The sequence below is a fragment of the Massilia sp. genome (assembly GCF_032106685.1).
Lineage (GTDB): Bacteria > Pseudomonadota > Gammaproteobacteria > Burkholderiales > Burkholderiaceae_D > Telluria.
In genome coordinates, this window is record NZ_DAMCPG010000040.1 from 1,559 (window position 1) to 55,342 (window position 53,784).

A 53,784-nucleotide genomic window follows, 5' to 3' on the forward strand; every position below is an offset into this window, starting at 1 on the left:
GGTGCGGCCTCGGCCACCTTCATGCCGGCGCCGAACACCAGCAGCGGCACGGCCAGGATGCCGCCGCCGGCGCCGGTCAGGGCCAGGATCAGGCCGACCAGCAGGCCGAGCAGGGCGCTGGTCAGCATGGCACGCTCGGGCGGCGGGGCGGTGAACGCAGCGCGATCACGGTCAGGCCTTCGCGCCGGCGCGCACGGCGGCGGCGCGCTCGAGCAGCTCGAAGATGCCCATGCCGGCCAGCATGGCGAGGGTGAAGACGAGCGGCTTCGTTCCGCCGCTGGCGAGCGAGGCCAGCGCCGGGCCCGGGCAATAGCCTGCCAGGCCCCAGCCCGCGCCAAAGGCGAGCGAACCCAGCACCAGACGGCGGTCGATCCGCTTCGCGGTCGGGAGGCGCATGGGCTCGCCGAGCAGCGAGCGTTCGCGCCGGCCCGCGAAGCGGAAGGCGATGCTGCCGACCAGGATTGCGCCGCCCATGACGAACCCCAGCGAGGGGTCCCAGGCGCCGCCCAGGTCGAGGAAGCCGAGCACCTTGGCGGGGTCGGTCATGCCGCTTGTGATCAGGCCGATGCCGAATACCAGGCCAGCGGCGAGTGCCATCAGGATGTGCATGTCGTACTCCTTGTCTTGTTTGTCAAGCGATCAGGTGACGGGTGATGAAAACGGTGGCGAAGCCGGCCAGCATGAAGGCCAGGGTCGCGGCCAGCGAGCGCCGCGACTGCCGCGACAGGCCGCAGACGCCATGGCCGCTGGTGCAGCCCGCACCATAGCGGGTGCCGACACCGACCAGCAGGCCGGCCGCCACCAGGACCGGGCCGTCGGCCTCGACCGTGACTTCCGGCAGGGCCGCGGCCAGGCTGTAGACCAGCGGCGCGCCGACCAGGCCGAGCAGGAATGCCAGGCGCCATCCGACGTCGCCGCGTGCAGGGCGCAGCAGGCCGCCGACGATGCCGCTGATGCCCGCGATCCGGCCATTGAAAAGGATGAGGGCCGCGGCGGCCAGGCCGATCAGGACGCCGCCCGCAAGCGAGGTCCAGGGCGTGAAGTGGGTCCAGGCAATGTTCATGTTTCGACTCCTTCGGTTGACAGGCAGAACTGTTGGTACAACACCTCCATGACGGCCAGGGCTTCCGGGCTGTCGATCTTGTAGAAAATCTGCTTGCCCTCGCGGCGCGTGCTGACCAGGCGCTCTTCGCGCAGTACGCCCAGCTGCTGCGACAGGGTGGGCTGGACAATGCCCAGCAGCGACTCCAGCTCGCCAACCCGGTATTCGCCCTGGGTCAGCTGGCACAGCAGCATCAGGCGGTCGGGATTGCCCAGCACTTTCAACAGGGAACAGGCCCGTGTCGCGGCCTGCTGCATGTCCTTCAGGTCGAGCGGTGGTTTGTCTGCCATGGCAGGCCTCCTAAAATCTATCTTTTTACATTATATGAGACCACGATATATAATTCAATAGAACGTGGTTTCGGAACCACCACAATGGAGGACAGCACCATGCGTTATCTCGACCCGCACTATGCGGTTGCCCCGCAAATCACACCTGCCGATGTCGCCGCCCTGCAGCGCCAGGGATTCGCCACGCTGATCTGCAACCGCCCGGACGGCGAGGGCGCCGGCCAGCCCCTGTTCGCCGAGATCGCCGCGGCGGCGGGAGCGCTCGGCATCGAGGCGCATTACCTCCCGGTCACGCCGGCCCAGATCACGCAGGCCGACCGCGACGCCTTTGCCGCCCTGTATGCCGCCGCGCCGAAGCCGGTGCTCGGCTTTTGCCGTACCGGTAACCGGGCCGAGCAGCTGTGGCATGGGCTGCGGGAGGGCGCAGGCGGCGCCTGACGGCGGCGCCGCGTGTTTCGCGGCCTCGCTACACTGGCTGGCATCGACCGCGCCGGCCGGCGCGCCTTTGCCACAGGAGACGCGCATGATCTTCCGCCAGCTGTTCGAACCCCTGTCCAGTACCTACACCTACCTGGTCGGCTGCTCCGACACCGGCCAGGCCGTGCTGGTCGACCCGGTCATCGTCAGCGTCGAGCGCGACCTCGAGGTCATCGCCGGCCTCGGCCTCACCCTGGCGTACAGCGTCGATACCCATGTCCATGCCGACCACATCACGGCCGCGCTCGCGCTGAAGGAAAAGACCGGCAGCCGGATCGCGGCGCCGGCGGCCGAGCGCGTCGCGTGCGCCGACGTGCAGCTGGAAGAGGGCAAGCCGTTCAGGGTCGGGGGCCTGGCGTTCCAGCCGCTGCACACGCCGGGCCACACGGCCGGCCACTTCGCCTACCTGCTGGGCGACCGCGTATTCACGGGCGACGCCCTGTTGATCGAGGGCTGCGGGCGCACCGATTTCCAGCAGGGCGACACAGACGCCCTGTATCGCAGCGTGCGCGACAAACTGTTCGCGCTTCCCGACGACACGCTGGTGTATCCGGCCCACGACTACCAGGAGCGCCGGGTGTCGACGGTCATGCAGGAGAAAAAGCGCAATCCCCGTCTCGGCGGCGAGCGCACGCTCGAGGAGTTCCGGCACATCATGGCCGGCCTGAACCTGCCTTACCCCAAGTTCATCGACTACGCGGTGCCGGGCAACAAGCAGTGCGGGGTGTGCCCGGCCGACCTGCCCGAGCACCTGGACAAGTACTGCCGGCAGATGACCGAGAGCCCGCAGGGCTGAGCCCGTTTTTGCCGGCGCGCCGGCCGGCGCGCGGCTGCAACACGTGTCTTTCCAGGCCGCCGGCGCCCCGGCGGCCGTCCGCCGCGCACGCCTCAGTACGGTTAATCTGGGTTTAATGTTCAGTGCATAGCCTTGTTCCGTTGAAACAGTCATCTCAATGGAAAGCCGCACATCATGAAGCTCCTGGAACCCGCAGCGGGAGATCCCCTCCTGGCACGCATGCCCCGCCAGCCCCGGGCCGGCCTCGCACGCTTCGAGCGCGGCGACCCCGGCAGGGCGGAGCTCGAAGCCTTTATCGCCGCCACTTTTTTGAAGAACTACGGCGCCCGCATCGACCATTTCAGCGACACGCTGGTGGGCTGCCGCGATGCCGACGGCGCCTGGACGGCGGGGCTGGGCTTTACGCTGGCTGGCGCTCATCCGCTGTTTCTCGAACATTACCTGGACGGGCCGGTCGAGACCGAGATCGCTGCACGCCTCGGCCGGCCGGTCGAGCGCGGCGAGATCGTCGAGGTCGGCAACCTCGCGGCCAGCCATCCCGGCGCCGCGCGCGCGCTGATCGTCGGCACCACCACCATGCTGCACGAACTGGGCATGCACTTCGTGACCTTCACCGCGACGACCAGCCTGCTCAACTCCTTCGGCCGGCTCCAGCTGCGGCCCCAGGTCCTCGCCCCGGCCGACCCCGCGCGCCTGCCCGACGCCGGACGCCACTGGGGCACGTATTACGCCACCCACCCTCAAGTCATGTTTGGTGACATCCGCTATGGTTATTCAGAACTTGCTCGACTCGCTACCCGATTCCACCGTCCTGCTGAGTGACGGCCGCCAGCAACTCGACCGCGCCGCGCTCGCGGCCGGGCTGGAGCGCATCCGCGCCGCCCTGAAAGGGCGGGCGATGCCCGCTGCGCCGGTCGGCATCCTGGCCGACAATTCGCCCGAGTGGCTGATGATCGACCTGGCCACGCAGAAGCTCGGCCTGACCCTGGTGCCGCTGCCGTTGTTCTTCACGCCCCAGCAGTGGCTGCACGTGATCGCCCAGAGCGGCATCGGCGCGCTGTTCTGCGCCGACCCGGCCCAAGGCGCGGCGCTCGGCTTCGGCGCGGCGCGCGACTGCGGCGGTCCGCTGGCATTGTGCGAAGCGCGCGAGGCGCCGCCCGCCGCCGCGCTCGACCTGCGGCGCCACCTGTGCCTGCTGTCGTTCGCGGTCCTGCTCGAGAACATCGCCGGGCCGTACACCGCCTTGCTCAGCGGCGCCACCACGATCTGCCCGCCGCTGGCCGAAACCGGCATGCGCGGCGCCAGCGGTTTCGACGCCGCCCCATGGTGCGCCACCTGATTCCGAGAAAGGCAGTGTCCCGGTCCTCCTTTGTGATGTATTTGATGCACGTCAAGTGTTAACATTCCTGCGGGACGGCCGTCGACGTAAGCTTGGGCATGGCCCGCCCCGGGCACCCGCACAGGAGAGGTGGATGAGCGTTCGCAATCTCGGTTACTTCTTTGCCCCGGACTCGGTCGCGCTCATCGGCGCCTCCGCCCGCGGCGGCAGCGTCGGCGCCACGGTGCTCGCCAGCCTGGTCAGCGCCGGCTTCGATGGGCCAATCTGGCTGGTCAATCCGAAATACCGGCAGTTGCTGGGCCTGGAGGTGTTCGCCGACGTGCGCAAGCTGCCGCGCGCCCCGGGCCTGGCGGTGATCTGCACCCCGGCCCCGACGGTGCCAGGCATCGTCGGGGCATTGGGCGGGCTCGGCTGCCGCGCGGCGGTCGTGCTCAGTGCCGGGATGGATGCGCACGGCCCGGACGGCATCCCCCTGCGCCAGGCCATGCAAGACGCCGCGCGGCCCTACTTGCTGCGCGTCCTCGGGCCGAACTGCGTCGGCCTGCTGGTGCCCGGCATCGGCCTGAACGCCAGTTTCGCCCCGAGCGCGGCGCTGCCCGGGCGCCTGGCCTTCGTCGGCCAGTCCGGCGCCATGGTGACGGCGGTGCTGGACTGGGCGCGCGAGCGGGGCATCGGTTTCTCGTCCTTCGTTTCGCTGGGCGACGGCCAGGACGTCGACCTCGGCGACCTGCTCGACTACCTCGGCAGCGACCCCGGGACCGACGCCATCCTGGTGTACGCCGAAGGCATCCGCCAGGCGCGCAAGTTCATGTCGGCGGCGCGCGGCGCCGCCCGCGCCAAGCCGGTCGTGATCGTCAAGGCCGGGCGCGCGCCGGAAGCGGCGCGCGCCGCCTTCAGCCATACCGGCGCCCTGGCCGGCGCCGACCTGGTGGTCGATGCCGCGCTGCGCCGCGCCGGCATGCTGCGGGTACACACCACCGCCGAGCTGTTCGATGCGGTGGCGATGCTGGCGCACCGCCTGCGCGCGGGCGCAGGGTGGCTCGCGATCCTGACCAACGGCGGCGGTCCCGGGGTGATGGCGACCGATGCCCTGGCCGACGCCGGCGGCGCCCTGGCGCGGCTGAGCGAGGCCACGCTGGCCGGGCTCGACCACGTGCTGCCGGCCAACTGGCCGCGCGCCAACCCGGTCGACATCGTCGGCGACGCCCCGGCCGAGCGCTACCGCCATGCGCTGCAGGTCCTGCTCGCCTCGCCCGACTGCGACGCCGTGCTGCTGATCCACGCGCCGACCGCCATCGTCCCGGCGGCCGAGATCGCGCGGGTGCTGCTGCCCCTGCTGCGCGGGTCGAGCCGGCCGGTGCTGTGCTGCTGGCTAGGCGGCCCCAGCGTGGCCGAGGCGCGCCGGCTCTGCCTCGACGCCGGCCTGCCGGTCTTCGACACGCCCGAGCAGGCCGTGCGCGCCCTGATGCAGCTGGTCGACTACAGCCGCAACCAGGCGCTCCTGACCCAGGTGCCGGCCGCCGGCGCCCTGGCGCCGCCCGACCGCGCAGGGGCGCGCGCCCGGGTGGCCGGCCTGGTCGCCGCCGGTTGCGGACCGGTCGCCGAAGCCGAGGCCAAGGCGCTTCTGTCCTGCTACGGCATCCCCGCGGTGGCGACCGAAGTCGTCGCCGACGAGGCCGGGGCGCTGGCGGCGGCCGCCCGGATCGGCTACCCGGTGGCGCTGAAGATCGTCTCGCCCGACATCGCGCACAAGTCCGACGTCGGCGGCGTGGCGCTCGACCTGGCCGACGCGCCCGCATTGCGCGAGGCGCTGGCGCGCATGCGCGCGCGCGTGCTTGCCCTGCGGCCGCAGGCGCGCCTGGCCGGCTTCACGGTGCAGGCCATGGCGCGCCGGCCGCGCGCGCTGGAACTGATCGTCGGTCTCTCGCTCGATCCGGTGTTCGGGCCGGTGGTGCTGTTCGGGCAGGGTGGCGTCGCGGTGGAGGCGAACGCCGATCAGGCGATCGGCCTGCCGCCGCTGAACCGGGTGCTGGCGCGCGACATGATCGCGCGCACCCGCGTGGCGCGGCTGCTGGCCGGCTATCGCGACACCCCGGCGGCCGACCTCGACGGGCTGGCCGACGTGCTGGTGCGCGTCGGCCAGATGGCGATCGACCTGCCCGAATTGTGCGAGCTCGACATCAATCCGCTGCTCGCCGACAGCCGCGGCGTGCTGGCGCTCGACGCCCGCATGCGCCTGGCCCGCGCGGACGGGGCGGATCCGCTGGCGCGCCTGGCGATCCTGCCTTACCCGGACGCGCTCGAGCGCGAAGTCGACACCGCCGCCGGCAGGCTGACGCTGCGGCCGATCCGGCCCGAGGACGCGCCCGCGCACCAGGATTTCTTCCGCGCCCTGAGCCCGCGCGACGTGCACTTTCGCATGTTCGGCAGCGCGCGCGAGTTGTCCGACGCCCAGCTGGCGCGTTTCACCCAGATCGACTATGCGCGCGAAATGGCCTTCATCCTGAGCCGCCGCACGCCGGCCGGCGACGAGACGCTCGGGGTGGTGCGGGTCGTGGCCGACCCGGACAACATCGCCGGCGACTTCGCGATCGTGGTGCGCTCGGACCTGCAGGGGCGGGGACTGGGGACCATCCTGATGGCGGCGCTGCTCGACTACTGCCGCGCACGCGGCCTGCGCCGGATCGATGGCGTCGCACTGGCGGAAAACGTCTGCATGCACGCGCTGGCGCGCCGCCATGGGTTCACGGTCGGGCCGGCCGCCGACGGCAGCGTCGCCCTGCGATGCGTGCTGCGCGCGGATGGAGCGGCATGATGGGCGCGCGCATCCTGATCGTCCAGGGCCATCCCGACCCGGCCGCGCGCCACCTGTGCCACGTCCTGGCCCGGGCCTACGCCGACGGCGCGCGCGGCGCCGGGCACGCGGTCGAGACGGTCGAGCCCGCCGCGCTGGATTTCCCCTTGCTGCGCAGCGCCGACGCGTGGCAGCATGGCGCGGTGCCGGAGGCGCTCGTGCCGGTCCAGCAGGCCATCCGCGAGGCCACGCACCTGGTGTTCGTCTATCCCCTGTGGCTGGGCGAGATGCCGGCGCTGCTGAAGGGCTTCCTCGAGCAGGTGGCGCGGCCCGGCTTCGCGATCGCGGCGGGCGGGCGCAATCCGCTGAAGGCGGGACTGCTCGGCGGCCGCAGCGCCCGGGTGATCGTGACCATGGGGATGCCGGCGGCGGCCTACCGCTGGTTCTACGGGGCGCACAGCCTGAAGGCCCTGAAGCGCAATATCCTCGAGTTTGCCGGGATCAGGCCGGTGCGCACCACCGTGGTCGGTTCCGCCGCCGACCTGGCGCCCGAGGTCGTGGCACGCTGGTGCGCACGCCTGCGCGAGCTTGGCGCGCAGGCGCGCTGAGCGGGCCGTGGCCGCCATCGACGGCGCGGGCCGCGCTCCCGGCCAATGCTTTTCCAGCCAGGCCGGCGGGTTCAGGGAACGATCGCCACCTTCAGCACGCCGTCGCGCTGGTTGGCGAACAGTTCATAGGCTTCCTCGATCTGCTCCAGGCGGAAGCGGTGGGTCACCATTGGCCGCAGGTCGAGGCGGTTCGAGGCCACCACGTTCATCAGGCGCCGCATGCGCTCCTTGCCGCCCGGGCACAGCGTGGTGACGATGCGGTGGTCGCCCAGGCCGGCGGCAAAGGCGTCCACCGGCAGCGCCAGCTTGCCCGAGTACACGCCCAGGCTCGACAGCGTGCCGCCGGGGCGCAGGCAGCGCAGGCAGCTCTCGAAGGTCTGCTGGGTGCCGAGCGCCTCGATCGCGACGTCGGCGCCGCGGCCGTCGGTCAGGCGCAGGATCTCTTCCACCGGATCGCGCTGGCTGTAGTCGACGAGCTCGTCGGCGCCCAGGCGCTTTGCCATCGCCAGCCGTTCCGGCACCCGGTCCACCGCGATGATGCGCGACGCCCCGCGCAGGCGCGCGCCGGCGGTGGCGCACAGGCCGATCGGGCCCTGCGCGAACACGGCGACGGTGTCGCCGATGCGGATGCCGCCGCTCTCGGCGCCGCCGAAGCCGGTGCTCATGATGTCGGGGCACATCAGCACCTGCTCGTCGCTCAGTTCGTCCGGAATCGGCGCCAGGTTCGCCATCGCGAACGGCACGCGCACGTACTCGGCCTGGCAGCCGTCGATGGTGTTGCCGAAGCGCCAGCCGCCGATGGCGTGGCCGCCGCATTGCGCCTGGTGGCCATCGAGGCAGGAATGACACTGGCCGCAGGGACAGATGGCGCCGGCGACGACGCGCTGGCCGAGCGCATAGCCGGTGACGCCGGCGCCCAGTTCGGCGATGGTGCCGACCGGTTCGTGGCCGATGGTCAGGCCGTCGGCGACCGGATACTCGCCTTTCAGGATGTGGACGTCGGTGCCGCAGATGGTGGTCATGGTGATCTTGACGATCGCCTCGCCGGGGCCGGCGCGCGGGATCGGTTTGCGGCCGAGCACGATACGCCCGGGGCCGGTGAAGATTGCCGCATTCATGGTGGACATCGGTTCCTCCGTTTCCTGTGGTTGAAGGGACATCGGCGCGACAGCGGCGCGCGGGCGCGCCTGGGCGTCAGCGCGCCATCAGCACCTGCAGGCTGGCCTCCCGCAGGACGGTCCTGCTTGCCCCGCCGAGCAGCAGTTCCTGGAAGCGCGTGTGGCCGTAGCAGCCCATCACGACCAGGTCGCAGTCGTGCTGCGCGGCCAGCGCGAGGATGGCGCGGCCGGTGTCGTGAAGCGGGTCGCGCAGCGCGAGATCGGCGTGCACGCCGCGGCGGCGCAGGAAGGCTTGCGCGTCGGCCAGGTCCTGTTCGTTCGCGCCGCGGTCCGGGAAGGCGGGCGCGAACAGCGCCAGGGTGGTGCGGGAGGCGCGCCGCATCAGCGGCACGGCCGCGTCCATCGCACGCGACGCTTCGCGGCTGCCGTTCCAGCACAGCAGCACGCGGCGCGGGCAGGACAGCGGCGCCGCCGGTGCGCGCGGCACGACCAGTACCGGGCGCGCGGCGTTGGCCACCACGTGGTCGGGCATGCGCGCCGCAGGCGAGGTGTAGCCCAGGCTGTCATCGGGATCGTCCTGGCCGACGACGACCAGGTCGGCGAAGCGGGCCAGCAGCGCCAGCCCGTCCGGCGCCTGGTCGCAGACCAGCCGCGACTCGTGGGAAACGCCGTGGCGCCGCGCGATCTCCTCGAACCGGCACAGCGCCTTGCGCGCCGCGGCGGCCAGCGGGTCGGCAAGGCCGGCCAGGAGGCTGGCCGGCGCCTGCTGGGCGCCGCGCGGAAAAACCGAGGGCGCGATGCCCGTCATGGCCGCGCCGACCAGGTGCGCCGCGTGTTCCGCGCAGATAGCGGCCGCGAGCGCGATCCGCTCCGGCGCGTGACGGGACAGGTCGGCGTGCACGAGGACGGTCTTGTAGCCCATGTCCGGTTCAGCCGGCGACGGCCGCCGGCCGGGAAATCGCCACGGCCGTGGCCATGGATGTGACGGTTCCATTGGCCGGAACCAGTATTTGCTTGAACATACGCATCCTTCCGCTTGGCCGGCGCCGGCGATCCTGCGCCGCTAGACCTGCAGTCTCGTGCCCGGAATGCCGCTGCGCCATGATCTGCATCAAATCCGGCCTCCTGGCGAAAAGAAGGTTTTGCGCAGCGGGCTGGACAATTCATCGCGGATGGGGGCACTTTCAGTGCGCCAGCAGCACGGGGACCGTCATGGCCTGCAGGACGGTGCGGGTGACGCCGCCGAGCAGCAGCTCGCTTAAGCGTGCCCGGCCGTAGCCGCCCATGACCAGCAGGTCCGCGCCCTGGTCGGCAAGCAGCGAGAGCAGGCGCTCTCCCGGATCGGGATCGCCCGGTTCGCAGATCTGCGCGGCATTGACCCCGTGCCGCCGCAGGTAGCGCACCAGCTCGGCGTCCCCGGACGTTTCCTGCGGGGGGCCGAACGTCGCCACCGTGACCTGGTCCGCCAGGCGCAGCAGCGGCAGCGCGGCGTTCACGGCGCGCACGGCCTGCGCGCTGCCGTTCCAGGCCACCAGCACCCGCTTCGCGGCGAGCGGCCCCTGCTGGATATAGGGCACCACCAGCAGCGGCCGCGCACAAGCCAGCAGCACGTAGGGCACCGGGTCGCCTCCGGGCGCGGGCGCAAGATCGGGATCGGCCTGGCCGAGGACGGCCAGGTCGGCGTAACGCGCGCACAGCGCCAGGCCGGCGCCGGTCTCGTCGTCCACCAGGCGCTGCTCGTGCGAGCGCACCCCGGCCTGCTCGGCCAGCTCGGTGAAATGGGCGAGGTCGCGCCCGGTCTTGCGATAGAGGTCGTCCATGTACGGCGCCAGCGCGGTGCGCGCCAGCTCGGCGTTGCCTTCCTGGTAGAAGAGGCGCGAGACGCCGGTCGGCGCGACGCCGACCAGGTGGGCGTCGCAGCGCAGCGCCAGTTGCGCCGCAAGTGCGATGCGGGCCGCCGCGTGCGGCGAGCCGTCAACGTGGACCAGGATGGTCTTGTAGCTCATGGGGTTCTCCAGTCGGGTGGGGTCGGGATGGGGGCCGGCGGCGCCAGGCCAGCTTGTACAGGTCGAACGGCAGCACGGCCGCCAGCCCCAGGCCGACGGCGGCCAGCGCGTGCAGCGGCGCGGGCGCCTCGAACATGAACAGATCGGCCAAGGGCGCGAGGTAGAGCACGGCGGCGAGCGCGCACAGCGCCACGCCCGCGACGAGCAAGGCAACCCGGTTCGGCTGGCGCAGCGCCTCGAACAGCGTCAGGGTCCGCGAGCGGTTCACGAAGATCAGGCCGGCATTGGCGGCCACCAGCGCGGCAAAGGCGAAGGCGCGCGCCTGGGCCGGCGGCAACGCCGCCAGCGCCCAGGCGTAGGCCGAGACGACGACGGCGAGCACGGTCAGTCCCTGGGCCAGCGCCAGGACCACCGCCTTGCGGTCGAGCAGCGGCGCATCGCGCGGGCGCGGCGGGCGGCGCATGAGGCCGGGCTCCTCGGCCTCGTTCTCGAAGGCCAGCGCGCAGGCGGGGTCGATCACCAGTTCGAGGAACACGATATGCATCGGGTGCAGCAGGATCGGCCAGCCCAGCATCACCGGCAGCAAGGCCATGCCCGCCGTCGGTGCATGGACGGCGACGATGTAGAGCATGGCCTTGCGCATGTTCGCGTAGATGTGGCGGCCCAGCCGTACGGCGCCGACGATCGAGGCGAAATGGTCGTCGGTGAGCACCAGGTCGGCCGCTTCGCGCGCGACGTCGGTGCCGCGCCGGCCCATCGCGATACCGACGTGGGCGGCCTGGAGGGCGGGCGCGTCGTTGACGCCGTCGCCGGTCATGGTGACGATGTCGCCGTTCCGTTGCAGCGCGCGCACGATGCGCAGCTTCTGCTCCGGGGCGATGCGGGCGCACAGGTCGGCATGCGCGAGCCGTTGCGCCAGGGCGGCGTCGTCCATGGCGGCGACCTCGGCGCCGGTCAGCGGCGCGTGCCCCGCCAGCCCGGCCTGGCGGCCGACGTTCAGCGCCGTCGCCGGATAGTCGCCGGTGATCATCATGACCCGGATGCCGGCCGCATGGCATTCGGCGACCGCCGCCTTCACCCCTTCGCGCAGCGGGTCGGCGAAGCCCACCAGTCCGAGCGGCGCGAAGGCGAATGCGTGGACGGCATCGGGCCAGGCGGCCTGCGCATGCCCGCTGTGCGCGGCCCGGGCCACGGCCAGCACGCGCAGGCCGCGCGCCGCCATCGCGTCGGCCGCGGCCAGCAGGGGCGCGGCGTCGGCGGGCGCCAGGCGGCACAGTTCCGCGATCGCCTCCGGCGCGCCTTTGGCGGCGACGACGGCGGGCTCTCCGGCGCCGCGGCGCCAGCCGTGCGCCACGGCGCGCAGCCCGGCGCTCATCCCGTATTCGCGCGCCAGCGTCCAGCCATCGCGCCGGTCGGCGCCCGATTGCGCGACCGTGGCGCCGAGCCGGTGCAGCGCCTGGTCCATCGGCTCGAAGCCGTCGGCGCGGCTGGCAAGCATGGCGACGTCGAGCAGTTCCGCCAGGGCGAGGGGAAGGCGCCCCGCGGGACGCGGTCCGGCCTGCCATTCGCTGTCGCCCGCACGCAGCGCCGCGACGCTCATCCGGTTCTCGGTCAGGGTCCCGGTCTTGTCCACGCAGAGGACGGTGGTGGCGCCCAGGGTCTCGATGGCGGCGAGCTGGCGCGTCAGGACGTTGACGCGGGCCAGGCGCCAGGCGCCCAGCGCGGGGAAGACCGCCAGCACCACGGCGAACTCTTCCGGAAGCATCGCCATGGCCAGGGCCAGGCCGGCGAGCAGCGCCTGCAGGAGCGCGCCGCCCTGGGCCAGGTGATACAACACCAGCAGCAGGCTCATGCCGGCGCCGCCCAGCCCGAACAGGGCGATGGTCCTCGTCATCTGCTGCTGCAGCGGCGAACGCCGGGGGGCGAGGCCGGCGAGCGAGGCGCCGATGCCGCCGATCGCGCTGGCCGCGCCGATGGCGGTGACCTGCGCGATGCCATGGCCGTGCACGACCAGCGTGCCGCCGAACAGGGCCGCCGGGTCGTCCGTGCCGGGCCGGACGCTGCGCCCGGCGGCCGCCGTGCCCGGGCTTTTCGGCACCGGCGCCGATTCGCCGGTCAGCAGCGACTCGTCGGCCCGCAGGTCCTGCCCCGACAGCAGGACGCCGTCGGCGGGTACGCGGTCGCCTTCGCCAAGCACGCACAGGTCGCCCACGACCACCTCGCGGCTGTCGACCGGTATCCGGCGTCCGCCGCGGATCACGAGCGCGCGCGGCGTGCTCAGGTCGCGCAGGGCGTCGAGCGCGCGTTCGGCGCGGCTTTCCTCGTACAGGGTCATCCCGAGCGTGGCCAGGACCAGTGCGAACATCAACATGCCTTCGTGCGGCTCGCCCAGCGCCAGGTACAGCAGCCCGGTCGCGAACAGGAGCACGAACATCGGTTCGCGCGCGGCCTGGCGGACGATGGCGCCCAGGCCGCGCCGCGCCGCGGACGGCAGCGCATTCGGCCCGTCGCGCGCCAGCCGGCGCGCCGCCTCGTCAGCGGCGAGCCCGGTGCAGGCGTTCGTGGCGTGCATCTCTCCGGTCCTTCGCCGTGGGCGGCGCCGCCGTCACGCGCGCATCGGCGCCGGCCCGGGCGCTTCGCGCGGCGTCGATGTGCGACGGCGCCAGCCGCGTGGAGGGGCGCGGCGCGGCGCGCCCCGGCGGGCCGGTATCGATCACGCCCGCGCCTGCGCCGGGTCCGGCGCGGCCTGTCCGGTTTGCGGCGGTTGCGGCCGGTACACCATGACCGGCACCGGCGCATAGGCCAGCACGCGCTGGGTGACGCTGCCGGCGATCAGCCGGCTCAGGCCGCGGCGGCCGTGCGAGCCCATGAAGATCAGGCTGCAGCGATGGCGCTTGACCGCCTCGATGATCTCGTCGGCGGGCGAATAAGCATAGCCGGTGAGCGCGGTGCAACGCACGCCCGCCGCGGCCGCCGCCGCGGCGACGCGGTCGACGTCGCGCTTGGCCTGCTCCAGCAGGACATCGACCCCGACTCCGCTGCCGGTCCCGAGCGCTCCCTCGGCCGTCAGCAGGACCGGCTCGGGTTGCGCGATTCCGAGGGCGACGATTTCGCTTCCACAAATCCGTGCGAAATCGATCGCGGCCTTCACGGCCTCGTTCGCGATGTCGGAACCGTCGGTGGGCACCAGAATCCGTTCGTACATATCGTTCTCCTTGAGCGGCCAACCGCAGCGGCAGCCGAGCCGCCAGAATGGGCGAGCACGCCGTCCAAGTCCTTGACGGAGATCAAATTCGCCAGGGGCCGCGCGGTCCGGGCGGGCCGACGCCGCGCAGCGGTCCGTCCGCACACGCCAAGGCGCCCGCGTTGGCGTCGCAACAGGCGGGGCAGGGCCTGCACAGCCCGAACCTGCGCCAGCGGGGGCGAAGGCGGCAGCGGCGCCCACGTCGGCCCCATGGCCATTTTCAAGCGCGCCCGCTTCGATCGGGCCGGGCGCCAAAGCAAGCCTACCTGGCCCCCGCCGATGGCGGCGGCTCCGGATTGAGCGTCATCGACCAGATCACCGACGCGATCTTCCAGCCGTCTTCCGTGCGCACCAGGTGCCAGGCTTCCTTGCCCCAATTCTCGCGGTAATCCCCGGCCTTGAAACTGTAGTCGAACCAGACCTGGGCGACGTCGGCGTCGGCATCGATGCGGACGTTGTCGAAGGTTTCCTGGAGCGGTACCGAAGCCTGGGCGATATCGTCGATGAACTCACGGGGCGAGGCGCTGACGATTTTTTTCGGGCAGGGCAGCGACTTGTCGGCGCGGCGCGCCTTGATGCGCGCCAGGCTGGCGTCGTCGAGGGCGGCTACCCAGGTGATGTCCTCGCGCAAAAACAGCTTCATGAAGCTGTCCTTGTCCTTGTTGGCGATGGCCATGCGAAACTTCTCGACCACGCGTTCAACCTGCTGGCGGCTCTGGGCAGGCGTTTCGGCATGCGCCGTCACGCTACTCGACAGGAACAAGGCAATGGCAAAGGCGGCCGCGGCGGGATAAGGTTTCATGATATTGCTTTCCTTTCATTGGTCCGGGTGGCGGGACGTCCGGATATCATCGCCCCTGCAACGGCGCGGTAGTCGACGATATTCGCCAGGGTCGATTCCGAATGTCGATAGCGGGTCCCGGGAAAATCCAAAGGAAAAGCAACGGCAGGGATGCTCTTGATAACTGGCGCCGGATTGAACATGCTCGCCGCGGTTTGCCAGGTTGGGCGAAAAATCTTCCTGGCCCGGCTCGGACGATCCGCCGCTTGCGCAGGACTGTCGATCGCCCTGTTCCGGGCTGCACCTGTTCGCCAATCCGACCACGCGATTGCCTCGGCGTTGCGATGCGCCATGATTTTTCCCGTAGCCGATGACGTTTACGAACTCGACAGCAATTCACGAGGCTAAACTCGAATTGACGGATTGGCAATGCGATCTGGATAATGCGCTACATGAAAAAAGCCGGCGCGCAAGCTGCCGGCTTTTGTTTTTTTCAACGCGACGAAGCTGCCGCATCGCGCATCGGCCTGCCGATGCCGCGCCGCCTCAGCGCTTGAGCTGGGCCAGGTCGCGCACCGCGCCGCGGTCGGCCGACGTGGTGAGCGCCGCGTACGCCTGCAGCGCCTGCGACACGTGGCGCTCGCGCTCCAGCGGCTGCCATGCCTGGGCGCCGCGCGCTTCCATGACGGCGCGCCGTTGGGCCAGCGTGTCCGAAGACACGCGCAGGTCGATGGTGCGCGCCGGGATGTCGATGTCGATCATGTCGCCTTCTTCCACCAGGCCGATCGCGCCGCCCTCGGCCGCTTCCGGCGAGGCGTGGCCGATCACCAGGCCCGACGAGCCGCCCGAGAAGCGGCCATCCGTGAACAGCGCGCAGGTCTTGCCCAGTCCCTTGGACTTGATGTAGGAGGTCGGGTACAGCATTTCCTGCATGCCGGGGCCGCCCTTCGGGCCTTCGTAGCGGATGATGACCACGTCGCCGGCCTGCACGCGGTCGCCCAGGATCGCTTCCACCGCCGCGTCCTGGCTCTCGAACACGCGCGCCTTGCCCGAGAATGTCAGGATGCTCTCGTCGACGCCGGCGGTCTTCACGATGCAGCCCTTCTCGGCGATGTTCCCGTACAGGACCGCCAGGCCGCCGTCCTCGGAGTAGGCGTGCGCGCGGTCGCGGATGCATCCCGCGCTGCGGTCGATGTCGTTGTCGGCGAAGCGCTCGGACTGCGAGAACGCCACCTGGGTCGGCACGCCGCCGGGCGCGGCGCGGAACAGCTGGTGCACCGCGGGCTCAATGCTGCGGCGGATGTCGTACTTTTCGATGGCATCCCCGAGGGTCGGGCTGTGCACCGTCGGCACCGAGGTGTCGAGCAGGCCGGCGCGCGCCAGCTCGCCCAGGATCGCGACGATGCCGCCGGCGCGGTGCACGTCCTCGATGTGGTATTTGTCGGTCATCGGCGCCACCTTGCACAGGCAGGGCACCTGGCGCGAGATGCGGTCGATGTCGGCCATCGTGAAAGCGACCCCGGCCTCGTGGGCGGCGGCCAGCAGGTGCAGCACGGTGTTGGTCGAGCCGCCCATCGCCACGTCGAGCGTCATCGCGTTCTCGAAGGCGGCCCGGGTCGCGATCGCGCGCGGCAGCACCGAATGGTCGTCGCCTTCGTAATGGCGCTTTGCCAGCTCGACGATCAGGCGGCCGGCCTTCAGGAACAGTTCCTTGCGGTCGGCGTGGGTGGCGACGATGGTGCCGTTGCCGGGCAGCGACAGGCCCAGCGCCTCGGTCAGGCAGTTCATCGAATTGGCCGTGAACATGCCCGAGCAGGAGCCGCAGGTGGGGCAGGCCGAGCGCTCGATCTCGGCCACGTCCGCATCGGACACCGTGGAATCGCCGGCCTTGATCATGGCGTCCACCAGGTCGAGCTTGATCACCTTCCTGTCGTTGTTGACGACCTTGACCACCTTGCCGGCCTCCATCGGGCCGCCGGACACGAACACGACCGGGATATTCAGGCGCATGGCAGCCATCAGCATGCCGGGCGTGATCTTGTCGCAGTTCGAAATGCAGACCATCGCGTCGGCGCAGTGCGCGTTGACCATGTATTCCACCGAGTCGGCGATCAGGTCGCGCGAGGGCAGCGAATACAGCATGCCGCCGTGGCCCATGGCGATGCCGTCGTCGACGGCGATCGTGTTGAACTCCTTGGCGACGCCGCCCGCCGCTTCGATCTCGCGCGCCACTAGCTGGCCCAGGTCCTTCAGGTGCACGTGGCCGGGCACGAACTGGGTGAAGGAATTGACGACGGCGACGATCGGCTTGTCGAAGTCGCCGTCCTTCATGCCGGTCGCGCGCCACAGCGCGCGCGCGCCCGCCATGTTGCGGCCCTGGGTGGTGGTGTGGGAACGGTAGGTCGGCATGGTCTCTCCTGGCGCGGCTGGCGAATATGAAAACATCAGGGTGCAGCACAGCAACTGATTTGTCCAATATATGATTCGCTATGCTGTGATTCATTTTGCAAATCACTGTAACGGTCTTGCCGTTTCAGCTTTCCAGCTCTTGAATGTTGTAATTCGGCAATACTTAATCCTGCCTTAATCGGCGTTCCCTAGCATTGCGCCCTGTGACGAAACATTGCCCCAAGTAATGTCCTGCGCGCCTGCGCGGCCGGGCACGAACCGGGTGCCCGATGACCCTAGGCCGCCGTGCGCGCGTGGCCTGCCATGACCTATTCTCCATGCCAATCACAATCGGACTCTTGCTCGCGCTGAGCTTTCTCGCGTCGCTTGCCGCGCTCGGTTTCTTGATCTGGGCAATTGCCAAACGGCAGTTTGCCTTGAGCCAGAGCGACGCCGCCACCATCTTTGAACCGGGCGAAACCGGCGCCCCCGACGATGCCACGGCCTTCGGCCGCGCGGCCGTCGGCAGCGAAGAACACCGCTTCGACGTGATCCGCGAGCGGATCGACGTCGCCGGCCGCCGCACCGTGCTCTTGATGGCGGCGGTGGCCGCGTTCTGGCTGGTGCTGGGCTCGGTGTTCGGCGTGATCGCCTCGCTCAAGCTGCACCTGCCGGACTGGCTGACCGCCTATGCGCCGCTGACCTTCGGCCGCGTGCGCACCATGCACCTGAACCTGGTCGCCTACGGCTGGCTGTCGGTGGCCGGCATCGCCGCCGCGCTGTGGATCGTGCCGCGCATCTTCCACACCCCGCTGCGCCATCCGCGCGTGGCCATGTTCGGCGCGATGGTCTGGACCATCGGCGTCGCGATGGGCGTGACCGCGATCGCCCTCGGCTACACCCAGGGCATCGAGTGGCTCGAGATTCCCTGGCAGGTCGGCCTGCTGCTGGCGATCGGCGGCGCCTGCCTGGCCTTCCCGCTGGTGATGACCGCGCGCCACCGCAAGTCGCACCACATCTACGTCTCCGGCTGGTACTTCCTGGGCGGCCTGGTCTGGTTCCCGATCCTGTACTTCATCGCCAACCTGCCGGGCCTGCACGCCGGCGTGCAGCAGGCCACGGTCAACTGGTGGTTCGCCCACAACGTGCTCGGCCTGTGGCTCACGCCGCTCGGGGTGGGGACGGCCTATTACCTGATCCCGAAGATCGTCGGCCAGCCGGTGTATTCGTACAGCCTGTCGCTGCTCGGCTTCTGGGGCCTGGCGCTGTTCTACAGCCAGGTCGGCATCCACCACCTGATCGGCGCCCCGGTGCCGACCTGGCTGGTGACGCTCTCGATCGTCCATAGCGTCATGATGTTCATCCCGGTGATCGCCGTGGCGATCAACCAGCACACCACGGTCGCCCGCAACGCCTGGGCGCTGAAGCAGTCGGTGGCGCTGCGCTTCGTCGCCCTGGGCGCGCTGATGTACACGCTGTCCTCGTTCCAGGGCTCGATCGAGGCGCTGCGCGCGGTGAACTCGGTCACCCACTTCACCCATTACACCGTCGGCCACGCCCACCTGGGCGCCTACGGCTTCACCAGCATGGTGCTGTTCGGCGCCTTCTACTACATGCTGCCCTACCTGACCGGGCGCGACTGGCCGTGGCCGCGCCTGCTCAATCTCCATTTCTGGCTGGTCGTCGGCGGCTTCGCCGTGTACTTCCTGGCCGTGTCGGTGGGAGGCTGGCTGCAGGGCGTCGGGCTGCTCGAAGCGGGCCGCTCGTTCGAATCGGTCACGCGCGCCACCATTCCCTACCTGCAGGCGCGCTCGCTCGGCGGCAGCCTGATGACCCTGGGGCACCTGGTGTTCGCCTTCCACATCGCCGCCCTGTTGATGGGCAAGGGCGCCGTCCGTACCGCCATCGCCGGCCAGGCCCCGGCCGCCGCCAACGCAGGAGCATGAACATGAGCAACAGCATGAACCGTATCGTTCCGATCCTGGTCGGCGCCACCGCCATCCTCGCCTTCGCGACGCTGATGCTGGTCGTCGTCCCCGGCGCCCAGATCCGCGACCAGGCCCCGGCCCCAGGGCTGGCCGACTACACGCCCCAGCAACTGGCGGGGCGCCAGCAGTACATCAACCAGGGCTGCGTCTACTGCCACAGCCAGCAGCCGCGCGCCGCCGGCCAGACCCTGGCCGACCTGGCCAAGGGCTGGGGCAGGGCGCCGACCGCGGCCGACTTCGCCTTCGACCGCCCGCACCAGCTGGGCACCATGCGCACCGGTCCCGATCTGCTCAACGTCGGCGCGCGCCTGCCGAGCCGCGACTGGCACCTGAGCCACCTGTACCAGCCGCGCGCGATCTTCGGCTGGAGCATCATGCCGTCCTACCCCTACCTGTTCGAGCGCAAGAAGGCGGCGGCGCCCGGCGACGTGGTCGTCAAGCTGCCGCCCGAGTTCCAGCCCGAAGGCGAGGTCGTGGTGGCGCGCCAGGAGGCGCTCGACCTGGCGGCCTACCTGGTGGGGCTGAACCGCACCACGACCGAAGTGCCGGCGGACGCGCGCATCCGCGACGAAGGCTATGCATTGTCGAAAGGAGAAAAGCGATGAAAAAGAACGATCCCGCCCAGCGCCCCGTCCCGGCGGTCGACGAGTCCTTCGATCCCTGGGAGCAGGTGCGTCCGATCCCGCTGTTCGTGGTGGCGCTCGTGTTCGCGCTCGCGATCTGGGGCCTGCTGACCTATGTGTCGGAATACCAGGCCCAGCGCCGCGCCGCCGAGGTGCAGCAGGCGCGGCAGGCCGCGCCGGCGCCGGCCGCGCAGCTCGCGGCCCAGGGCCTGGATGGCGATGCCGCGGTCATGGAGCTGGTCCTGGCCGGCAAGGGCCAGGCCTGGAGCTGCGCCTCCTGCCACGGCGCCGCCGGCCAGGGCGGCCTGAACACGCCGCGCCTGGCGGGCCAGCCGGCCGAATACCTGAAGAAGCAGCTGCAGGACTTCCGTTCCGGCCTGCGCCACAACGAGTCGATGGCCTACGTCGTGCGCGCCCTGACCGACGACGACATCGATATGGTGGCGCGCTACTACGCGGGCATCGCCCTGCCCGCGCCCTTGCAGCCGAGCCTGGGCGGCGACCTGGCGCGCGGCAAGCTGCTGGCCGAGAAGGGCGACTGGAAGACCGACGTCCCGGCCTGCTTCTCCTGCCACGGCATGCAGGGCGAAGGCGTGGCGCCGGGCTTTCCGGCGCTGGCCGGGCAGCAGCCCGACTACCTGTTCGCCCAGCTGGCCGCCTGGCACGCCGGCGAGCGCGGCAACTCGCCGCAACAGCTGATGGACGGGATCGCGCGCCGCATGAACCCGGACGACATGCGCGCCGTGGCCGACTACCTCGGCTCGCTGCCGCCCGTGCCCGCGACCACGCTGGTCGCCGCCGCGCCCGCTCCCGCACCCTGATGCCAACCGACTGACCCGGATACGATATGACGAACCCGAAACACACGACCAGCAAGTCCCCCTACAGCCTCGGCAGGACCGCGCGCCGGCTCGGCGCGGCCGCCGCGGGCGGGCTGGTGCTGTTCGCCGCCGGCGCCCTGGTGGTCCAGACCGGCGCCTGGCACCGCTTCACCACCGCGGTCGGCGCCACGCCCGCGGCCCCGGCCCCGGCCGCATCGCGCGAGGCCGTCGAGGACGCGGCGCGCCAGGCGATGCTGGCGGCGCGCGCCGAGCGCAAGAAGGACAAGGAAGGCAAGGTCGCCGCGCCGCTGCAGCCGACTGGGCCCGACGGCTACTTCGTGCCGCCGACCGAGGCCGAGATGCCGGACGGGCCGGAAGGCGAGGCGATCCGCCGCGGCCGCGACATCTTCATCGACACGCCGCGCCATGCCCAGCGCTACGTCGGCAACAGCATGGCCTGCGCCCAGTGCCACCTGGACGCCGGCCGCCGCGAGAACGCGGCGCCGATGTGGGCGGCCTACGTGCAGTACCCGAAGTACCGGGCCAAGAACAACAAGGTCAATACGCTGGAGGAGCGCATCAACGGCTGCTTCAACTATTCGATGAACGCCCAGGCCTCCGAGGCCGGCAAGGCGCCGCCGCCCGGCGACGACATCTACAAGGACCTGATGATCTACATGTACTGGCTGGCCGACGGCGCGCCCACGGGCGAGGAGATGCGCGGCGGCGGCTACCTGAAGGTCAAGGAAACCGACCTGGGCTACGACTACCAGCGCGGCGCCAAGGTCTTCGCGCAGAATTGCGCGCTGTGCCATGGCGACGACGGCCAGGGCCGCAAGGACGAGAGCGGCAAGCTGCGCTTCCCGCCGCTGTGGGGCCCGGAAGCCTACAACTGGGGCGCCGGCATGGCCCGCATCGACACCGCGGCCGGCTTCATCAAGGCGAACATGCCGCTCGGTAAGCCGTACAGCCTGTCGGACCAGGAGGCCTGGGACGCCGCGGCCTACATCAACAGCCACGAGCGGCCGAAGGACCCGCGCCAGACCGGCAGCATCGAGGAAGCGCGCGAGAAGTTCCACAAGAACGAGAAGAGCTACTACGGCAAGGAAGTGAACGGCAGGATCCTGGGCGTGGGCGTCGCCCGCGCCGCGGGCGCCGGCCACGGCACCGCCACGCTCGCCGCTCCGGCCAAGGACTAGGGCGATGGAAGGCGCCTTTGCCGGGATCGACCGCGACGCGCTGCGGCGCGCCGGGCGCATGGTCGTCAGCATCGAGGGCATGTGGTGCGCGAGCTGTGCGCTCGCGGTCGAGCGCATCATCGCCCGGACCCCCGGCGTCAGTGCGGCCAGCACCAGCTTCGCGGGCGGTTCGGCGCTGGTGCGCTGGGACCCGGCGCTGGTCGACCTCGACCAGCTGTTCGCGCGCGTGGAGAAGCTCGGCTACCGCATCGTGCCCCTGGTCGAGGCCCAGGAGATGGAAGCGCAGATCGACATCCAGGCGCGCGCGGTCTGGATGCGGCTGGCGGTAGCCGCCTTCTTCGGCATGTGGAGCATGCTGGGTTCGGTCGCGCTCTACCTCGACCGCGGCCTGGCCGCTTCTCCCGAAGGTTGGTGGGTGGCGCTGGCGACCTGCCTGGCGGCGCTGCCGGTCGTGGCCTGGTCCGGCCTGGCGTTCTACCGCGCCGGCTGGCGCACGCTGCGCGCCGGCGTGCCCGGCATGGATGCGCTGATCTCGACCGGCGTGCTGGCCTCCAGCCTGCTGTCGGCCTGGTCGCTCCTGCGCGGCAGCGCCGACGTCTACGCCGATACCGCGACCATGCTGGTAACCTTCCTGCTGTGCGGCCGGCTGATCGAGCTGCACGCGCGCCGCCGCAACTCGGTGGCGGTCAACGCCTTGCGCCAGGCGGTGCCGGAAACGGCCGCGCGGATCGGCGCGGACGGCGTGCCGGCGCAAGTGCGCGCCGACCAGTGCGCCCCCGGCGACCTGGTCCTGGTCCAGGCGGGCGAACGCATCGCGGTCGACGGCGTGATCGTCGAGGGCGAGAGCGAGATCGACGGCGCGATCGTGAACGGCGAGTCGGCGCCGGCGCCGGTGCGCGCCGGCGAGCGCGTGGCCGCCGGTTGCGTCAACCTGTCGTCGCGGCTCGTGCTTCGGGTCGAGCAGGCCTACGGGCAGCGCTTCATCGACCGGATCGGCGTGCGCATGCTGGAGCTGCTCGGCACCAGGAGCGCCGCCGCCATGCTGGCCGAGCGCTTCGCGCGCTGGCTGGTGCCGGCCGCGGTGGTCCTGGCGGCGGCCAGCTTCGCGCTGGCCTGGGCCGGGACCGGCGACGCGACGCAGGCCGCCCTGCGCGCCCTGTCGGTGCTGGTGGCGGCCTGTCCGTGCGCGGTCGGGCTGGCGCTGCCGCTGGCGTACGCCGCGGCGACCGCCAGCGCGGCGCGGCAGGGCATCCTGCTGCGCGATCCGGCCTCGCTCGAAGCGCTGGCCGGCGCCAGGGAGATCCTGTTCGACAAGACCGGGACCCTCACCGAGGGGACGCTCGAAGTCGGCACGGTGCTGGGGTCGGCGCTCGCCGCGCCGGCCGAGGTGCTGCAATGGGCGGCGCGCGCGGAGGCGGACATCGCGCATCCGGTCGCACGCGCCATCCGCGCGGCCGCGCAGGCATCCGCCGGCGACGGCGCGCCGGCGGACGGCAAGACCGAACGGCACGGCCGCGGCGCCGTCTGGCGCGGCGGCGACACGGCCGGCACCGTGGTGGTCGGCAGCGCGGCCTTCGTCGCGGGGCAGGGAATCGCGCCGCCGCCTGAAGGCGCGCGCGAAGCGGCAACGCGGGTCGAGGTGGCGCGCAACGGCGCCTGGATCGGCGCCATCGTACTGCGCGACCGGGTGCGCGCGGACGCCGCCGCCGCGCTGGCCGCGTTCGCGCAGGGGCAAGTGCAAACGCGGCTGGTCACCGGCGACAGCGCGGAGGCGGCGCTGCCGGTCGCGGCCGCCGTCGGCATGGCGCCCGGCCAGGTGCACGCGCACTGCAGCCCCGAGGACAAGGTCGACGTGGTGCGCCAGGCCGGCAAGCCGGTCGTGTTCGTCGGCGACGGCGTCAACGACGCCCTGGCGCTAGCCGCGGCCGGCTGCGGCATTTCGGTGAACGGGGCGACCCCGGCCGCGGTGGCGACGGCCGGCGTGGTGGTCGCCAGCGGCGGGCTGCACCAGGTTGCCGTCGCCTGGCGCCACGCGCGGCGCACCGTGAAGGTCGTGCGCCAGAACCTGGCGTTTTCGATGGTCTACAACGTGATCGTGCTTGCGCTGGCGTCGAGCGGCGGCGTGACGCCGGCCGCCGCCGCCTTCGCCATGCTCGCCAGCAGCCTGACGGTGTCGGCGAACGCCGGGCGGCTCCTGCGCCTGGCCGCGCCCGGGCCGGCCTGAAGCGGTCGCATCACGCGCCGGCTGGCCGCGGCGCGGCGGGCAAGGCCAGGCAGGCGGCCGTGCCGCCGCAGTCGCGGCGCCGCAGCTCCCAGCGGCCGCCGTAGCGGGCGGCGATCGCGTTGACGATGGACAGGCCGAGGCCGCTGCCCTGGCCGCGGCCCTTGCGCCAGAACCGTTGTCCGGCCTTGGCGATCTCGTCCTCGTTCATGCCGGCCCCGTGGTCTTCGACCACGAAGACCACCATCTGCGCGTCGAGCCGGACCCGGAGCGCGACCGGGGCCTGCGCATCGCCATAGCGCAAGGCATTGTCGAGGAGATTGCGCAGCGCCGTCACCGCGAGCGACGCCGGTACGCGCACAGGCTGCGCGCAGCCGCCCTCGTCGCCGAGGCGCACCCTTGCCGCCTGGGCCGGCGGCATCTGGTCGATCGCCAGTTGCGCGAGCGGCCCGGCCGCCAGCAGTTCCTCGCCCTCGTACGACGCCGCGCCTTCGACGCGCGCCAGCGTCAGCAACTGGTCGATGATGCCCTGCAGGCGCTGCACGCCCTGTTCGGCCTGGTCGAGCGCCAGCGCGGCGCCCGCGCCGTTGCCGCTCTTGCGCGCGACCTGGAGATGAGTCTTCACGGCGGTGAGCGGCGTGCGCAGCTCGTGCGCGGCGTCGCCGGTAAACCGCCGTTCGCGTTCGATGGTGTGCCCGATCCGCGTCAGCAGGCCGTTCACGGTCGCCACCAGCGGCGCCAGTTCGCCGGGCAGGCCATCCTCTTCCAGCGGCTGCAGCGCATCCGGCTTGCGCGTGGCCAGCGCGCACCGGATCCGCTCGAGGGGCCGCAGGCAATAGCGCACCACAAACCATAACGCCAGCAGGGTGGCCGCCATGGCGATCAGGAAGGGCAGGAAAGCGGCCATCGCGATGTCGTTGAACAGCTGGTGGCGCCGCTCGACCTTGTCGGCGGTCGTGATGCGCACGCCGTTCTGTTCGATGGTATAGCTGCGCCAGGCGACGCCGTCGATGGTGCGGGTACGGAAGCCGGGCACCACCAGGCCCAGGCGTTCCGGGCTGTTCCTGGTGCGGCCGACGACGCCGCCGCGCAGCAGGCGGATCTCGCAGGCCACGTTGTCGGCCAGGGCCAGGTAGGGCACCCGGCGCGAGGACGGAGCGCCCGCCTGCGAGGCCAGTTCCGGGGCGTCGGCGATCAGGCCGGCCACCATCCGCGCCGACGCCGCCAGGCGTTCGTCGAGCGCGTCGCGGAACTCGGTACGCAGGTCGACCAAGGTCCAGATCGACGAGACGGTCCAGAACAGCGTGAACGAGGCGCCGATGGCGACCAGGAGGCGCAAGCGCAGGGTTCTCACGCGCCCGCCTTTCCCAGCCGGTAGCCGAAGCCGCGCACGGTCTCGACGATGTTCGGCCCGAGCTTGCGCCGCAGGTGATGGATGTGGACGTTCAGGGCGTTGCTTTCGACGCTCTCGCCGAATCCGTAGAGGCTGTCCTTGACCTGGCTGGTGCTCAGGACGCGCTGGCCGCTGTCGAGCAGGGTCTGGAGCAGGGCCAGTTCGCGCCGCGACAGGTCGACCGCCCGGCCGTGCAGCGTCACCAGCTGGCTGGCCGGATCGAAGACCAGCGGTCCGTGCTCGATCCGGTCGACGCTGCGCCCGCTGCTGCGCCGCTGCAGCGCATGCAGGCGGGCCACCAGTTCGTCCAGGTCGAAAGGCTTGACCAGGTAATCGTCGGCGCCGCAGCGCAGCCCGGCGACCTTGTCCTGGACGTCGTCGCGGGCGGTGAGCACCAGTACCGGCCAGTGCTTGCCGGCCGCGCGCCATTGCCTGACGAGGGTCAGCCCGTCGGCGTCGGGCAGGCCGAGGTCGAGGACGATGACATCGAAGCTGGCGGTGCATACGGCCGCATCCGCGTGGGACGCGGTGGCGACGTGGTCGGCGCCGATGCCGGACAGCCGCAAGCCGGCGACGATGCCGCTGGCGACGAGTTCGTCGTCCTCGATGACGAGTACACGCATGTTTTACCTGCTTGAAGAATGCAATGGGCGCGATCTTACTCCGTTCCGGTTAGCCCGCGGTTAACGTGCGCGCATTCCCCGGGCGCGCATTCAACCGCGCACGGCGGGCGGGAAAAACGCACGCCCTTAACGCCGGGCTAATCGGCGCGCTCTAGGATGGACGCGGAGTACCCGGTCGACCGGGAAGCGGCCATTGTAAAGCGAGGATGGGGGACAGGAAATGACATGTTTGTTCGGATGGCTGGCGCGGCGATGGCGGCGGCTGAGGGAACGGCTTCCAGCGCCGTGCGCGGCGCTGTCGCTGGCGATCCTGCTGGGGACCGTGGGACCGGCGCTCGCCGAAGACGATTTCCTTGCGCCCGAACAGGCGTTTCGCCTCGCAGCCACCATGGTCGACGGGCGCACCGCGCAGCTGCGCTTCGACATCGCGCCGGGCTACTACATGTACCGCGAGCGCTTCGCCTTTCGTGCCGACGGCGCCGTGCTTGGCCAGGCCGCCTTTCCGGCCGGGACCAGGCACTTCGACGAGACCTTCCAGCGGGAGATGGAAACCTACCGCGACACGCTCCTGATCCGCATCCCGGTCGAGGGAAGCGGACGCTTCACGCTGGACGTGACCTCGCAGGGCTGCGCCGACCAGGGCCTGTGCTACCCGCCGATGGCGTCGCGCGTGGCGCTGTCCGTCGATGGCGCGGCGGGCCGGCCATCCCTTTCTGCGGCGCAGTCCGACCCGACGCCGCCGGAAGACGGCGAAGCCGGGCGGATCGAGCGCGCCCTGGCCGGCGGGCAGCTGGCGGTGATCGTTCCGATGTTCCTGGTGCTGGGGCTCGGCCTGTCGTTCACGCCCTGCGTGCTGCCGATGCTGCCGATCTTGTCGTCGATCATCGTCGGCGACAAGGGCGCCGGGACGCGCGCGCGCGCGCTGGCGTTGTCGCTGTCGTATTCGCTCGGCATGGCGATCGTCTACACGCTGCTGGGCGTGGCGGCCGGCCTGGCCGGGCAGGGACTGGCGGCGGCGCTGCAGAACGCCTGGGTCCTGGGGGCGTTCGCGCTGCTGATGGCCGTGCTGGCCCTGCCGATGTTCGGCGTCTACGAACTGAAGGTGCCGGCCGCCATCCAGGCGCGCCTGACGGGCGCCTCGAACCGGCGCGGGGCCGGCACCCATGCGGGGGTGTTCGCGATGGGGGCCCTGTCGGCGCTGATTGTCGGGCCATGCGTGGCGGCGCCCCTGGCCGGTGCGCTGGTGTACATCAGCCAGACGAAGGATGCCTTCACCGGCGGCAGCGCGCTGTTCGCGATGGCCGTCGGGATGAGCGTTCCGCTGTTGCTGCTGGGAGCCTCGTCAGGCGCCTTGCTGCCGCGCGCCGGCGCCTGGATGGAAGGCGTCAAGCGCTTCTTCGGCGTGCTGATGCTCGCCACCGCGCTCTGGCTGGTCGCTCCGGTCGTGGGGCCGCGGGCGCTGATGCTCGGCTGGGGCTTGCTGGGCGCCGGCTACGCCGCCTGGTTGCTGCTGCCGCGCCCGCGCCGGCCGGCGGCGCTGGCCGCCGGCCTGGTCGCCGGGGCGCTGGGACTGGCGCAGCTGGGCGGCCTGGCCGCCGGCGGCAAGGACCCGTTCGCGCCCTTCGCGGGCGCCGGCGCACCGGCGGAGGCGCACACGCCATTCCTGCGCGTCGGTTCGTCCGAACAGCTCGACGCGATCCTGGCCTCGGCCTCGGCCGCGGGCAAGGTCGTCATGCTCGACTTCTATGCCGACTGGTGCGTGTCGTGCAAGGAGATGGAGCGCTTGACCTTCTCCGATCCGCGCGTGGGTGAACAGTTCGAAAAAATGCTGCTGCTCCAGGCCGACGTTACCGCGAACAATGCCGCCGACCAGGCCCTGCTCAAGCGCTTCACGCTGTTCGGGCCGCCGGGCATCGTGTTCTTCGGCCCCGATGGCCGCGAGCTGGCGGGCACGCGCGTCATCGGCTACCAGAGCGCCGAGAAATTCCTCGTTTCGCTGGGCAAGGTCCGCAACCGGGCCGGAGCCGCGCCGGTGCGCGCCGCACCTTAATTCTCAACTTTTCAGCCGGAGTCTTCATGCAAGTACACCTCCATCTCGCCCGGGTCGCGCTCGTCGCCGCGGGCATGCACACGGCCGCCTTCGCCGCCGTCCCGACCCCGCCGGTGCTCGACCGCGCGCTCGCCGCGGGTCTCAAGATCGTCAGGCAGTTTCCGGCCGCTTCGGGCTTGACCGGATGGGTGCTGTCGCAGGGCGGGAATTATTCCCTGGTCTATACGACGGCCGACGGCAAGACGCTCGTCGCGGGCGTGCTGGTCGACGGGAAAGGGCAAAACCTCTCGGCGCAGCACGAGGAGCGCTACCTGCCCAAGCCGGATTTCACGGCGGCCTACGCGCAACTGGAGAAGGCGGCTTTCGTTGCCGAGGGCGCCGCCAGGCCGCGCAGCGTCATCTATGCGTTCGTCGATCCGAACTGCCCGTTCTGCCACCTCATGTGGCGCGCCGTCCAGCCCTACCAGGCGGCAGGGCTCCAGGTGCGCTGGATTCCCGTCGCCACGCTCGGGCCCACCAGCATGCCCAAGTCGATCGCCGTGCTGGCCGCCGCGGACAAGGCGGCGGCCTTCCGGCGCATGGAGGAAAACCACGGCAAGCCCTGGGTCGACGAGGGCAAGACCGAAGCGACGCACCCCGCGGTGGCGGCAGCGGTCCGCGCGAACGGGGCGCTGATGGACCGCTTCGGGATCGGCGGCACGCCGGGCGTGGTGTGGCGCGACACGAACGGCAAGGTCCAGGTCAGGAGCGGCATGCCGCGGCTGTCCGAACTGCCGGCGATCACGGGCCTGCCCGAGCAAAAGCTGAGCGATACCGCACTGGACAAGTTCAAGTGACCAGGAAAATCGTCAAGCGATGGGGCCGCGGATGAGCTAAGGAAGAGCGGCGCGCCCGCCGCGCGGCAGCATGCGGTCCGGTCGTCCAGCCTGCGTCTTCGCCTTGAAGACGCGGGCTGCGCGCTCGTCGGCCAGGGCGTCAAGCGCGTACGCGAACTGGCCAACGTGAATGCCTCGAAGCTGCGCATCGGGACCTTGCACTCGCTGACCCTGCATTGCATCCCGCGCATCATCGTGGAGCTGAAATTGCGCAAGCCGGACGTCGAGGTGACCCTGACCATGGGCTCGAACCAGGCGCTGCTGCGCGACCTGGCCGAAGGCAACCTGGATGCGGTCATCATCGGCCTGATCGAGCCGCCGGGCGGCGGCGACCTGGTGTCGGTGCCGATCTTCGACGACGCGATCTACCTGGCGGTGCCGGCCGATTCGCCGTTCGCCGGGCTGGCCGAAGTCGACCTGGCCGATACGCTGGACCAGAAGTTCCTGACCTTGAAACAGGGATTCGTGACCGCGCACAGTTTTTTCCACGCCTTCGACGGCAGCGGGCACCGGCCCCGGATCGCGATGGAGGTGAGCGATATTTTCTCGCTGATCAACCTGGTCAGCGAGGGAATCGGCTTCGCGCTGTTGCCGGGCAGGATCGCCTCGTTCAGCGCGCGCATCCGGCTGGTGCCGCTGGCGCCCAAGTTCGCCTCGAAGCAATCGATCACGCTGCTGTATTCGCAGCGGCGCGAGCGCGATCCCAACCTGCTGGCGCTCGCGGCCGAATGCAGGATGTATGCGCGGCGGAAGGACCAGGCCGACTGACGGCGGTCGAGGTCGAGGCACGACATCGCTTGGTGCGTCGCTGTCCCTCCACGGAAGAGCAATCGGGCGCTTGTTGCGCTCTCTCAATAGTTCGGGCGCGCAGAGGCTTACGATTCCAAACTGCAATGTTGCGTAGGTTATCCGAGCATGAGCAGGAGGACGGTCCCGTGTTTCCCACAACAGCAATCCGCATGGCGCGTCTTAGGAGGACCGGACGACCTCGGCACTGGCGGCGGAACCGGTCCGAGCGCGGCGCCATCGCGGTGATGACCGCCTGTGTGATCATCCTCATGATGGCCATGTTCGGCTTCGCGCTCGACCTCAGCCGGGCCTACAACCGCAAGATGGAACTGCAGAGCGTGGCCGAGGTCGTCGCCCTGGCGGCGGCCCGCGCGCTCGACGGCACTTCCGGCGGCATCGACAACGCGATGAAGGAAGCCGCCGACACCGCAGCCAATCTGAACTTTTCCTACAATTATGGCGACGTCGACTGGGCGCCCGAGGCGCTGACGTTCGGCACGGCTTCCAGCGGGGGCGCGGCCGGATGGCTGGACGGCGCCGCGGCGAAAGCGAATGCGCAGAAGGTCTACTTCGTCCGGGTCGACACCGCCGCGCTCGATCCCGGCCATGGGCGCATCGTCAACCTGCTGATACCCGTCCTGTCGCCGTCCTTCGCGCGGACCGAGGTGGCGGCCGCGGCGGTCGCTGGGCGCGACGCATTGAACGCCTTGCCCCTGGCAATTTGCGCGAACGAAAACACGCAGGCAAAGTCCCTGCCGACCACGGGCGAACTCGTCGAGTATGGCTTCAGGCGCGGTGTCGGCTACAACCTGATGAACCTGAATCCCGGCGCTTCCACCCCTGAAAACTTCCTGGTGAACCCGATTGCGCCGGCCGGCTCGTCCGGGGGCGCGGTCAAGGACAGGCTGGACATCATCGGGCTGCACGTCTGTACCGGGAAGATGGCGATTCCCGTCCTGCAAAGCGGCGAGGTCACGGTCGAGCGCGGATTTCCGATCGCTTCGCTGCACCCGTATCTGAATGCCCGCTTCGGCACGCTGGCATCGCCATGCCCGCCGTCGTCGGTCACGGCCGACCCCAACCCCACCAGCTTCGATCTTGCCAACGTCGCCTGGATGAAAGACAAGCCCGACGGCTTGTCCGCGAACGAGGTGAAGGACTCCGGCTGGCTGCTGACCGTGGCCGAAAAGCCCGATGGGGCGACCAAGACGGCCTACGGACCCTTGTGGACGTATGCCAAGGCGGCCAAGTACTCGTCCTATGTCTCGTACAAGGACAAGGGCGGAGAGCCTGCCGCCGGCTACAGCACGTTCACCACGTCGGATTGGGACAAGCTGTACAAACCCGGCTTGCCTGTCGCCCAGAACTACCCGAGCTCGACGCCGTACCAGTCGACGGGTGGCACGGGCGCATACAAGACGTCCAGCAACACACGCGTGCTGCGTGTCCCCTTGCTGGAATGCCCGGTGACCGCCGGCGCCAGGGTGACGGCGAAGGTGCTCGGGATCGGGAAGTTCTTCATGACGGTGCCGGCGACGTCCTCCGCCATCCATGCCGAGTTCGCCGGCCTGGAAAACTGGGCCGCAACCAACGATGTGAGGCTGTACTGATGAGACGAGCATTCCAGGCGAACAGGTGGCGCGCCCAACGGGGCGCGGTCGCGGTCGAGGCAGCGATCGTCTTCACGGTCCTGGTGTTGTTCGCCACCTTGCCGTCCATTTATTGGGCGATCTATTTCTACAGGTACTCGGCGGCGCAAAAGGGCTTGCACCATGCCGCGCTGTATCTGTCGACCGCGCCGAAGGTGGAGATGGAAGCCGAAGGACCCGACGGCAACCCGGCTGCCCTGCGCTTGGCCCAGAACATCCTGGAGAGCGAAATGGCCGGAATGCATCCTCCCGACATAGACGTTCTCTGCGCGTATCGTCAGGCTTCGGGAAATATTGCATGGAAGTCGTGCACGACGACGAATAACCGGCAAGCCAACCAAAGCCTGACCAGGTTTTCCATATCGATCGACATGAACTATAAAAATCCATTGACGGGCGGCGACAGTGACTTATGGATTTCGCCGACCATAGAAATGCCCTACGTGGGGAACTGACATGAATCACGCTGGCGCGAAAAAGCGAACGCACCAGGCCGGCGGAGCGGCTGTCGAGTTCGCGTTGGTCGTCCTTTTTTTCCTGACCTTCATTTTTGCCATCCTCGAGCTGGCACGCGTCGAATACACGGTGAATACGCTGATGGAGGTCACCCGACGCGCCGCCACCGAGGCGGCGACCGTCAACTTCAGGAGCGACGCCGCATTGCTGGACATCCAGGCCAGGGCCGTGTTCCGGAAAACCGCCGGGCCACTCGCGCTGGGAGATCCCGTCAAGGCGGAAAACGTGCAGATCGATTACCTGTCGGTATCGAAAGACACCATGGAATTGCGGCATGTGTCCGCGCTTCCATCCTGTCCCGCCCGGAATCGCCGGAACTGCGCCACCGACCCCTACGCCGACAACTGCATCCGCTTCGTGCGGGCGCGGATCTGCGCGTCGATCGATAACGCCGGCAATTGCCAGGCGTTGCCATACCAGCGGGTGTTCCCCTTCCTCGATCTCAGCAAGATGAGCATTCCGATCGCCGAAAGCATCGTCCCCGCCGGCAGCCTCGGTTACGTCCCGGGCGCGCCGCCCTGTTCCTGACCACGACGCACCGGCCTGGCCGATGCGCCAGCGCCGGGACCGGCCCGGCCCGTCGACGCCCGGACCGCGGCGCCCGCGTTGTGGCCGCCCCGCATGGGCTATACTGCGCAGCCATGAACGACACGAACAAGGCCACCCTGATCGGGCTGACGGCCGTCCTGCTGTGGAGCGCGATCGTCGGCCTGATCCGCAGCGTCAGCGATCACCTGGGCGCGACCGGCGGCGCCGCCATGATGTACAGCGTGGCCTCGGTATTCCTGCTGCTCTCGAGCGGGCACGTCAGGCTGAGCGAATTCCCGCGGCGCTACCTGGTCTGGGGCAGCCTGCTGTTCGTGGTCTACGAGCTGTGCCTGGCGCTGTCGATCGGCTATGCCGACACCGCGCGCCAGGCGATCGAGGTCGCGATGGTCAACTACCTGTGGCCGACCTTCACCATCGTGGCGGCCATCCTGTTCAACCGCCAAAAGGCGAACTTCCTGATCGTCCCGGGCTTCCTGCTGTCCATCGCCGGCATCTGCCGGGTGCTGGGGGGCGAGCAGGGCTTCGAACTGGCCGGCATGCTGGCCAACGTACGCGACAACCCGCTCAGCTATGGCCTGGCCTTTGCCGGCGCCCTGATCTGGGCGGCGTACTGCACCGTCACCGCGCGTATCGCCGGCGGCAAGAACGGCGTGACCCTGTTCTTCATCCTGGTGTCCGTCACCTTGTGGATCAAGTACCTGCTGGAAGGCGGCGGCCGGATGCACTTCACGGGCGAAGCCATCGTCTACCTGGTGCTGGCCGCCGGCGCCATGGGCTTCGGCTACGCCGCCTGGAACGTTGGCATTCTGCGCGGCAACGTCACGATCCTGGCCGGGGCCTCGTATTTCATTCCGGTGCTGTCGGCGGCGCTGTCGTGGCTGATGCTGCGCACGCCGCTGTCCTGGGGTTTCTGGCAGGGCGCGGCCATGGTCTGCGGCGGCGCCATCCTGTGCTGGCTGGCCACGCGCGCCACGCGTGCGCAGCCCGCCTCAATCGGGGCGCCCGCCCAATAGAACGGGGAAATCCGGTTCGACCCTGTATCATGCTGCCGAAAGGATTAGCATGTCGAATCACATTTTCAAATGCGCCTGCCTGGGCGCGGCACTGGCAACGGGCGCCCTGGGGTGCTCCCCGGCCTGGGCAGAGGAGCCCGCATCGCCGCTGACGGTCGGCGGCGCGGTGCGCTTCAATTACATCTACAAGAGCTGGCAGGACGATTACAAGAGCGGCTTCTTCGGGCTCGATACGGTGCGCCTGGACGTGGGCTACGACGACGGTTTCCGCATCGCGTCGGCCCAGTACCGCTACAACAATTTCCCGAAGGGGCAGGGCGGCTACCGCGAACATTTCCTGCACCACGCATGGGCGGGCCTGCGCTTCGACGACAAGAGCGAGGTCCACCTCGGCGTCGACAAGGTGCCTTTCGGGCTGCTGCCTTTTGCATCGAATAACTTTTACCAGTCGATCGCCTTCTATACCGGCTTCGAGGACAAGTACGACGCGGGGATCACCTATGCCAGCCGGCCCGGCGCGCTGGAGTGGCAGCTCGCGTACTTCCCGCGCGACGGCGGCTACTACGGCGGCAGCGACAACACGGCGCCGGCGGCGAACCGCTACTCGTACAACATCGTCAAGGACGACGACGAGCACGGCTACGGCACCGGCCAGGACGACAGCGAGCGCAACACCGTGGTCGCGCGCCTGGCCTGGCATCCCGAGGCGCGCGGCGGCTGGCCCTTCGACGAGCAGGAACTCGGCCTGTCGCTGCTGCGCGGCGACATCCGCAACCATGCCGGACGCGATACCCCGCGCCGCGCCGCCGCCGTCCATTACCGCGGCAAGGCCGGCCCCGTCACGCTGATGCTGCAGGCGCTGCGCTACAACTACCGCACGGGCCACGAGGCGACCCAGACCTATGGCGGCCTGGACCCGAACACTTTCGTGATCGTGGGCGGCTTCGGCTATCCCTACCCGGTCGCCACCAAGGGCGACATCCATATCGCCAACCTCAGCTACGACATTCCGGGCAGGATCGGGCCCTTCGGCGGCTTCAAGGTCTACAACGACTACAGCGTGCTGCACAAGCGCGTCGGCGGCTACAAGCGCTCGGTGCAGAACGTCACCGGCCTGAGTTTCGCGGCGGGCAAGTGGGTGTTCTACGCCGACTTTGTGCTCGGCAAGCACCACCCCTACGTCTCGCCGGACTACGGCGGGCTCGCGTCCACCGACGGGAAATACGACGGCTACGCGCGCCGGGTGAACCTGCAGGCGGGGTATTACTTCTAGTCCAGCCAGGGGTGCGCCGCCAGCCAGCGCCCCAGCTCGTTGTCGTTGGCGCACTGCAGCTTGCTGAAGATGTTGGCGCGGTGCGTCTCGACCGAGCGGTGGCTGCAGGGCGGCACCAGCATGCGCGCGATCTCCTTGTTCGGCTGGCCCAGGCCCACCAGGCGCGCCACCTCGCGCTCGCGCGGGGTCAGCTCGGCCCACAGGCGCAGCGCCTGGGCGCGGGCGCGCGCCAGCGCGGTGGCGGCGGGGAGCTTGTCCAGCAGCTGCTGGGTGTCCGGTTTCTCGACCCAGTCGTAGGCGCCGCGGCGCACCGCTTCCAGCGCGGTCGGGATGTCGCCGTGCGCGGACAGGAACAGGGTCACCAGCGGACTGTGCTCGGCCAGCAGGCGTTCGAAGACGGCCAGGCCGCTCATGCCCCCCATGCGCAGGTCGAGGATCACGCAGCCCGGCTGGCGCATGTCGACCGCCTCCAGGAAGGCCTCGCCGGAATCGAAGGCCTGCACCGCCAGCCCCTGGGAAAACAGGAGCAGGAGCAGGGAACGGCGCAGGGCTTCGTCGTCGTCGACCACGTACAGCATCAGGGGCGGGTCTTTGAATGCTTCTTTCATGACTCTTTCATGATTCGATGGGCAGCGTGAAGGTGAAGGCGGCGCCGCCGCCGGCGCGGTTCTCGACGTCGATGCAGCCGCCGTGGGCCTCGACGATGGTGCGGCAGATGTTCAGGCCCAGGCCCAGGCCGTCGCGCTTGGTGGTGAAGAAGGGCGCAAAGACCTGCTCCAGCTGGTCGGGCGCAATGCCCGGCCCGCGGTCGGCGACCCCGATCCGCAGGACCGGCCCGGCGCGGCGGCAGGACAGCTCGATGGCGCGGCTTCCGGCTGCGCCATCCTGCACGGCCTGGAGCGCGTTCTGGACCAGGTTGACCAGGACCTGCTCGAGCAGGACCCGGTCGCCGCGCACGGTGGCGCCGCCATCCTCCAGCACCAGGCGCAGGCTGGCGCCGTGGCGCTGCAGCTCGGGCTTGAGCAGGGTCTCGGCGTGGGTGACCAGGCTTTCCATGGCCAGGCTCTGGTACTGGGCGCGCTGCGGGTTGATGAAGGCGCGCACCCGCTTCACGATCTCGCTGGCGCGCTGCGACTGGCCGACGATCTCGTCCAGGGCCTGGGCCAGGATCTCGGGCGAGCCATGGACGGCGAGGGCGCGCGCGGCGACGGCGAAATTCGACAGGGCCATCAGCGGCTGGTTCAGTTCGTGCGCCAGCGTGGAGGCCATCTCGCCGACGCTCGCCAGGCGCGCGCTGCGCTGCAGGCGCAGCTCCTGGTCGCGCTGGCGGGCTTCGGCCTGCTTTTGCGCGGTGATGTCGACGACCGAACTCATCCAGCCGCGGTGCACGCCCTGGGCGTCGACCAGCGGCGCGGCGTAGACCATGGTGATGACGTCGTGCCCGTCCTTGTGGCGGATGCGCGATTCGAAGCCGTGCGGCGCGGCGCGGCCGCGCAGGGCGTCGTCGCTCTCGCGCGCCTGCTTTTCCAGGTCGTCCGGATGCCAGTAGGGGTAGGGCGGACGGCAGCCGAGCAGTTCCTCGGCGCTGTAGCCGACCATGGCGCACAGCGCCGGATTGACGTAGATGATCTTGCCTTCGGGGTCGCGCGCGCGCATGCCCACCAGCAGCGAGTCTTCCATCGCCTTGCGGAAGGCGTGGGCCTCCTCCAGGTCGCGCGTGCGCTCCTCGACCCGGCGCTCCAGTTCCAGGCGCGCCGTGCGCTGTTCGACGAAGCGCTTCTCGCGCAGGCGCAAGTAGAGCACCCCGAGCAGCAGCAGCGCCGTCGCCAGCGCGGCGAGCATGAGGGCGGACTGGCGGGCCTGGGCCACTTCCTTCATGCTGGAGGTGACCGTCAGGGTCCACCCGAGCTCCGGCAAGGGCGTGTCGAGCGCCAGCAGCGTGCGCTTGCGGCCCCCGATCCCGGTACGCAGGACGTAACCGGACGCATCGTGCAGCGCCTCCCTGGTCCAGGGCAGCAGGTCGAAACGCGCGCGGCTGCCGTACTGGCCGTGTTCGGCGACCCAGCGCGCGTCCGCGGCGGAGACCGGGTCCAGGCTGTGGAACAGCCACGCGGGCACGGCGCTCAGGAACACGATGCCGCGGCTGTCGCGCAGGAGCACCGGGTCGGCGCCGCTCATCCAGGTCGCCTGCAGCGGCTCCAGGCTGATCTTGACGACCATGACGCCGAGGATGGCGCCGCCCTCGCCCCCGCGCACCGGCTCGGCGATGAACAGGCCGGACTGGCCGGTGGTCAGGCCCAGGCCGTAGAAGAAGCCGCGCCGGCCTTGAAGCGCGTCTTCGAAGTAGGCGCGCCGGCGGTAGTTCTGGCCGACGAAGCTCGAGGGCAGGTTCCAGTTGCTGGCGGCGAGCGTCAGCCCGTCGCGGTCGACCAGGTAGAGGGCGGCGGCGCCGGTGGTCGCCTGCAGGTCGGTGAAATAATCGTTGGCGCGCGCGCGCAGGGCGGGGTCGTGCGGGGCGCGCAGCAGCGCCAGCACGCCGGGGTGGCGCGCCGCGGCATGCGGCAGGAAGTCGTGCTTCTCGACCAGGCCGCGCAGGCCCAGCGCATGCGCGCTGGCGGCCTGGCGCAGGGCCTCGGTCTTCGATTGCAGCTCGCGCCGTTCGGCCCACTCGCCCGATGCCGCGATCAGGACCAGCGCGCCCGCGGCGGCGGCGAGCGCGCGCCAGCGACGCGCGATGAACCAGCTGGCCATTCGAACAGTTCCAGGTTGTTGATCGCGCGACGATAGCAGGTACGCCGCCGCTTTGGAACACTTCTGCGTAGTTCTACGTAGGCGCGGGCGCCGAAGTTGCGGATGCGCGCCGGCCCGGGCGGCGCGATAGTGGCGCACCGGGAACGGGAGGACACGTCGATCTCCCGCCGATCACAGGAGACAAGCATGACGACAATCACAAAGACGCCCGCCGAGGATGGCCGCACGGCCGGCCGCGGCACGGGTAGCGGCAGCGGCCAGGCGCAGGCCGGCGAACGCATTTCCGGCAAGCGCCTGCGCGCCATCTTCGTCGGCTCGGCCGGCAACCTGGTCGAGTGGTTCGACTTCTACTGCTATTCGGCGTTCGCGCTGTACTTCGCCAGTTCCTTCTTCCCGGCCCAGGACCCGACCGCGCAGATGATGTCGACCGCCGGCATCTTCGCCCTCGGCTTCTTCGTGCGTCCGATCGGCGGCATCCTGTTCGGCCGCCTGGCCGACCGCCGCGGCCGCAAGACGGCCCTGATGACCTCGGTCCTCCTGATGTGCTTCGGTTCGCTCATCATCGCCTGCGCGCCGACCTACGCCACCGCCGGCATCCTGTCGCCCTGCCTGCTGCTGCTGGCGCGCCTGCTGCAAGGACTCAGCCTGGGCGGCGAATACGGCGCCAGCGCCACCTACCTGTCGGAGATGGCGGACTCCAAGCACCGCGGCTTCTACGCCAGCTTCCAGTACGTGACCCTGATCGGCGGCCAGCTGCTGGCGCTGCTGCTCCTGCTGGTCCTGCAGCGCTTCCTGCTGTCCGACGAGCAGCTGCGCGCCTGGGGCTGGCGCATCCCGTTTTTTGTGGGTGCGACGCTTGCCGTGCTGGCCCTGACCATGCGCCACAACATGCCCGAGACCCAGTCCTTCGAGGCCGCGCGCAAGAAGGCCAAGAAGATGGGCGGCCTGCAGCAGCTGATGCAGCACCCGAAGGAAGTGCTGCTGGTGATCGGCCTGACGATGGGCGGCACGCTGGCCTTCTACGTCTACACCACCTACATGCAGAAATTCCTGCGCCTGTCGGTCGGCCTGACCGACGCCCAGACCACCGCCGTGTCGGCCGCCTCGCTGCTGTTCGCGATGTGCCTGCAGCCGCTGTACGGCGCGCTCTCGGACCGCATCGGCCGCCGTCCGCTGCTGGTGGGCTTCGCGCTGCTCGGCACCATCTTCACCGTGCCGCTGCTGACCGCGATCCGCAACGCCAGCGGCCCCTGGGAAGCGTTCGCCCTGATCGCCTGCGCCTGGATCATCGTCTCGGGCTACACCTCGATCAACGCCCTGGTCAAGGCCGAGCTGTTCCCGGCCTCGATCCGCGCCACCGGCGTCGGCGTGCCCTATGCCTTCGCGGTCTCGGTGTTCGGCGGCACGGCCGAGTACCTCGCGCTGTGGTTCAAGTCGATCGGCATGGAAAGCGGCTTCTACTGGTACGCCACCGGCGTGGTGGCCTGCACCCTGGTGGTGTGCTGGTTCATGCGCGACACCGCGGCGAACTCCCGGATCGACGCCGAAGCGCGCGGCCAGTAATCGCCCAGGGTTCCGGGAGCACGATCCGAAAGGCCGGCAGCGATGCCGGCCTTTTTTGTCGATGATGCCGTCCAGGGGGGGGGCAGTCGACGCAAAACGCTGCGGATGTTGCGCCCGACTGTATCGTCCGACGGAACAATGATCGTATAATCGGGCGATTGTTCCTCAGGGTGATAAAGTGGACCGCTTCCTTGAAATGAAGGTCTTCGCCGCCGTCGTCGACGCCGGCAGCTTCACCGCCGGCGCCGAGGTGCTCGGCATGTCGAAGGCGGCCGTCTCGCGCCACGTGGCGGAGCTCGAGGAGCGCCTCGGCGTGCGCCTGCTGCACCGGACCACGCGCCGGCTCTCGCCGACCTCCGAAGGCGAGATCTTCCACGCGCGCTGCCGCGAGCTGCTGGCCAACCTCGACGAGGCCGAGGCCGAGATTTCCTCGCGGGTCGGGGAAGCGACGGGCCTCCTGAAGCTGAACGTGCCGGTGACGTTCGGCCTGACGCACCTGGCGCCGCTGTGGCCGACCTTCATGGCGCGCCACCCCAGGCTGGCGCTCGACATCACCTTGTCCGACCGCGTCGCCGACCTGGTCGAAGAAGGCTACGACGCCGCGGTGCGCATTGGCCAGCTGGCGCCGTCGTCCCTGATCAGCCGCAAGCTGGCGAGCACGCGGATGGTCGTGTGCGCTTCGCCCGACTACCTGGCGCGGCGCGGCGAGCCGGTCCACCCGCAAGACCTGCTGGGCCATGACGTGATCTCCTACAGCCTGGCCGCCAGCGGCGAGAACTGGAGCTTCGCCCGGGCCGAGGGCGGCGGCGAGGTGACGGTGAAAGTCGCGCCGCGCGTGCGGACCAACAGCGGCGACACCTGCCGCGCCGCGGCCCTGCAGCACCAGGGCATCATCTTCCAGCCGACCTTCATCGTCGGCCCCGACCTGGCGCAGGGGACGCTGCGCGAAATCCTGCCCGGCTACCGCGCGGTCGAGCTCGGGATCCACGTGGTCTACCCCTCGCGCAAGTTCGTCTCGCCGAAGCTGCGCCTGCTGGTCGATTTCCTGGTCGACGCCTTCGCCGAACCGGACTGGGATTGAGCGTATTGTTCCATCTGGTGGAACAGTGTTACCCATTTGGGGCACTTTATCGATAGCACGCGCAAGAATATGATGGGTGCTGTTGGCGCGCTTGCGCCGCCGTCCACAGGACCCGACATGACACCCTTGCCCACGCTGTTCCTTTCCCACGGTTCGCCCATGCTGGCCATCCAGGACACGCCCGCGCGGCGCTTCCTGCAGGGCCTGGGCGCGGCGCTGCCGCGGCCCGAGGCGATCGTCGTCGTCTCGGCGCACTGGGAGACCATGGGGGCGCCGGCCGTCAGCCTGGCGCCCCGGCCCGAGACCATCCACGATTTCGGCGGTTTTCCGCGCGCGCTGTTCGAGATCCGGTACCCGGCGCCGGGCGCGCCGGCGGCGGCCGAACGCGCCGCCGCCCTGCTCGAGGAAGCGGGTATCGCGGTCGGGCGCAGTACGGTGCGCGGGCTCGACCACGGCGCCTGGGTGCCGCTGTCGCTGATGTATCAGCAGGCCGACATCCCGGTCGCCCAGCTTTCGATCGTGCGCGGCGCCGGCCCGGCCGAACACGAGCGCCTCGGCCTGGCGCTGGCGGCCTTGCGGCGCGAAGGCGTGCTGGTGGTCGGCTCCGGTTCGCTGACCCACAACCTGTATGAATTCCGGGGCCAGGCCATCGACGCCCCGGCGCCGGACTGGGTCAGCGGCTTCGAGCAGTGGATGAAGGCGCGCCTCGACGCCAGCGACCGTGCGGCCCTGCTCGACTACCGCCGCGCCGCGCCCCACGCCGAACGCAACCACCCGACCGAAGAACACCTGCTGCCGCTGTTCGTCGCCATGGGCGCGGCGGGGCCGGGCGCGCAAGCGACCCGGCTGCACACCAGCTTCGAGCACGGCGTGCTGGCGATGGACGCCTACGCTTTCGAATAAACCCGACTTACTTCTACCAAGGACCCCACCATGAAACTGATCAAGCTCATTTCCGCCACCACGCTCGCCTTCGCCGTCGCCGCGCCCGCATTCGCCGCGCCCGAGACCTATGCGCTCGACCCGGCCCATACCTTCCCGCGCTTCTCGTACAACCACATGGGCTTCTCGACCCAGCTTTCGCGCTTCGACAAGACGAGCGGCAAGGTGGTGTTCGACAAGGCGGCGAAGACGGGCAGCGTCGACATCGTGATCGACATGAAGTCGGTGAACACGGGTTCCACCCTGTTCAACGAGCACATCCAGGGCGCGGACTTCTTCGACACCGCCAAATATCCGACCGCCACCTTCAAGTCGACCAAGGTCAACTTCAAGGGCGACAAGCCGTCCACCATCGAAGGCCAGCTGACGATCAAGGGCGTCACCCGCCCGGTGACCCTGGACGTGACCTCGTTCCAGGCGATCCCGCACCCGATGCTGAAGAAGGACGCGATCGGCGCGAACGCCACCACCACCATCAAGCGCAGCGAATTCAACGCCGGCAAGTACGCGCCCGGCGTGAGCGACGAGGTGCGCATCGATATCGCCCTCGAAGCGATCAAGGAGTAAGCAGCGTTCCGGCCAGGCGGTGCCGGGGGAGCTCAGTCCTCGCCCAGCACCAGCACGGCCCGGAAATCGTTGACGTTGGTGAGTGTCGGCCCGGTCACCACCGCGTCGCCCAGGGCGCCGAAGAAGCCGTGGCCGTCGTTGTCGTGGAGGGCGTCGGCCGGCCGGATGCCGCGCGCCCAGGCCCGCGCCAGCGTGTCCGGCGCCAGCAGCGCGCCCGCGATCTCCTCCTGGCCGTCGACGCCGTCGGTGTCGCCCGCCAGCGCATGGATGCCGGGCCGTCCTTCGAGCGCCAGGCCCAGCGCCAGCAGGAATTCGACGTTGCGCCCGCCGCGGCCGCCGCCGCACACCGTGACCGTGGTTTCGCCGCCCGAGAGCAGCACGCAGGGCGGCGCGAAGGGCTGCCCGTGCCGCGCCACCTGGCGCGCGATGCCGGCCATGACCTTGCCGACGTCGCGCGCCTCGCCTTCGATCGCATCGCCGAGGATATGGGGCGTGATGCCGGCCGCGCGCGCCACCGCGGCGGCGGCCTCCAACGCCATCTGCGGGGTGGCGATCATGCGCGTTTCGCAGCGCGCCAGGCGCGGGTCGTCCGGCTTGACCGACTCGCCACGGCCGCTTTCCAGCACGGCGCGCACGTTCGCGGGCAGGTCGATGCCGTAGCGCTTCACGATCGCCAGCGCGTCGGCGCAGGTGCTGGGGTCGCCCACGGTCGGGCCGGAAGCGATGTCGCAGGGGTTGTCGCCGGGGACGTCCGAGATCAGGAGCGTGACCACGCGCGCCGGATGGCAGGCGGCGGCCAGGCGGCCGCCCTTGATGCTTGACAGGTGGCGCCGCACGCAGTTCATTTCGCCGATGGTGGCGCCCGAGGCGAGCAGGGCGCGGTTCACCACCTGCTTGTCTTCCAGCGTGATGCCATCAATGGGCAGCGGCAGCAGCGCGGAGCCGCCGCCCGAAACCAGGCAGATCACGGTGTCCTCCGGGCCCAGGCCGCGCACCAGCGCCATCATGCGCCGGGCGGCCGCCAGGCCCGCGGCGTCCGGCACCGGGTGCGCGGCCTCGACGATCTCGATGCGCTCGCAGGGCACGGCGTAGCCGTAGCGGGTCACGACCAGCCCGGACAAGGGGCCGGGCCAGTGGCGCTCCAGCGCACGGGCCATCGCGGCCGAGGCCTTGCCGGCGCCGATCACCAGCACCCGGCCGCGGCCCGGGGGCGCGTCGGGCACATGCGGCGGCAAATGAGGCGGCAAATGAGGCGCAATACAGTGTTCCGGCTGCGCCGCCGCGACGGCGGCCTCGAACATCTTCAGCAGCAAATCGCGCGGCGTCGATCGCATCGTTGGCTTCTCCCTGTGGGCCCGCGGTGGCCGGGCGATGCCCCCATTCTAGCGCGTAAGCCTGCGCCGCCGGTCGGCCGGGCGCGCTGTCGCCGCGGCGCAGCGTCCTGCAGCGCGCGCATCAAGGGCGGGTCCATGCCATGGATGTCCGCGAAGGACAGCGCCCGGCCTGCATGGTCGACGGGGCGGTGGCGTAGCACAGGACGACCGGCGCCGGCGCCGCCAGCCCCAGGGTGCGGGTCTTGCCGCCGCGGATGGCGGCCGCGACGGCATCCGCGTCCCAGCCGCCCTGGCCGCGGCCGGATGACCGTTCTAGTGCGGCAGCGGCCCGGGCCGGCGCGCGGCGTCGGGAGCCGCAAGGGGCGGCGGCCGCAGTATCGCTTCCAGGGCGGCGGTCACCTCGCGTCCGCGCTCGAAATCGCCGTCCTCGACGCGGGTGGCGGTGCGGTGCAGGGCGCACAGGATGGAGGCGTGGTGGGCGCGGCGCGGGTGCAGGCCGGCGTCGCCGAGCAGTTCGAGCAGTGCCTCTTCGTGGCGGAAGGCGGCCTCGACCGCGTCAACCACCGAGGGGAATTGCTGTGCGAATTCGGTGTCCGGGCAATTGCCCAGGCCAGCGATGCGATCCAGCAGGAGCCTGCGCCGCTGCTGCAGCGCCGCACGGGCTGTGTCCGGCGGCATGTCGATATGACGGAAACTCATGATATCCCTGGTTTTGAATGCCAAAAATTGGCAGTGTCCCCGCTTGGCGCGACTTGTGGTTTGATGTATATCAAAGCCCAAGGAGCGCGCCGGCAGCGTCATCGTGCCGGCGCCGGCACGGGCGCGCCGGGGCGGACGGCGCCAGCCCGCGCGCGGGCGGGCTAGGGTGCGAGCACGTAGCGCCCCGGCGCCGGTTCCAGTCCCGGTGGCAACCGCGGCGCATCGATCAGCGGCCCGGCGCGCTCGGCCAGCCAGGCTTCCCAGGCCGGCCACCAGCTGCCCTCGGTCACCGGCGCTTCGCGCTGCCAGCGTTCCGGGTCGATGTAGGGCGCGCCGTCCGCCTGCGAGGCGAGCTGGTAGGCGCGCCCGGCGCCGCCCGGCGGCGCGACCACGCCCGCGTTGTGGCCGCCCGAGGTCAGCAGGAAGCTCACCTCGGTGTCGGTGAGCAGGCCGATCTTGTAGACCGAGCGCCAGGGCGCCACGTGGTCGGTGCGGGTGCCGACCGCGAAGATCGGCGCGGCGATGTCGGTCAGGGCGACCGGCTTGCCGTCGACGGGGTAGCGGGCGCTGGCCAGGTCGTTGTTCAGGAACAGGCGCCGCAGGTACTCGGAGTGCATGCGATAGGGCATGCGCGTGGCGTCGGCGTTCCAGGACATCAGGTCGGTCTCGCGCTCGGGCAGGTCGAGCAGGTAATGGCGCAGCCGCCGCGACCAGATCAGGTCGTTGGTGCGCAGCAGCTGGAAGGCGCCCGCCATCTGGCGCGTGTCGAGGTAGCCCTGGCTCCACATCGCCGCCTCCAGGAAGCTGACCTCGCTCTCGTCGATGAACAGCGACAGCTCGCCCGGCTCGGTGAAGTCGACCTGGGCCGCGAGCAGGGTCAGGCTGGCCAGGCGCCGGTCGTGCTCGCGCGCCATGGCCGCCGCCGCGATCGCGAGCAGGGTGCCGCCGAGGCAGTAGCCGCAGGCGTTGACCTGCGGCGCCCCGGTCTCGCGCACGATGGCGTCGAGCGCCGCCATGATGCCCAGGCGCCGGTAGTCTTCCAGGCCGAGGTCGCGCTCCTCGGCGCCCGGGTTTTTCCAGGAGATGACGTAGACGCTGTAGCCGTGCTCGACCAGGTAGCGCACCAGCGAATTGTGCGGCGACAGGTCGAGGATGTAGTACTTCATGATCCAGGCCGGCACGACCAGGAGCGGCAGCGCGTGCACCCGCGGCGTGACCGGGTCGTAGCGCAGCAGTTCGATGAGCCGGTTGCGCAAGACCACCTGGCCCGGCGTCACGGCGACGTCGCGCCCGGGCAAGAGGCTCGGTGCGGCTGGACCGGCCCAGGCGCCCCAGGCGTCGCGCGCCGCCCGCAGCGCGCCGCCCGCCAGGTTCATGCCGCCCCGTTCGCAGGTGGTGGCCAGCACGACCGGATTGGTGGCGACGAAGTTCGAGGGCGCGACGCAGTCGAGCAGCTGGCGCGCGACGAAGGTGACGACGTCGGCGTGATGCTGCGACATGCCGCGCACGCTGCTCGTGGCCCGGTGCCACCATTGTTGCTGCAGCAGGAATCCCTGGCTGAGCGCGTTCCAGGGCCAGCGGTGCCAGGCCGGGTCGTCGAAGCGCTTGTCCTGGGCCAGCGGCGCGACCGGTTCGGCCAGCCTGGCGACCGCGGCCCCGGCGCAGTAATGCAGCCAGCGCCCGAGCGCCGAGGCGGCGTGGGTCGCCAGCTCGACGCCCTTGTCGGGCGAGAGCAGCAGGTGGCTGCTCCAGTCGAGCCAGGCCAGCGCCAGCGCCGCCGGCGACACCTGGCCGGTGAAGCGACCGAGCCAGGCATGCAGCGCGAGGTCGGCCGCCGCGTGCTCGACCCCGGTTTCCGGGTAGCGGTGATGGGTGCCTTGCCAGGCGCTGGCGTCGCGCTCGAGCACGCCGCCGGGGGGAAGTCCGGGCTGGTTCATGCGCCGGCCTCAGTGCGCGAACAGCACCGGCAGCGGCGCGCGCTCGAGCAGGAGGCGGGTGGCGCCGCCCAGCACGATCTCGCGGTAGCGGCTGTGGCCGTAGGCGCCGCTCACCAGCAGGCCGGCGCCGGCGTCCTGCGCGATGCCGAGCAGGGCCTGTCCGGCTGGAATGCCGCCGCGCTCGACGACGACCTCGACCTTCACCCCGTGACGCGCCAGGTAGAGCGCCATGTCGGCCCCCGGCTCGTCGCCGTGCAGGCCGCTTTCGCGCTCGGGATCGACCAGGACCAGGCGCACCGCCGCCGCGCGCGCCAGCAGCGGCAGGGCGCCGTCGATGGCGCGCAGCGCCGGCACGCTGCCGTCCCAGCCGACCACGATGCTGTCGGCGAGCGGCTGGCCGGCGTAGGCGGGCGGCACCACCAGCACCGGCCGCGGGCCGTGCAGCGCCAGGTACTGCGGCAGGCCGCGGACGGTGCCGGGGCCGGGGGCGTCCTGGCTTGTGACGACCAGGTCGGCGTAGCGCGATTGCAGCAGCAGGGCGTCGCGGTTCTCGTCCTCGACCAGGCGCTCCTCCAGCGATTGCACGCCGAGCTCGCGCGCGCGCCCGGCGAAGCGCGCCAGGCTCTGGCGGCATGCCGTGCGCAGCGCGTCGAACTCGTCGCCCGGCGCCACCGCCATCGAGCCGGTCAGCATGGCATAGGCGGGCCAGGAGATCCCGGTGGCGGCGGCGCCGACCAGGTGCGCCTCGTGGGCGTTGGCGAGCCAGGCGGCGGCGCGCAGCCGGGCGTCCAGCGCCGGGCTGTCGTCGACGTGAACGATGATCGTCTTGTACATGGCGGTTCCTTTCCTTGGATGGCGGGTCGGGGGTGGGTGCGCGCGGGGGCGGCCTAGCGCGCCATCAGCACCGGCAGGGCGGCGTCGCGCAGGACCGTGCTGCTGGCGCCGCCGAGCAGCAGTTGCTGGAAGCGAGAGTGGCCGTAGCAACCCATGACGAGCAGGTCGCAGCCGCGCTCGGCCGCCAGCGCGAGCATGGCGCCGCCGATGTCGCTGCGCGTCCCGCGCGGCGGGTCGCGCCGGGCGAGGTCGGCGCGCACGCCATGGCGCTCCAGGAAAGCCTGGGCGTCGGCCAGTTCCTGGTCGCTCACGCAGTCGCTCCCGTCCGCCGCGGCGAACACGGCCAGGGTGGTGCGGTCCGCGCGCCGCAGCAGCGGCAGGGCGCCGGTCATCGCGCTCGAGGCCTGGCGGCTGCCGTTCCAGCACAGCATGATCCGGCGCGGACAGGTTGCCGGCGGCGCCGCGCGCGGGACCACCAGCACCGGGCGCCCGGCCTTGAGCACGACGTAGTCCGGCATGCGCGCGGCCGAAGGCGTGTTGCCCAGGCTCTCGTCGGGATCGTCCTGGGTCACCACGGCCAGGTCGGCGAAGCGGGCCAGCAGCGCCAGGCCGTCCGGCACCTGGTCGCAGAGCATGCGCGCCTCGTGCGAGACCCCATGGCGGCGGGCGATCGTTTCGAAATCGTCGAGCGCGCGCCGCGCCGAATGCGCCAGCGGTTCGACGTAGCTGGCAAGCAAGGTGCCGGGCGGGACGTTGTAGCCGTGCGGGAAGACGGCGCTGGCGATGCCGGTCATGGCGGCGCCGACCAGGTGGGACCCGTGTTCCGCCCCGATGGCGGCAGCCACTTCGATGCGCTGGCGGGCATGGCGCGACAGGTCGACATGCACCAGGATGGTGTCGTAGCCCATGGCAGGCTCAGCCCTTCGAGGCCGGCGCGCGGGATGCACCCGTGCCGCCGCCGCTGGGAACCCGTATCCGCTCGAACATGCGCACCTCTTCAGGCTGGTTGACGAAACATCCGGATCGCGCGCTGGCGCCGGCATGGTCCAGGGCCAGTCTGCTTCCCGGGACCTCGCTACGCCATGATGTGCATCAAATCCGGCGGAGTAGCGCGAAGAAAGTTTGCGAAGCAGGCTGGACAGTCTGGATGCGCGGGCCGTGCGCCGCTCGCGCGCTAACGCTGCAGTCGCTTGCCGGGCGCGCCCTGCGGCGCGGCGCCGCCGGCGGCGATGCGGTCGTGGCGCGCAAACCGGGCCGAGGCGCCGCCGGCGCGCCGCGCCCGGCCTTGCGTGCCGACGATGGCCAGGTCGGCCGTGAAGCGATGCAGCGAGAGGATCGCCGCGAGCGCGCACAGCGCTTCCCGGCCCAGGTCGGTGTCGCCGGCCTCGACCTGGGGCGTGACGCGGTGCAGCGCGCACAGGGCCAGCGCATTGTCGGCCAGGTGGGCCTGCAGTCCGGTGTAGCCGGCCGCATCCATCAGGGTTTCCTCATGGCGGAACGCGGCCTCGACTTCGGCCACCAGCAGCGGCCAGCCGGCCACGAATTCCGGATTCGGGGCGGCAACGAGCCTGGCGATGCGGCTGCACAAGACCTTGCGGGCATGCCGCATCGCGCTGCCGATGACCTGTACCCGTGCGTTGCCGGCGTCGCTGCGCATCATGACTTTCCTTCCGTGGTTGGCCGTTGCAGCAAATAGTTTCGGCAGGTGGCGAGGCTGGTTTTTGACACATATCAAAGTGGCGTGGCTGGATGCGCGTGCGCATCTGTGCAGGCGCCTGTCCAGGAGGGCGCCATAAAATAATGCGGCAAGGAAGGTGCATTTGTGCAAATGCGTTGCATGGGTTACAATACCTGCCTCTCGACGCGGCCACGCCGCGTTTCGCCGCATCGGGCTCCGCCCGTTCTCACTTTCCTGGCAATCGCCGGCGCCGCGCGCATCCGGTCCGATTGTGTTCGCCTTGTGCGGTTCAACCCGCACACCCACCAGGTCGGCGCAGCAGCGCCGAGCGCATCGCTCTGAAAGGACGAAGACGATGACTGTATTACCACGACGATGGGCCACGCGCCTGCAACCCGATCATTTTGTACTGGCCACCGATCTCGACGGCACCCTGCTGGCCGGCAGCCCTGAAGCCCGGCGCCGCGTGCGCGAGCTGTTCTCGGCGCAGCAGTCCGGCGCCCGCCTGGTGTTCGTCACCGGCCGCGGCCTCGAGTCGATCCTGCCGCTCCTGAGCGACCCGACCATTCCGGTCCCCGATTACATCATCGCCGACGTCGGCGCCACCGTCGTCCATGGCGACCTGCGCCCGGTCGACGACATCCAGCAGGAAATCGCCGCGCACTGGCCCGGCTCGCAGGCGGTGCTGAAGGCACTGGCCGGTTTCCCCGGCCTGCGCCGCCAGAGCGTGCCGCAGGAGCGGCGCTGTTCCTTCCTGGTCACCGAAGGCCAGGTCACGCCCGAACTGCGGGCGGCGGTCGACGCCCTCGGCTGCGACCTGCTGCTGTCGGCCGGCTGCTACCTCGACGTGCTGCCGCGCGGCGTCGGCAAGGGGCCGGCGCTGCTGCGCCTGGCCGAGGCCGCCGGCTTCGATCCCGCCACCATCGTGGTCGCGGGCGACACCCTGAACGACCTGTCGATGTTCGAGACCGGCCTGCACGGCATCGTCGTCGGGCAGGCCGAGCCGGCCCTGGTCGAGGCGGTGCGCAAGCGCCCGCTGGTGCACATCGCCGACGGCGCGGGCTGCGACGGCATCCTCGAAGGCCTGGCCCACCACGGCGCGCTGCGCGCGCACCAGGGCGCCGATGCCCCGGACGGGATCGACGGCTCGGCGGGCAAGGCCGGCCTGGTCATGGTCTACCACCGCCAGCCGTTCGACGAGGTGGTCGAGAACGGCGTGCCGTGCCGGCGCCGCCCGCGCAGCCCGAACGGCATCATCCCGACCCTGCTGCGCTTCTTCGCCGGCAGCGGGCGCGGTTCCTGGGTGGCCTGGTCGCAGCAGGAAAGCCGTACGCCGGCCGATTTCGAGACCCACGTCGAGGTCGACGCCGAACGCTACCCGAGCCTGGTGGCCGCGCGCGTGGCGCTCACCGCCGAGGACATCGACATCTTCTACAAGAAGTTCTCGAAAGAGGCGTTCTGGCCGATCATCTTCTCCTTCCCCGACAAGGCCGAGTTCAACCAGGCCCACTGGGAACGCTTCCTGGAAGTGAACCGCCTGTTCGCCGAACAGGCCGCGCGCGAAGCCGCGCAGGGCGCGGTAGCCTGGGTCCACGACTACAACCTGTGGATGGTGCCGGCCTTCCTGCGCCCGCTGCGCCCGGACCTGCGGATCGCCTTCTTCCACCACACGGCCTTCCCGTCGAGCGACGTGTTCAACATCCTGCCGTGGCGGCGCGACATCATCGGCAGCCTGCTGCAGTGCGACTACGTGGGCTTCCACATCCCGCGCTACGTCGAGAACTTCGTCGACGCGGTGCGCTCGTTCGCCCCGGTGGACGTGTGCGGCACCGCGCCCTGCGCGCCGCGCTTCCTGACCTACGGCTGCGCGCTCGGCGTCGACACCATGACCAGCGCGATCGAGGTCGGCGGCCGGCGGGTGGCGCTGGGCGCGCATCCGGTCGGCACCGACGCCGCCATGATCGAGGCCCTGGTCGCCACCCCGGCGGTGCGCGAGCAGGCCGGCGCGATCCGCGACTACCTGGGCGACGTCACCGGCATCGTCTCGATCGAGCGCCTCGACTACGTCAAGGGCACGCTGGAAAAGCTGCAGGCCTTCGAGCGCCTGCTGGAACGGCACCCCGAGCACATCGGCAAGGTCACGCTGCTGAACATCATCACCCCGGCCGCGCCGGGCATGGAGATCTACGAGAGCCTGCGCGTCGAGGTCGACCGCACCGTCGGCCGCATCAACGGCCGCTTCTCCACCCTGGGCTGGGTGCCGGTGCGCTACTTCTACCGTTCGCTGCCCTTCGACGAGGTGATCGCCCACTATGCCGCCTGCGACGTCGCCTGGATCACGCCGCTGCGCGACGGCCTGAACCTGGTCGCCAAGGAATTCGTCGCCGCCAAGCGCGCCGCCGGCAACTCGGGCGTATTGATCCTGTCCGAGTTCGCCGGCGCGGCAGTCGAGCTGCACGGCGCTCTCCTGACCAACCCCTACGACGCCAACGCGATGACGGCGACCCTGCACCAGGCGCTGTCGATGGGCGGCGACGAGCGCGCCTACCGCACCGCGCGCATGGGCATGATCGTCGCCGAGCACGACGTCGCGCGCTGGGGCGAGGACTTCCTCGCCGCTGTAAACTCCGCTTGCGCGCGGCCGCCGCTGGAAGCGGACGCCGCCTGACAAGGAACCACAAGGAACGAGAAAGAAGAGAAGCATGCGTAACCTGATTACCAACAACGACATCCAGGCCTGGCTGGTCGCCTTCGGCATCGCCGTGGCCGTGATCGTACTGCTGTATGCGGCCAAGGGCCTGCTGCTGCGGCGCCTGGCGCACATCGCGCCGAATACCGTCACCTATCTCGACGACCTGGCCGTCAAGGTCCTGGCCGCCACCCATCCGGTGTTCATCCTGCTGATGGGCGTGTACGCGGGCGCCCAGGGCCTGGTCATGCCCGAGCGCAGCGCGCTGTTCCTGCAGCACCTGACCATCACGGTGCTGCTGCTGCAGGCGGCGCGCTGGGGCGACGTCGGCATCAAGGGCTGGTTCCACCACTACCGGCTGCGCCGCAGCGCCGAGGATGCGGCCAGCACCACCTCCACCGCGGCGCTCGGCTTCGTCGCCCGCACCGCGCTGTGGGTGGTGATCGCCCTGATGATCCTCGATAACTTCGGGGTCAACATCACGACCCTGGTCGCCAGCCTCGGCATCGGCGGCATTGCGGTGGCGCTGGCGATGCAGAACATCCTGGGCGACCTGTTCTCTTCGCTCTCGATCGTGCTGGACAAACCGTTCGTGGTGGGCGACTTCATCATCGTCGACGACGTGCTCGGCACGGTCGAGTACGTGGGCCTGAAGACCACCCGCCTGCGCAGCCTGGGCGGCGAGCAGATCGTGTTCTCGAACAGCGACCTGCTCAAGAGCCGGATCCGCAACTACAAGCACATGCAGACCCGGCGCGTGCTGTTCACTATCCGCGTTCCGTACAAGATCAGCAAGGCCCAGGTGCTGGCGATCCCGCAGATCCTGCGCGCGGCGGTCGAGGCCCAGGAGCAGGCAACCTTCGACCGCGCCCACTTCAAGGGCTACGGCACCTCCTCGCTAGAATTCGAGACCGTGTACTACGTGAAGAGCGGCGACTACACCGTCTACATGGACGTGCAGCAGGCCATCAACCTGATCCTGTTCGAGCGCTTCGAGAGCGAGGGCATTCCCTTCGCCTACCCGACCCAGCTGCTCAAGCTGGACCAGCCGGAAGCCTGGCTGGACGTGCAGGCGGCCACGCCCGAGGAGCGCCGCGCCGCCAACGGCTGACTGCTCGCCGCCCGTGCGCGGCGGTATAATGCCGCCCGGCTGCCGCTGCGGCAGCCCTGGCGACGGACGCGGAGGACTTGGGCGAGATGGCGGATGCAGGCAAGGCTGCGGGGCAGGGCTTCCTGCTCACGCGCCACTGGAACGATACCGACGCGGGCGTCGAGGTCGATTTCTGGCTCGCCACCGACGACGGTCCGCGCCGGGTGCGCGTGGCGCCCCAGCCGGCGATCGCCTTCGTGCCGCGCGAGCAGCGCGAGGCCGTCGAGTTCGTGCTGCGCGGCGAGCGACGCGACGGCGGCTGGGAGCTGCGCGAACTGCAGCTGGCCGACTTCCGCCAGCGTCCGGTGCTGGGGCTGTACTGCCGCGGCTACCGCCAGCTGCTGCGCCTGGAAAAGCGCCTGCGCCAGCAGGGCGTGGACGTGTTCGAGGCCGACATCCGCCCACCCGAACGCTACCTGATGGAGCGCTTCGTCACGGCGCCGGTCGCCTTCGGCGGCCACGCCGATCCGGTCGATCCGCGCCTGCTGACCCATGGCCAGCTCAAGCCGTCGCCCGGCTACCGCCCGGCGCTGCGCCTGGTCTCGCTCGACATCGAAACCACCGCGCAGGGCGAACTGTACTCGATCGCCCTGGAAGGCTGCGGCCAGCGCCAGGTCTACATGCTCGGCCCGCCGAACGGCGACGCCGGCGGCATCGACTTCGCGCTCGACTGGTGCGCCACGCGCGCCGAGCTGCTCGAGCGCCTCGAAGCCTGGTTCCGTGTCCACGACCCGGACGCCGTCATCGGCTGGAACCTGGTGCAGTTCGACATGCGCGTGCTACAGGAGCACGCCGTGAAGCTCGGGCGCCCCTTGCGCCTGGGCCGCGACGGCAGCGCCATCGAATGGCGCGAGCACGGCGGGCGCGAGCACGGCGGGCGCGAGCACGGCGGCAAGCAGGAACACTATTTCATCTGCATCGCCGGGCGCCTGGTCATCGACGGCATCGAGGCGCTGCGCTCGGCCACCTGGAGCTTCCCCTCGTTCAGCCTGGAGTCGGTGGCCCAACAGCTGCTGGGCGAGGGCAAGGCGATCGACAATCCCTTCGACCGCATGGCCGAGATCGACCGCATGTTCGCCGAGGACAAGCCGGCGCTGGCGCGCTACAACCTGAAGGACTGCGAGCTGGTCACGCGGATCTTCGCGCACACCGGGCTGCTCGAATTCCTGATGGCGCGCGCCGCCGCCACGGGCCTGGCGGCCGACCGCAGCGGCGGCTCGGTGGCCGCCTTCGAGCACCAGTACATCCCGCTGATGCACCGCCAGGGCTACGTGGCGCCGAACATCGGCGACGTGCCCGGCGGCGACAGCCCGGGCGGCTTCGTCATGGATTCGCGCTCGGGCCTCTACGACTCGGTGCTGGTGCTCGACTACAAAAGCCTGTACCCGTCGATCATCCGCACCTTCCTGATCGACCCGGTCGGCCTGGTCGAGGGCCTGCGCGAAGAGGAAGCCGGCACCGTGCCCGGCTTTCGCGGCGCGCGCTTCTCGCGCACCCGGCACTGCCTGCCCGGCATCGTGCGCCAGGTCTGGGAAGGCCGCGACGCCGCCAAGCGCGAGCGCAACGCGCCGCTGTCGCAGGCCCTGAAGATCATCATGAACGCCTACTACGGCGTGCTGGGCTCGTCGGGCTGCCGCTTCTTCGATCCGCGCCTGGCGTCCTCGATCACCATGCGCGGGCACCAGATCATGCACCGCACGCGCGAGCTGATCGAGGAGCAGGGCTACCAGGTCATCTACGGCGACACCGACTCGACCTTCGTCTGGCTCGGCCGCGCCCACGAGGACGGCGACGCCGAACGCATCGGGCGCGCCCTGGTCGATCGCGTCAACGCCTGGTGGGGCCAAGCGCTGCGCGAGGAGTTCGGCCTGGACAGCGTGCTGGAACTCGAATACGAAACCCACTACCGCCGCTTCCTGATGCCGACCGTGCGCGGCTCGGACGAGGGCAGCAAGAAACGCTACGCCGGCCTGGTGACGCTGCCCGGCGGCGGCGAGGAGATGGTCTACAAGGGCCTGGAGACGGTGCGCACCG

Annotated in this window: 47 protein-coding genes and 1 pseudogene; 26 read left to right on the plus strand and 22 right to left on the minus strand. The window is 70.3% G+C overall.

Features of this window, described 5'->3' with window-relative positions; genetic code table 11:
* The 4 genes and pseudogenes from RT688_RS18735 to RT688_RS18750 all read right to left on the minus strand — a co-directional run.
* Window positions 1-128 (minus strand): annotated as a pseudogene (locus RT688_RS18735) (sulfite exporter TauE/SafE family protein); the annotation flags it as partial.
* A 43-nt stretch (window positions 129-171) separates the two neighbouring features.
* Complete coding sequence (locus tag RT688_RS18740) at window positions 172-609, minus strand: YeeE/YedE family protein (RefSeq protein WP_313706363.1); 438 nt, start codon at window positions 607-609, stop codon at window positions 172-174.
* A gap of 22 nt (window positions 610-631) precedes the next feature.
* Window positions 632-1,063, minus strand: coding sequence for a YeeE/YedE family protein (locus RT688_RS18745; RefSeq protein ID WP_313706364.1), 432 nt, complete (start codon window positions 1,061-1,063; stop codon window positions 632-634).
* Entirely contained in the window at window positions 1,060-1,392 is a 333-nt protein-coding gene (locus RT688_RS18750; RefSeq protein ID WP_313706365.1) for a metalloregulator ArsR/SmtB family transcription factor, read from the minus strand. Before RT688_RS18750 ends, RT688_RS18745 begins: the two co-directional genes overlap by 4 nt.
* Before the next feature lie 99 nt (window positions 1,393-1,491).
* On the opposite strand from RT688_RS18750, the gene RT688_RS18755 reads away from it, so the two are divergent.
* From RT688_RS18755 to RT688_RS18780, 6 genes are all read left to right on the plus strand, one after another.
* Window positions 1,492-1,830 (plus strand): TIGR01244 family sulfur transferase, encoded by a 339-nt coding sequence (locus RT688_RS18755; protein ID WP_313706366.1) that lies wholly within the window; start codon window positions 1,492-1,494, stop codon window positions 1,828-1,830.
* A gap of 85 nt (window positions 1,831-1,915) precedes the next feature.
* Entirely contained in the window at window positions 1,916-2,665 is a 750-nt protein-coding gene (locus RT688_RS18760; protein ID WP_313706367.1) for an MBL fold metallo-hydrolase, read from the plus strand.
* Window positions 2,666-2,839: 174 nt separating this feature from the next.
* Window positions 2,840-3,487: a thermostable hemolysin gene (locus RT688_RS18765; protein ID WP_313706368.1), complete on the plus strand. Its 648-nt coding sequence runs from the start codon at window positions 2,840-2,842 to the stop codon at window positions 3,485-3,487.
* Window positions 3,447-4,004, plus strand: a complete 558-nt coding sequence (locus tag RT688_RS18770) for an AMP-binding protein (protein WP_313706369.1) — start codon at window positions 3,447-3,449, stop codon at window positions 4,002-4,004. The genes RT688_RS18765 and RT688_RS18770 overlap by 41 nt, the downstream gene beginning before the upstream one ends.
* A 133-nt stretch (window positions 4,005-4,137) precedes the next feature.
* Window positions 4,138-6,819, plus strand: a complete 2,682-nt coding sequence (locus tag RT688_RS18775; RefSeq protein ID WP_313706370.1) for a bifunctional acetate--CoA ligase family protein/GNAT family N-acetyltransferase — start codon at window positions 4,138-4,140, stop codon at window positions 6,817-6,819.
* The gene (locus tag RT688_RS18780; protein ID WP_313706371.1) at window positions 6,816-7,406 is read left to right on the plus strand and encodes an NAD(P)H-dependent oxidoreductase; all 591 of its coding nucleotides are present in this window, start codon (window positions 6,816-6,818) and stop codon (window positions 7,404-7,406) included. Before RT688_RS18775 ends, RT688_RS18780 begins: the two co-directional genes overlap by 4 nt.
* Window positions 7,407-7,477: 71 nt before the next feature.
* Here the strand turns inward: RT688_RS18780 and RT688_RS18785 are convergent, their stop codons facing one another.
* The 8 genes from RT688_RS18785 to ilvD form a co-directional block, all read right to left on the minus strand.
* Complete coding sequence (locus RT688_RS18785) at window positions 7,478-8,533, minus strand: NAD(P)-dependent alcohol dehydrogenase (protein ID WP_313706372.1); 1,056 nt, start codon at window positions 8,531-8,533, stop codon at window positions 7,478-7,480.
* Between the two features lie 67 nt (window positions 8,534-8,600).
* Window positions 8,601-9,446 (minus strand): universal stress protein, encoded by an 846-nt coding sequence (locus tag RT688_RS18790; RefSeq protein ID WP_313706373.1) that lies wholly within the window; start codon window positions 9,444-9,446, stop codon window positions 8,601-8,603.
* Window positions 9,447-9,708: 262 nt separating this feature from the next.
* The gene (locus RT688_RS18795) at window positions 9,709-10,530 is read right to left on the minus strand and encodes a universal stress protein (protein WP_313706374.1); all 822 of its coding nucleotides are present in this window, start codon (window positions 10,528-10,530) and stop codon (window positions 9,709-9,711) included.
* Window positions 10,499-13,102 (minus strand): cation-translocating P-type ATPase, encoded by a 2,604-nt coding sequence (locus RT688_RS18800; RefSeq protein WP_313706375.1) that lies wholly within the window; start codon window positions 13,100-13,102, stop codon window positions 10,499-10,501. The genes RT688_RS18795 and RT688_RS18800 overlap by 32 nt, the downstream gene beginning before the upstream one ends.
* A 141-nt stretch (window positions 13,103-13,243) precedes the next feature.
* Complete coding sequence (locus RT688_RS18805; protein WP_313706376.1) at window positions 13,244-13,735, minus strand: universal stress protein; 492 nt, start codon at window positions 13,733-13,735, stop codon at window positions 13,244-13,246.
* A 301-nt stretch (window positions 13,736-14,036) separates the two neighbouring features.
* Entirely contained in the window at window positions 14,037-14,576 is a 540-nt protein-coding gene (locus tag RT688_RS18810) for a hypothetical protein (protein ID WP_313706377.1), read from the minus strand.
* Window positions 14,573-14,908, minus strand: coding sequence for a hypothetical protein (locus RT688_RS18815; RefSeq protein ID WP_313706378.1), 336 nt, complete (start codon window positions 14,906-14,908; stop codon window positions 14,573-14,575). Before RT688_RS18815 ends, RT688_RS18810 begins: the two co-directional genes overlap by 4 nt.
* A gap of 193 nt (window positions 14,909-15,101) precedes the next feature.
* Window positions 15,102-16,964, minus strand: a complete 1,863-nt coding sequence (ilvD, locus tag RT688_RS18820) for a dihydroxy-acid dehydratase (RefSeq protein ID WP_313706379.1) — start codon at window positions 16,962-16,964, stop codon at window positions 15,102-15,104.
* A 317-nt stretch (window positions 16,965-17,281) separates the two neighbouring features.
* Here ilvD and RT688_RS18825 point away from each other — a divergent pair, with 317 nt between their 5' ends.
* Genes RT688_RS18825 through RT688_RS18845 form a run of 5 tightly spaced genes read left to right on the plus strand, consistent with a single transcriptional unit; the run spans window position 17,282 to window position 23,798 of the window.
* Window positions 17,282-18,889: a cbb3-type cytochrome c oxidase subunit I gene (locus tag RT688_RS18825; RefSeq protein WP_313706380.1), complete on the plus strand. Its 1,608-nt coding sequence runs from the start codon at window positions 17,282-17,284 to the stop codon at window positions 18,887-18,889.
* Between the two features lie 14 nt (window positions 18,890-18,903).
* Window positions 18,904-19,536, plus strand: coding sequence for a cbb3-type cytochrome c oxidase subunit II (locus RT688_RS18830; RefSeq protein WP_313706408.1), 633 nt, complete (start codon window positions 18,904-18,906; stop codon window positions 19,534-19,536).
* Complete coding sequence (locus RT688_RS18835) at window positions 19,533-20,375, plus strand: c-type cytochrome (protein WP_313706381.1); 843 nt, start codon at window positions 19,533-19,535, stop codon at window positions 20,373-20,375. The genes RT688_RS18830 and RT688_RS18835 overlap by 4 nt, the downstream gene beginning before the upstream one ends.
* Before the next feature lie 26 nt (window positions 20,376-20,401).
* Entirely contained in the window at window positions 20,402-21,574 is a 1,173-nt protein-coding gene (locus tag RT688_RS18840; RefSeq protein WP_313706382.1) for a c-type cytochrome, read from the plus strand.
* Between the two features lie 4 nt (window positions 21,575-21,578).
* A complete protein-coding gene (locus RT688_RS18845; protein ID WP_313706383.1) occupies window positions 21,579-23,798 on the plus strand; it encodes a heavy metal translocating P-type ATPase in 2,220 nt (739 codons plus the stop codon).
* 10 nt (window positions 23,799-23,808) lie between these two features.
* Here RT688_RS18845 and RT688_RS18850 read toward each other — a convergent pair whose 3' ends face one another.
* Window positions 23,809-25,149, minus strand: coding sequence for an ATP-binding protein (locus tag RT688_RS18850; RefSeq protein WP_313706384.1), 1,341 nt, complete (start codon window positions 25,147-25,149; stop codon window positions 23,809-23,811).
* Window positions 25,146-25,811, minus strand: a complete 666-nt coding sequence (locus tag RT688_RS18855; protein ID WP_313706385.1) for a response regulator — start codon at window positions 25,809-25,811, stop codon at window positions 25,146-25,148. Before RT688_RS18855 ends, RT688_RS18850 begins: the two co-directional genes overlap by 4 nt.
* 220 nt (window positions 25,812-26,031) lie before the next feature.
* Between RT688_RS18855 and dsbD the strand changes: the two genes are divergently transcribed.
* From dsbD to RT688_RS18895, 8 genes are all read left to right on the plus strand, one after another.
* The gene (gene dsbD, locus RT688_RS18860; RefSeq protein WP_313706386.1) at window positions 26,032-27,861 is read left to right on the plus strand and encodes a protein-disulfide reductase DsbD; all 1,830 of its coding nucleotides are present in this window, start codon (window positions 26,032-26,034) and stop codon (window positions 27,859-27,861) included.
* 26 nt (window positions 27,862-27,887) lie between these two features.
* Window positions 27,888-28,697: a thiol:disulfide interchange protein DsbG gene (dsbG, locus tag RT688_RS18865; RefSeq protein ID WP_313706387.1), complete on the plus strand. Its 810-nt coding sequence runs from the start codon at window positions 27,888-27,890 to the stop codon at window positions 28,695-28,697.
* Window positions 28,698-28,862: 165 nt separating this feature from the next.
* Entirely contained in the window at window positions 28,863-29,504 is a 642-nt protein-coding gene (locus tag RT688_RS18870; protein WP_313706388.1) for a LysR substrate-binding domain-containing protein, read from the plus strand.
* Between the two features lie 191 nt (window positions 29,505-29,695).
* On the plus strand, window positions 29,696-31,135 hold the full coding sequence (locus RT688_RS18875; RefSeq protein WP_313706409.1) for a pilus assembly protein TadG-related protein: 1,440 nt from the start codon (window positions 29,696-29,698) through the stop codon (window positions 31,133-31,135).
* Window positions 31,135-31,629 carry a TadE/TadG family type IV pilus assembly protein gene (locus RT688_RS18880; RefSeq protein ID WP_313706389.1) on the plus strand — a complete coding sequence of 165 codons (495 nt, stop codon included), beginning with the start codon at window positions 31,135-31,137 and terminating at the stop codon, window positions 31,627-31,629. Before RT688_RS18875 ends, RT688_RS18880 begins: the two co-directional genes overlap by 1 nt.
* Before the next feature lies 1 nt (window position 31,630).
* Entirely contained in the window at window positions 31,631-32,218 is a 588-nt protein-coding gene (locus RT688_RS18885) for a pilus assembly protein (protein WP_313706390.1), read from the plus strand.
* Window positions 32,219-32,331: 113 nt separating this feature from the next.
* Window positions 32,332-33,252 carry an aromatic amino acid DMT transporter YddG gene (yddG, locus tag RT688_RS18890; RefSeq protein ID WP_313706391.1) on the plus strand — a complete coding sequence of 307 codons (921 nt, stop codon included), beginning with the start codon at window positions 32,332-32,334 and terminating at the stop codon, window positions 33,250-33,252.
* A gap of 49 nt (window positions 33,253-33,301) precedes the next feature.
* Window positions 33,302-34,525 (plus strand): hypothetical protein, encoded by a 1,224-nt coding sequence (locus tag RT688_RS18895; RefSeq protein WP_313706392.1) that lies wholly within the window; start codon window positions 33,302-33,304, stop codon window positions 34,523-34,525.
* Here the strand turns inward: RT688_RS18895 and RT688_RS18900 are convergent.
* Complete coding sequence (locus tag RT688_RS18900; protein ID WP_313706393.1) at window positions 34,522-35,133, minus strand: response regulator; 612 nt, start codon at window positions 35,131-35,133, stop codon at window positions 34,522-34,524. The genes RT688_RS18895 and RT688_RS18900 overlap by 4 nt on opposite strands.
* A gap of 7 nt (window positions 35,134-35,140) precedes the next feature.
* Window positions 35,141-37,276, minus strand: a complete 2,136-nt coding sequence (locus tag RT688_RS18905; RefSeq protein WP_313706394.1) for an ATP-binding protein — start codon at window positions 37,274-37,276, stop codon at window positions 35,141-35,143.
* 186 nt (window positions 37,277-37,462) lie between these two features.
* On the opposite strand from RT688_RS18905, the gene RT688_RS18910 reads away from it, so the two are divergent.
* The 4 genes from RT688_RS18910 (at window position 37,463) to RT688_RS18925 (ending at window position 41,429) form a co-directional block, all read left to right on the plus strand.
* Complete coding sequence (locus RT688_RS18910) at window positions 37,463-38,839, plus strand: MFS transporter (protein ID WP_313706395.1); 1,377 nt, start codon at window positions 37,463-37,465, stop codon at window positions 38,837-38,839.
* Window positions 38,840-39,017: 178 nt separating this feature from the next.
* Window positions 39,018-39,920 carry a LysR family transcriptional regulator gene (locus tag RT688_RS18915; RefSeq protein WP_313706396.1) on the plus strand — a complete coding sequence of 301 codons (903 nt, stop codon included), beginning with the start codon at window positions 39,018-39,020 and terminating at the stop codon, window positions 39,918-39,920.
* Between the two features lie 117 nt (window positions 39,921-40,037).
* The gene (locus RT688_RS18920) at window positions 40,038-40,823 is read left to right on the plus strand and encodes a class III extradiol ring-cleavage dioxygenase (protein WP_313706397.1); all 786 of its coding nucleotides are present in this window, start codon (window positions 40,038-40,040) and stop codon (window positions 40,821-40,823) included.
* A 30-nt stretch (window positions 40,824-40,853) separates the two neighbouring features.
* On the plus strand, window positions 40,854-41,429 hold the full coding sequence (locus tag RT688_RS18925; protein ID WP_313706398.1) for a YceI family protein: 576 nt from the start codon (window positions 40,854-40,856) through the stop codon (window positions 41,427-41,429).
* Window positions 41,430-41,461: 32 nt separating this feature from the next.
* Here the strand turns inward: RT688_RS18925 and RT688_RS18930 are convergent, their stop codons facing one another.
* From RT688_RS18930 to RT688_RS18955, 6 genes are all read right to left on the minus strand, one after another.
* A complete protein-coding gene (locus RT688_RS18930; protein ID WP_313706399.1) occupies window positions 41,462-42,763 on the minus strand; it encodes a glycerate kinase in 1,302 nt (433 codons plus the stop codon).
* 312 nt (window positions 42,764-43,075) lie between these two features.
* Window positions 43,076-43,462 (minus strand): hypothetical protein, encoded by a 387-nt coding sequence (locus RT688_RS18935; protein WP_313706400.1) that lies wholly within the window; start codon window positions 43,460-43,462, stop codon window positions 43,076-43,078.
* A gap of 161 nt (window positions 43,463-43,623) precedes the next feature.
* The gene (locus RT688_RS18940) at window positions 43,624-45,399 is read right to left on the minus strand and encodes an alpha/beta fold hydrolase (protein WP_313706401.1); all 1,776 of its coding nucleotides are present in this window, start codon (window positions 45,397-45,399) and stop codon (window positions 43,624-43,626) included.
* A 9-nt stretch (window positions 45,400-45,408) separates the two neighbouring features.
* The gene (locus tag RT688_RS18945; RefSeq protein WP_313706402.1) at window positions 45,409-46,233 is read right to left on the minus strand and encodes a universal stress protein; all 825 of its coding nucleotides are present in this window, start codon (window positions 46,231-46,233) and stop codon (window positions 45,409-45,411) included.
* 53 nt (window positions 46,234-46,286) lie between these two features.
* Complete coding sequence (locus tag RT688_RS18950) at window positions 46,287-47,141, minus strand: universal stress protein (RefSeq protein WP_313706403.1); 855 nt, start codon at window positions 47,139-47,141, stop codon at window positions 46,287-46,289.
* 266 nt (window positions 47,142-47,407) lie between these two features.
* Window positions 47,408-47,893: a hypothetical protein gene (locus tag RT688_RS18955; RefSeq protein ID WP_313706404.1), complete on the minus strand. Its 486-nt coding sequence runs from the start codon at window positions 47,891-47,893 to the stop codon at window positions 47,408-47,410.
* Between the two features lie 373 nt (window positions 47,894-48,266).
* Between RT688_RS18955 and ggpS the strand changes: the two genes are divergently transcribed.
* From ggpS to RT688_RS18970, 3 genes are all read left to right on the plus strand, one after another.
* On the plus strand, window positions 48,267-50,579 hold the full coding sequence (gene ggpS, locus RT688_RS18960) for a glucosylglycerol-phosphate synthase (protein ID WP_313706405.1): 2,313 nt from the start codon (window positions 48,267-48,269) through the stop codon (window positions 50,577-50,579).
* A gap of 34 nt (window positions 50,580-50,613) precedes the next feature.
* Window positions 50,614-51,711 carry a mechanosensitive ion channel family protein gene (locus RT688_RS18965; RefSeq protein WP_313706406.1) on the plus strand — a complete coding sequence of 366 codons (1,098 nt, stop codon included), beginning with the start codon at window positions 50,614-50,616 and terminating at the stop codon, window positions 51,709-51,711.
* 86 nt (window positions 51,712-51,797) lie between these two features.
* Window positions 51,798-53,784, plus strand: a 1,987-nt coding sequence (locus tag RT688_RS18970) for a DNA polymerase II (protein ID WP_313706407.1), incomplete at its 3' end; no start/stop codon positions are given.

Bases quoted from the DNA above. Each gene is read 5' to 3' on its own strand.
- RT688_RS18740 (WP_313706363.1), bottom strand. From the start codon at position 609: ATGCACATCCTGATGGCACTCGCCGCTGGCCTGGTATTCGGCATCGGC.
- RT688_RS18745 (WP_313706364.1), bottom strand. From the start codon at position 1,063: ATGAACATTGCCTGGACCCACTTCACGCCCTGGACCTCGCTTGCGGGC.
- RT688_RS18750 (WP_313706365.1), bottom strand. From the start codon at position 1,392: ATGGCAGACAAACCACCGCTCGACCTGAAGGACATGCAGCAGGCCGCG.
- RT688_RS18755 (WP_313706366.1), top strand. From the start codon at position 1,492: ATGCGTTATCTCGACCCGCACTATGCGGTTGCCCCGCAAATCACACCT.
- RT688_RS18760 (WP_313706367.1), top strand. From the start codon at position 1,916: ATGATCTTCCGCCAGCTGTTCGAACCCCTGTCCAGTACCTACACCTAC.
- RT688_RS18765 (WP_313706368.1), top strand. From the start codon at position 2,840: ATGAAGCTCCTGGAACCCGCAGCGGGAGATCCCCTCCTGGCACGCATG.
- RT688_RS18775 (WP_313706370.1), top strand. From the start codon at position 4,138: ATGAGCGTTCGCAATCTCGGTTACTTCTTTGCCCCGGACTCGGTCGCG.
- RT688_RS18780 (WP_313706371.1), top strand. From the start codon at position 6,816: ATGATGGGCGCGCGCATCCTGATCGTCCAGGGCCATCCCGACCCGGCC.
- RT688_RS18785 (WP_313706372.1), bottom strand. From the start codon at position 8,533: ATGTCCACCATGAATGCGGCAATCTTCACCGGCCCCGGGCGTATCGTG.
- RT688_RS18790 (WP_313706373.1), bottom strand. From the start codon at position 9,446: ATGGGCTACAAGACCGTCCTCGTGCACGCCGACCTGTCCCGTCACGCG.
- RT688_RS18795 (WP_313706374.1), bottom strand. From the start codon at position 10,530: ATGAGCTACAAGACCATCCTGGTCCACGTTGACGGCTCGCCGCACGCG.
- RT688_RS18800 (WP_313706375.1), bottom strand. From the start codon at position 13,102: ATGCACGCCACGAACGCCTGCACCGGGCTCGCCGCTGACGAGGCGGCG.
- RT688_RS18805 (WP_313706376.1), bottom strand. From the start codon at position 13,735: ATGTACGAACGGATTCTGGTGCCCACCGACGGTTCCGACATCGCGAAC.
- RT688_RS18810 (WP_313706377.1), bottom strand. From the start codon at position 14,576: ATGAAACCTTATCCCGCCGCGGCCGCCTTTGCCATTGCCTTGTTCCTG.
- RT688_RS18815 (WP_313706378.1), bottom strand. From the start codon at position 14,908: ATGGCGCATCGCAACGCCGAGGCAATCGCGTGGTCGGATTGGCGAACA.
- ilvD (WP_313706379.1), bottom strand. From the start codon at position 16,964: ATGCCGACCTACCGTTCCCACACCACCACCCAGGGCCGCAACATGGCG.
- RT688_RS18825 (WP_313706380.1), top strand. From the start codon at position 17,282: ATGCCAATCACAATCGGACTCTTGCTCGCGCTGAGCTTTCTCGCGTCG.
- RT688_RS18830 (WP_313706408.1), top strand. From the start codon at position 18,904: ATGAACCGTATCGTTCCGATCCTGGTCGGCGCCACCGCCATCCTCGCC.
- RT688_RS18835 (WP_313706381.1), top strand. From the start codon at position 19,533: ATGAAAAAGAACGATCCCGCCCAGCGCCCCGTCCCGGCGGTCGACGAG.
- RT688_RS18840 (WP_313706382.1), top strand. From the start codon at position 20,402: ATGACGAACCCGAAACACACGACCAGCAAGTCCCCCTACAGCCTCGGC.
- RT688_RS18845 (WP_313706383.1), top strand. From the start codon at position 21,579: ATGGAAGGCGCCTTTGCCGGGATCGACCGCGACGCGCTGCGGCGCGCC.
- RT688_RS18855 (WP_313706385.1), bottom strand. From the start codon at position 25,811: ATGCGTGTACTCGTCATCGAGGACGACGAACTCGTCGCCAGCGGCATC.
- dsbD (WP_313706386.1), top strand. From the start codon at position 26,032: ATGACATGTTTGTTCGGATGGCTGGCGCGGCGATGGCGGCGGCTGAGG.
- dsbG (WP_313706387.1), top strand. From the start codon at position 27,888: ATGCAAGTACACCTCCATCTCGCCCGGGTCGCGCTCGTCGCCGCGGGC.
- RT688_RS18875 (WP_313706409.1), top strand. From the start codon at position 29,696: ATGGCGCGTCTTAGGAGGACCGGACGACCTCGGCACTGGCGGCGGAAC.
- RT688_RS18880 (WP_313706389.1), top strand. From the start codon at position 31,135: ATGAGACGAGCATTCCAGGCGAACAGGTGGCGCGCCCAACGGGGCGCG.
- RT688_RS18885 (WP_313706390.1), top strand. From the start codon at position 31,631: ATGAATCACGCTGGCGCGAAAAAGCGAACGCACCAGGCCGGCGGAGCG.
- yddG (WP_313706391.1), top strand. From the start codon at position 32,332: ATGAACGACACGAACAAGGCCACCCTGATCGGGCTGACGGCCGTCCTG.
- RT688_RS18895 (WP_313706392.1), top strand. From the start codon at position 33,302: ATGTCGAATCACATTTTCAAATGCGCCTGCCTGGGCGCGGCACTGGCA.
- RT688_RS18900 (WP_313706393.1), bottom strand. From the start codon at position 35,133: ATGAAAGAAGCATTCAAAGACCCGCCCCTGATGCTGTACGTGGTCGAC.
- RT688_RS18905 (WP_313706394.1), bottom strand. From the start codon at position 37,276: ATGGCCAGCTGGTTCATCGCGCGTCGCTGGCGCGCGCTCGCCGCCGCC.
- RT688_RS18910 (WP_313706395.1), top strand. From the start codon at position 37,463: ATGACGACAATCACAAAGACGCCCGCCGAGGATGGCCGCACGGCCGGC.
- RT688_RS18920 (WP_313706397.1), top strand. From the start codon at position 40,038: ATGACACCCTTGCCCACGCTGTTCCTTTCCCACGGTTCGCCCATGCTG.
- RT688_RS18925 (WP_313706398.1), top strand. From the start codon at position 40,854: ATGAAACTGATCAAGCTCATTTCCGCCACCACGCTCGCCTTCGCCGTC.
- RT688_RS18930 (WP_313706399.1), bottom strand. From the start codon at position 42,763: ATGCGATCGACGCCGCGCGATTTGCTGCTGAAGATGTTCGAGGCCGCC.
- RT688_RS18935 (WP_313706400.1), bottom strand. From the start codon at position 43,462: ATGAGTTTCCGTCATATCGACATGCCGCCGGACACAGCCCGTGCGGCG.
- RT688_RS18940 (WP_313706401.1), bottom strand. From the start codon at position 45,399: ATGAACCAGCCCGGACTTCCCCCCGGCGGCGTGCTCGAGCGCGACGCC.
- RT688_RS18945 (WP_313706402.1), bottom strand. From the start codon at position 46,233: ATGTACAAGACGATCATCGTTCACGTCGACGACAGCCCGGCGCTGGAC.
- RT688_RS18950 (WP_313706403.1), bottom strand. From the start codon at position 47,141: ATGGGCTACGACACCATCCTGGTGCATGTCGACCTGTCGCGCCATGCC.
- RT688_RS18955 (WP_313706404.1), bottom strand. From the start codon at position 47,893: ATGATGCGCAGCGACGCCGGCAACGCACGGGTACAGGTCATCGGCAGC.
- ggpS (WP_313706405.1), top strand. From the start codon at position 48,267: ATGACTGTATTACCACGACGATGGGCCACGCGCCTGCAACCCGATCAT.
- RT688_RS18965 (WP_313706406.1), top strand. From the start codon at position 50,614: ATGCGTAACCTGATTACCAACAACGACATCCAGGCCTGGCTGGTCGCC.